Consider the following 53,727-nt stretch of genomic DNA (forward strand, 5'->3'; position numbering starts at 1 on the left):
CAACGAGGCATTCGCCTCCCAGGGCATTGCCGTGCTGCGCGAACTCGGCATCGCCGAGGATGCGGCGCATGTGAACCCGAATGGCGGGGCCATTGCACTGGGCCATCCGCTTGGCATGTCGGGTGCCCGCATCGCCGGCACCGCGGCGCTGGAGCTCGGCCTGCGCGGCGGCAAGCTCGCGCTTGCGACCATGTGCATCGGCGTCGGGCAAGGCATCGCGGTCGCGCTCGAAAGAGCCTGACCATGCTTCGCGAGTCGAAAATGAAAACGCCCGGCATTGCCGGGCGTTTGTTGCAAGCCAATCAGGCGCGGGCCGCCGACAGTGATCGCTATGCCGGCCAAGTTGATGCGCGAGCCATCGACCATCGATTCGGGCAGGCGATGGGCGAGACAATCCTGTTGATGATGCGCATTAGATACGCCCGTCCCGGAAGCGGATAGGGCGTTTCCTCGAGCACGCCTTGAATTGATCAGGTCTTTTGCCCCGTGCAGGAACAAAAACTGGACGTTCCCCAGTCGCTGCACCAGGAAATCCCTGTAACTCCGGTTCAGGACCGAGCAGGCGATCACGGCCGGCTGCCCCGTTTCTGCGGTTGCCAGCACGACGCCGTCACGTGCCGTGTGCAGGAACTTGTTCGAATGCCAGGTGGCAGCGAGCTTGCCGGCTTCTGCCTCGCCGTCGCCGATGACGCAGGCGACGACGAGATCGGGATTGTCGAAAGCAGCACCGTACTGATGGCCTCTCGCACGTTCGCCGGGGCGACATCGAAGCCGTTGATACTGCCGCGCCATCGTCCGCCCTGAGCCGAGTGGACAGGATTTTCGCCGCCTGTCTTGCCCGCCCCGTTCGAACCGAGCTGTGCAAAGATACTGCCGCGTGCCACGTCGAAGTCCACGCCGCGCAACACATGCAGTTCGTACGACTTCTCCAAGCCCCGCACGCGAATTGACTGCTGTGTCATCGACCCTCGGATGGGCGAAACTACCGCACTCCCACGCCTGAACGGATCCCAAACTCATGCGGCGCGGGCTGCAAGTAGAGCGTGGAGGGCTTCTGGCTTTAGGTGCGTATACCGCTTCAGCATCTTCCAGTCCTTGTGGCCGGTAACGAGTGCAACTTGCTCGATTGTGAATCCGGCCTCGAAAAGTCGGCTTGTGCCTTCGTGTCGCAAGTCGTGGAAGTGAAGGTCGTGGATACTCAGGTCGGCGCATCCGCGACGAAAAGCTGTGCCGACTGATCTGCCATTGAATGGGAAAATCCGATCATCGTTGTTACTTCGGCAGGCGCGCTGCTCCTCCACGATGGCCCATGCGTCGTATCCGCATGCAGCGAAAAGCGGAATGCGCTGGTTGTTTCCCTGCTTGTTTCGGGGATCCTTCCGGTCACGGATGAGAAGCATCCGGGTGCGACATTCCAGATCCGACCAACGCACCGTGCAGATTTCCTCTTGGCGCATTGCGGTAGCAACAGCGAAGCGGATGATCCGGCCAATTGGCGCAATCTGGCGCGGGTTTGCGTCGAAATGCGAGATCAACCGGTCGAGTTCATCTTGGGTCGGACGACGGTCGCGCTCCTGCCCTTTGCCAACCAGACCTAGCTGTTTCAAAGCAATGCGGGCGAGGTCTACGGCCTCGATTGTAACGGGTAGGCCGTGAACTGCGGCCGCGTGAGACAGAATGAGCTTGATAGTGCCAATGTCGATGCCGAGGGTAGCAGGGCCTGCACCTTTTGCCGCTCGATCGCGGCCGAACCGAATGAGCCGCTCGCGATCGAGCGCCGCCATGTTGCACTTTCCAAGCTGACGCTTCAGCATATCCAGAGTCGCAGCTTTCGAGCGTCGAGGGGTCTTGCCGACGTCACACATGTCGTCGATATGAAGGTCGATGAGATCGCCGAAGGTTTTGAGGCGCGCGATGCGCGAGTGATTTGGCGTTTCGCCACGATCGATCTGGCGCTCCGCCTCAAGGGCCCAGCGTCGGGCATCGTCTCGCCGCAAGAAGGTCTCGCTGACGTAACGGCCTTTGCGACGAACTTGAACGCGCCAGGAGCCGGAATGGAGTTTTGTGAAACTGGCCATTTTTCGTGTGCGCTCCGTGTGCACTCAGCCGTCGAACGGTGGCGAAAAGCGTCGCAATGTGGCGTAAATTCGTGTGCACTCGGTGCGACCTAACTAATTGAGACTACTAAAAAAATGATGGAATATCAAGAACATAGACTGGCCATTGCGCCCATGATGGATTGGACGGATCGGCATTGCCGGTTCTTCCATCGCCAGCTGACGCGCAAGGCGCTGCTCTACACCGAGATGGTGGTGGCGGATGCCGTCATCCATGGCGCGCGTGATCGGCTGCTCGGTTTCGACGCTTCCGAGCATCCGCTAGCGCTGCAGCTCGGCGGGTCGGATCCGGTCAAGCTTGCTGAGGCCGCGCGCATCGGCGAGGCGTTCGGCTATGACGAGATAAACCTCAATGTCGGCTGCCCCTCGGACCGCGTGCAGTCGGGGACCTTTGGCGCCTGCCTGATGAAGACGCCCGGCCTCGTCGCCGAAGGCGTCGCGGCGATGAAGGACGCGGTGAAGATACCGGTCACGGTAAAGTGCCGTATCGGCGTCGACGACCAGGACCCTGAGCCGGCGCTCGACGTGCTTGCCGATGGCGTGTTCGCCGCCGGGGCCGATGCGTTGTGGGTGCACGCGCGCAAGGCCTGGCTCGAAGGGCTGAGTCCCAAGGAAAACCGCGACATCCCGCCGCTCGATTACGGGCGCGTCTATCGCCTGAAGGCCCGGATGCCCGAGCGGTTCGTCGGCATCAACGGTGGCATCCTGACGCTCGAGGAAACGCGCGTGCATCTCTTCCATGTCGACGGCGTGATGCTCGGCCGCGCCGCCTACCACACGCCAGGCGTTCTGACCGGCGTCGATGCGTTGTTGCAGGACCTGTCTGCGCAGAGCTTCGACTTTGCCGCGCTGATCGAGGTCATGGCCGACTATGCCGGCAGGCATATCGCCGCCGGTGGCCGCCTCGGCCATGTCAGCCGCCACATGGTCGGGCTGTTCCATGGTCTGGCCGGCGCCCGACGCTATCGCCAGATCCTGTCGACCGACGCCAACAAACCAGGTGCCGGACCGCAGGTGCTGCGCGACGCGTTCGCCGCCGTCGACCTGACGAGCCGCAGCGAAGCAGCGTAGGCCTGAAAGTCGGGAAACGGGGTGGACTGATAGCGGCCAGGCGTGAATCGCGCTTGGCCGCAGCCAATCTGACATTTGCGATCAGCCCTGGTTTCGTCAGTTCGCCGGGCTGCGAACGATGAAATTCATGGCGAGCACACCTTGTCGAGACGCTGGCTGACCACCTCGCCGAATACGACGCCTCGCGCTCCAACGAAGCGGGGCGGGCTGGCCTCGCCATCGGCTTTGTGTGATCATTTGACCGGGAGCATTTTCGAGGAGGGCGGTTTCATGTGCCGATTGCTGCGTCGGGCCATCGCGCATGGGGACCGCGTTTGATGGAAACGCCGCAACTGCCGGCCTTGCGCTCCTATCACTCATGGATCGCCAACGAGACACTGGAAGATTACTCGCTGCGTTACGCCGCCAGGTCGTTTCGCCGCTGGTCGCCATTCGTCATCGCCAACACCGCGCTCGGCGGCATCTCGTTTCTCGCCCTTGAGGCCATCGGCGGCGCGATAACGCTCAGCTACGGCTTCGCCAATGCCTTTCCGGCGATCCTTGTGACGTGCGTCTTCATTTTCCTGACAAGCCTGCCGATCGCCTATTATTCCAGCCGCTACAACATCGACATGGACCTTCTGACGCGAGGTGCCGGCTTTGGTTATGTCGGCTCCACCATCACCTCGCTGATCTACGCGACTTTCACCTTCATCTTCTTCGCCCTCGAGGGGGTGATCATGGCGCAGGCGCTCAATCTGTTTGCCGAGGTGCCGCTCGTGCTGGGCTATGTCATCTCTTCGGTGGTGATCATCCCGATCACTTTCATGGGCGTGACGCTGATCAGCAAGCTGCAGCTTCTGTCGCAGCCGATCTGGATCGCCATGCACCTGGCGCCATTCGCCTACATCCTGTTTGCCCATCCCGACACGCTGAACGAATGGGCGGCTTTCGTCGGCAGCGATGTCGTGGGCGAGGGGTTCAACTTCCTGGCATTCGGCTCGGCCATCGGCGTTTTGTGTGCGCTGTCGATCCAGATCGGCGAACAGGTCGATTATCTGCGCTTCCTGCCCGACAAGACGCGTGATAACCGCTTCCGCTGGTGGGCGGCGGTGATCGCCGCAGGCCCGGGCTGGATCGTCGTCGGCGGCTTCAAGATCCTGTGCGGGAGCCTGTTGGCGGTACTGGCGATCCAGGCCGGCCTGTCGCGCTCGACCGCGCTCGAACCCATCCACATGTACATCATAGCCTATGAGTATGTGAGCGCCGACCCGCGCGTCGTGCTCGCCCTGGCCGCGATCTTCGTGCTGATTTCCCAGGTCAAGATCAACGTCACCAACGCCTATGCAGGCTCGCTGGCATGGTCCAATTTCTTCTCGCGCGTCACCCACTACCACCCCGGCCGGGTGGTCTGGCTGGTGTTCAATATCCTGATCTCGCTGCTGCTGATGCTTCTGGGCATCTTCCAGACGCTTGAGCTGGTGCTGGCGGTCTATTCGATCATCGCCGCCGCCTGGATCGGCGCGATCTTCGCCGATCTCGCCATCCTCAAGCCGCTCAAGATCAGCCCGGCTTTCCCCGAATTCAAGCGTGCTTACCTCTACAACTTCAATCCCGTCGGCTGCGGCTCGATGGCATTGGCGTCGTTCGTCGCCTTGCTGTGCTTCTCGGGCATCTCAGGGGTCATGGCACAGGCCTATGCCGCCCCGATCGCATTTGTCACGGCACTCGGCAGCGCGGTCGCAATCGGGGTCGCGACCAAGGGGCGGTACTATCTGGCGCGCCAGCCTGTCGACCTGCCGGCAGCTCCATCGGACGCCAATCTGTGCGCCATCTGCGGCGTCACCTACGAAGGCTCCGACATGGTGCACTGCACTTTCTACGAGCAGCCGATCTGCTCGTTGTGCTGCAGCCTGGATTCGCATTGCCACGATGTCTGCAAGTCGCCGGTAGGTGTCCTCGAAACGTCACGGTCGCGCTATTTCGGGCGCGCGCTGCCGCACATACGCGACAAGATCGCGCCCCGCATGGGCCAGCGCCTGCTCAAGGTCGCGGGCGTGCTGTTCACCCTGGCGGTGATATCAGGCGGCGTGTTTCTGCTGACTTACCGGTTGATCGAACCGGGGTCGGAACAACCCCATCTGGCGAGCGGCCAGTTGCTCTTGCGTGTCTTCCTGGCGATGCTGCCGCTGCTGGGCATCGGCGCCTGGTGGATCGTGCTGTCGCAGGAAAGCCGCGAGCTCGCCGAGCGTGATCTCGTCGCGTCGCTGGAAAAGCTGCGGCAGACCCAAAGGGATCTGGCGAGCAACGAGCGCCTGGCTGCCATCGGCCAGATCACGGCGACCGTCAGCCACGAGCTGCGCAACCCGCTGGGCACGCTGGTGACGTCGGCTGATGTACTGCGTCGTTCGCTGAAGAATGCCGAAGAACCTGTGCATGGTGAACTGCAACGCTTGCAGCGCAACGCCTGGCGCTGCGTGCGGATCATCGAGGACCTGCTCGATTTCTCGCGTAAGCACGCTTTGATCGTCACGCCGATCCTGATCGACCGGTGGGTGGCCCAGCATGTCGCCGAACAGGATGCGACGCGGCCGATACAGCTGGAGCTTGCTGCCGGTTGTAAAGTATCGGCAGATGGCGAGAGGCTGCGCCAGGCTTTTTCCAACGTTCTGGCCAATGCCATCCAGGCTTGCGAGGCGGCGGATGATGCGGCGATCGTCGTATCGACCCGCTGCGAGGGCGACAACGCCATCATCTGCGTTGCCGACAATGGTGCTGGCATGTCGCGGGAGACGGCGGCGCGGGTGTTCGAACCGTTGTTCAGCACCAAGGCGTTTGGCGTCGGATTGGGCATGCCGCTGGTCAAACGCATCGTCGAGCAGCATGGCGGCTCGGTGCTGATCGATAGCGAGCAGGGCGCGGGCACGCGCGTGTCGATCGTGCTGCCGAGGGCAGGTGCTGGTTCGTCATGACCGACCAGACCGACCTGCAGACCGATTTCATCGGCGACGATGTTATCCCGCACGGAGCGGACCCGGTTGAGAAGAAGCGCGTCCTCATCGTCGACGACGACGAGGATTTTGCCGCGAGCCTGGCCGGATTGCTTGAACTCGAAGGCTATCAGCCAATCGTCGCGCATGATCCGTTGTCGGCCCAGCGCGCGCTGGCTTTGCACCAGCCGGCCGTTGCCCTTGTCGACGTGCGCTTGGGCGTGGGCAACGGTGTCGAACTGGTCCGCGCGTTTCGCCAGCAAAGCCCCGACCTCGTCTGCCTGATGGTCACCGCCTATGCCTCGGTCGAGACGGCGGTGGAGGCGTTGCAGGCCGGCGCCTATGACTATCTGTGCAAGCCATTCTACAGCGCCGACCTGCTGGCGACTCTGGAACGCTGCTTCGAGCGAACGCGCCTGATGGAGGAGAAGCGCCTGGTCGCCGAGCGGCTCGGGCAAATGCAGCGCATCGAGGCGATGGGACAGTTGACCGGTGGCATTGCGCACGACTTCAACAACATCCTCGCTGTCCTGCTCGGCAATCTGCGCTGGCTGCAGGAGCATGTGCGAACCGAGCCGCAACTGGCACAGATGGTCGACGATGCGCTGGAGGCGGTGAAGGCGGGTACGGACCTGACGACGCGGCTGCTCAATTTCGGCCGCCAGGGGGGCGGCGACACGGTCCGCGTCGATCTCGGCGAAGCGTTGCCGGACTTGATGCGGGTGTTGAGCCGGACGCTGGACGACAAGATCAGCCTTTCGCTGGAACTGGCCGACGACCTGCATGACGTCGAGGTTCATCCGACGCAACTGGAAACCAGCCTGCTCAACCTTGCGCTCAACGCGCGCGATGCGATGCCCGACGGCGGCAAGCTTAGGTTCGAGGCCTGCAACTTTGTCGTCAGGCCTGATGACGCGCGCGTCGCGTCGGGCCTGTTGCCTGGTCAGTACGTCGTCATTTCGGTGGTCGACACCGGGCACGGCATGCCGGTTGCGGTGCGCCGGCGGGCGCTGGAACCGTTATTCAGTACCAAGCCTGCGGGGAAAGGCAGCGGCCTTGGCCTGCCGATGGTCGATGGCTTCGTGCGCCAGTCAGGCGGCCGCCTCGGCATCTCCAGCAAGCCGGACGAGGGCACCCGGATCAACCTCTATTTGCCGCGTGCGCCTCAGTCCCGGCCCTGAGGGGCGAACATGTAGCCGACGCCGCGAATGGTCTTGATGAATTGCGTGTCACGGGCATTGTCGCGCAGCTTGCGGCGTATCTTGCCGATCAGCACATCGATGCTGCGGTCATAGGGTGTCCAGTTGCGGTTGGCGACGATATCCAGGATCTGCTCGCGCGACAGGATGCGGCCGCGCCGTTCGACCAGCGCCGACAGGATCTGGAATTCCTGGCTGGTCAGCCGCACGTTCTCGCCGTTCGGCGACGACAGCTTGTAGCGCGTTGCGTCCAGCATCCAGCCGTCGAAACATACCGCATTGGGACGATCCGCCGCCGCCGGTTCGGGCAGGTTGATGCGCTTGGCGAAGCGCCGCATCACCGTTCGTACCCGCGCCAGAAGCTCGCGCGGCTCGAACGGCTTGGTGACGTAGTCGTCGGCCCCCAGTTCGAGGCAGACAACCTTGTCGATCGTACTGTTCTTGCCCGACAGCATGATCAGCGGCAGGTCGTATTGGGAGCGCAGGTTGCGCGCCAGGGTGACGCCGTCCTCACCAGCGGGAAACCCGAGGTCAAGAATGACCAGATCGAACGGTTCGTCGGCAAGCGCGCGCCGCATCGAGCGCCCGTCATGGGCGATCGCCATGACGTAGCCCTCGCTTGCCAGGAACTTTTCGAGAAAGCTGCACAGCAGACGATCGTCATCGACAATGAGAATGCGTGATCTTGGGTCGGCAACTGACATGGTTGCTACGATAATCGCAATTCGCGGGTTCGGTCGAGGAGGGAAGATGGCCATTGGTCGCAACCGGCGTTGCTCGTACGCGCGCGGGCAGGGGCCGGCATCTGCCGCCTGCAGGTGAATCCGTCTAACAATCTGAAAGTTATATCTAAAATTTCGGGGTTGTTGCGTTTGACGGGCGCTGACACAAACCGTCTGGTTACAAAAAATTACATAGTGGGCCGCTTTCCGATGCATGGCGATTACAAGCCGCACCTAGCTTGGCCTCGCACGGCTGTGTCGGGTTGCATCGCGCTCTCGGCGCAAGGGCGAGGAAGGCGCGCAAGTCACACCTCCCAAAGCCGGCGATTGAGGAGGAACAGCCCAATGCCACAGACAGTATTTTCAGTCGATTTGAACAAAGCGCCGGAAGATCATGCCATCAAGACGCATAACCGGTGGCACCCTGATATTCCGATGGTGGATCACCTCAAGCCCGGGCACACCTATCGTGTCGAATGCCATGACTGGACGGGAGGCCAGATCGGCAACAACAACAGCGCCAACGACGTCCGCGACGTCGATCTGACGCGTGTCCATTATCTCAGCGGCCCGTTCGGCGTCGATGGCGCAGAACCCGGCGACCTGCTGGTTGTTGACATCCTCGACCTTGGCGCGAAACCGGATTCGGAATGGGGTTTCAACGGCCTGTTCGCCAAGGAGAACGGTGGCGGCTTCCTGACCGAGCATTACCCCGAAGCCAGCAAATCCTGCTGGGATTTCCATGGTATCTACACGACGTCGCGCCACATTCCAGGTGTGCGTTACCCCGGCATCATCCATCCCGGCCTGATCGGCTGCCTGCCGGACCACAAACTGCTTGCCGAAGCCAATCGTCGCGAAGCCGAGCTGGTGGCGACCGATCCAGGCCGCGTGCCGCCGCTGGCAGCTCTGCCTTATTCCGACACGGCGCTGATGGGGCAGATGAAGGGCGATGCGGCGCGGAAGGCCGCGGCTGAGGCCTGGCGCACGGTTCCGCCGCGCGAGCACGGCGGCAACTGCGACATCAAGAACCTGTCGCGCGGTTCAAAAGTCTACTTCCCGGTCTATGTGAAGGGCGGCGGACTCTCGATGGGCGACATTCACTTCTCCCAGGGCGATGGCGAAATCACCTTCTGCGGCGCCATCGAAATGGCCGGCTGGGTCGACATCAGCGTCGACGTCATCAAGGGCGGCATGGCGAAATACGGTGTCATCAACCCGATCTTCAAGCCAAGCCCGATCGACCCGCATTTTGACGACTATCTCATCTTCGAGGGCATCTCGGTCGATGAGCATACCGGCGAACAGTATTATCTCGACGCCCATGTCGCCTATCGCCGGGCCTGCCTCAACGCCATCGAGTACCTCAAGAAGTTCGGCTACTCCGGCGAGCAGGCCTACATGATCCTGGGCACGGCGCCTGTCGAGGGCCGCATTGCCGGCATCGTCGACATTCCCAATGTCTGCGCCACCTTGGCCATCCCGACGGCGATTTTTGATTTCGACATCAATCCCAACGCCCACGGACCCAAGAAGCAGGATTTCAAGGCCGACGTCGCCAAGACGAGCTGATCAGGCCGCAACAACAACAAACAAACCGCCGGTCGGGAGCGTGTCCCGACCGGCGTTGTCCTGGGAGGGGATTTCATGCTGCTCGGATTTGCCTTGCTCTACGTTGGTGCCGTCCTGTTCCTGAATGGGCTCTGGCTGCTCGGGAAGATCGAAGACCGCGAGATCGTCGTCATCAACGTCGTCTCCGGCATCGTAACGTTTTTCGCGTCGCTGGCCTGGGCGTTCGGGCCCAACGCTGACGCTGCCTCCATCAAGGGGGCTGCGCTGACGATCCTGTTTTCGACGACCTATTTTTGGGTGGCCTATAACAGGGTGGTGAAGGTGGACGGACGTGGCCTTGGCTGGTTCAGCCTGTTCGTCGCCATCACCACTATTCCCGTGGCGGTACAAGGACTTTCCACCGCCCAGACATCGACCGATTTCTGGCTGGCGTCCAACTGGGTGATCTGGGGCGTGCTGTGGTTCCTGTATTTCCTGCTTCTGGCATTGCAGCGGCCGATCCTGCGCCTGACGGCGATCGTCACACTGCTTGCGGGCATCGTCACCGGCTGGCTGCCGGGCTTCCTGCTGCTCGATGGTAAGCTCTGACGGCAGCGCAGGCCATCTGGCCAGGCGTGGGTAGCCAGGCCTGGCAATTTGCGAGCGGGCGAGCCCCTTCGCCCGCCACATTGTTTCACTTGATGTTTTGGGAGGCTGGCAATGCCGCTCTACAACTATGTTTGTGACGATTGCGGACCATTTGAAGAATGGGTGCCGATGCAGGACGCGCTCAGGGCCTGCGCGTGCCCGCAATGTGAGGAACAGAGCAGCCGGGATGTGGCAGCGCCGCGCCTGAGCCTGATGAATGGCAAGCTGCGCCGCGCACTGGCACGTTCAGAGGCAAGCGGCACCGAGCCGAAGGTGGTCAAGAAGGCGCATCTCAACGGCTGCGGCTGCGCGCTCTGCAAGATCGGCAACAAGCCGACCCCGACACGCAAGAAGTGGATGATCGGCCACTAGAATCGGCTAAGAGCAATTCTAGGAAAAGTGCGTAGCGGTTTTCCGTACGGAATTGCGCAAAAACAAGAAGATAGAGAGATTCCGCGATTCGAAGAAAAGCGGAAATACTCTAGTCGCGCAGGATCATCCTGTCGCCGCGCACGTCGAAGCCTGACAGCGAGCCGATGAAGTTCATGCCGAGCAGGCTTTGCTCGAGCCCCTTGTCGGCGACAAGCATCGGCAGGTTCTTGCGTTCGATGGCGCCGAGCTGGACGCTGGCGGCCGTGACCCGCGCCGCATGAGCAATACCGTTGGCGGTCGAGACCGGCACTGTGAAGCTCAGGCTTTCGAGATCGAAGCCGACGCGGCGGGCATCGGCCACGGTCAGCACGGTGGTGGTGGCGCCGGTATCGACCATGACCTCGATGGTCTGGCCGTTGACCTGCATGCGGGCGCCAAAATGCCCGTTGGTCAGCTTGTCGAGAGTGACAGTCGCGCGGCCATCGCCATCAAGGGCCGACATCGGGCTTCCAGGCACGAGCCCAGCGGTGACGCGGCTGGCGACATCCTGCAACTCGTAGCGATACTGAAAGCCCGCGACGAACACCAACACGATCACCACCCACAAGGCGACGCCGCGCACAGTGTCGCCGAGGCGCGTACCACGGCGGAGAACGCCGGCGCCGATGACCAGCAAGAGCGCGCCGGCGTAGATCAGCTGGCCGAAGCTGTCATTGTTGAGGCCAAGCGTTTCGCCGGACGAATGGTTGAACAGCAAAAGAAGCAGTCCGCCGCCCAGCACGGCGATGACGACCCAGTAAAGCCGGCTCATGTCTGTGGGGTATCCTCAGCTGGACGCATTTTCGCGCGACATGCGCGAACGGCGGGTCTCGCGGCGCGGCTTGCGCTCGATGGTGGCGAGGCGGGCAGGAAGGGTTGCCATCACGGCGCGGCGCGTTTCCGGCGTCATGTTGTACCAGGCGCCGACCTCGTCGCGGGTGCGGCCGCAGCCGAAGCAATAGCCGGTCGTATCGTCGATCGAGCACAGCATGATGCAAGGGGTTTCAATAGCGGTCATCACGTCGTCCATGCGGATATGCTTGCGCTGATACATACACTGCGCCAGCCACAGATGATGTAGCCTGCGCGTCATTGCAAGCGCTATCCCGCGACGTCACGTCTCGTCGTCTGGACGCCATCTCGCGATTGTTTTCGCGCGTTGAGGCAGCTATGCCGCGCATGACGATGACGAACTGCAGGCAACACCCATGACCAGCGCTTCCCCCTTTGACGACTTCCGCAACCTATTTGCGCATATGCCCGAAGGCGATGTCGCCCAGGCGGGCAAGGTGTGGGCGCTGTTTGCCAAGGCCGACAAGCCGAAAGGCTCGCTCGGCCGCATCGAGGATATCGCAGCCTGGCTGGCGCGCTGGACGGGCCGCGCGCCGCCCTCCGTGCTCAAGCCGATGGTTGCGATCTTTGCCGGGAATCACGGTGTCGCGGCGCAGGGCGTGTCGCCACGGGCGATGGAAGCCACGGCCCAGCGGGTCGAGCTGTGCGCCGCCGGCGGCGCTGCGATCAACCAGATTTGCCTTGCCAATGACCTTGGCCTGAAGGTGCTCGATCTGGCGCTGCACCTGCCGACATCAGACATCACCGTCGAGCCGGCGCTCGACGAGCGCGGCTGCGCCGCTACCATGGCTTTCGGCATGGAGGCCATTGCCGGCGGCAGCGACCTGTTCTGCATCGGCGACCTCGGTGTCGCCAACACGACCGTTGCCGCGGCCCTTTGCGCAGCACTGTTCGGCGGCAAGGGCGCCGACTGGGTTGGGCCAGGTTCTGGCGCCGACGCTGCGATGCAGGCCCGGAAGGCCGAGATCGTCGACCGTGCGCTGGCCCTGCATGGCCCTCATATCAAGGACCCGTTCGAAGCCTTGCGCCGGGTCGGCGGTCGCGAATTCGCGGCCATCGCCGGTGCTATCCTTGCCGCGCGCATGGAAAAGATTCCGGTGCTGCTCGACGGCTTTGCCACGACCGCCGCGGCCGCCGTGCTTTATGCCGTCGACCGCACGGCGCTTGACCATTGCATGTTCTCGCATGTCTCGACCGAGCCGGGCCACGCCCGCTTGCTGGCAAAGCTCGGCGCGCGGCCCTTGCTCGGGCTTGGCATCGATCACGGCGAGGCGGTTGGTGCGGGAATTGCCGCTGGGCTCGTCAAAACAGCGGCGCAGATCAGTTCGGGAATGGCAGCGGCGATCCGCTGACCAACACGGATACCCTAGCGGCCGCCGGCAGCGCTGCGCGCCAGCGAGGGCAGGTCGTCGATCACCCGCGCCGGCGGAAAGACCGCGATGGCCTCGGTGCCTTCGCGCAGCTTGGAGCGCAGTTCGAACTCACCGCCATGCAGCGCAAGCAGGCCCTGGACGATGGGCAGGCCCAGGCCGGTTCCCTGTTCGGCGCTCTTGATGGCGATCGAGCCCTGGCCGAAAGCCGACAGCACGACGGGGATTTCGTCGGCGGGAATGCCCGGACCCTTGTCTTTGACCGAGATGTACTGGCCGCCGCCGGCGGTCCAGCCGACGCGGACGCGGATTTCGCTGCCCGTCGGCGAAAACTTGATGGCGTTGGACAGAAGGTTGAGCGTGATCTGGCGGATGGCGCGCTCGTCGCCGAGAAGCCGTGGCAGCGACGGCTCGAACTGCTCGACGATCTTGAGATCCTTGTTGCGCGCCTTGAGCTCCATCATGTGGCAGCAATCCTCGACCACCTGGAGCAGCATCAACGGCTCTTCGTTGAGCTGGTAGCGGCCGGCCTCGATGCGCGACAGGTCGAGGATCTCGTTGATCAGGTCGAGCAGATGCTGACCGGACTGGTGGATGTCGCGGGAGTATTCGCGATAGGTCGGGCTGTTGATCGGGCCAAGCACCTCGCCGGCCATGACTTCGGAAAAGCCGAGGATGGCGTTGAGCGGGGTGCGCAGTTCGTGGCTCATGGTAGCCAGGAAGCGCGACTTGGCGAGATTGGCGTCTTCGGCGCGGCGCCGCGCCTCGTCGGACATCGACTTCGCCGTCTCCAGTTCGGCAATCAACGCGTCCATTTCGGAGCGGGCGGCCATCAACAGCAGCGCTGACCGCTTCTTGATCCCGGCGACAAGCGAAAAGAAGGGCAGGGCTGTGACCAGCAGCGCGACCATGACCATGCCAAGCGGCTCGGACAGCTTGACGCCGAAGGCGGCATAGGCGGCTACGGGGACGACGAAGGTCGCTGCCAGCGCGCCGCGCAGCGACGATGCAACGATCGCGGTGGCAGCCATGGCGATGAGCAGGAAAGCGCCTTTGACGATGGCCAGCAGGCCGGGTTCGCAGGCCGCACAGGTCATGGCGGCCAGATACGCCCAGGCGAGGCCAGTGACGAAATGGCCGATGAAGAAGTTGCGGCGGATGGCCGCAGGCGCTGCCTCATCGGCGCGGCGGGCAAGTAACGCCAGCCCGGCATAGCCCATCATCGCGACCAGCGACCATTTCAGGATGGCGTCGTCAGCGCCGAGCAGAAGGCCGATGCAGGCGAAGATGACGATCAGAAGCGGCAATGTCGCCGCATTGGCTCTGATTGAACGGGCATGCAGCTTCAGCAGTTCGCGGTCGAAAGCCAGTCCGCCTGGCTGCTGCGCCAGCTGATCGCGTGTCTTGCGCACAGCACGAGCGACATCGCTGTTGCGATGGCGTTTCCTGCGGTCCACAATGATCTTGTCCGCCGTGTTAGAGCGTTGCAACGGCATGTGATAATTCAGTTTTCGCGCGCGCTTATCTTCAAGCCAGCACGCTACGTCCGAATGATTAAGGGATTGTTTGCCATATGAGCCGTTCGTGGTCAGGCAGGCCGCGACGGCGGTATTTCAGGCGCCCGCGCAGCCGCTGGCGCAAGTTTCTCGACTATGCGCTGGCATCTGCCGTGCTCGGGCTGCTGATCCTCGTCTCGGCGCGGCTCGACAGGGTCGAAACGCGCAAGTCCGAAGGGATGGCTGTGGTCAACGACGGTGATTCGATCACCCTTGGCAGCGAGCGCGTTCGCCTGCGTGGCATCGACGCGCCGGAATACTCCCAGATTTGCAGGAAGGATGGCGCCGACTACCCCTGTGGCCGCCGGTCGCGCGAGGCGCTGTCGAAGCTTGTCGCCGGGCGCCAGGTGAGCTGCGCCGGCTGGGAGCGTGACAGATATCGCCGGTTGCTTGGCGAATGCACTGTAGCCGGCATCGATCTCAACAGTTCGCAGGTCGAAGCCGGCTGGGCGGTTGCTTATGGCGGCTACGAAGCCGAGGAAGTAGCGGCGCGCCGCGGCCGCAAGGGACTTTGGGCCGGCGACTTCGACCGTCCACGCGACTGGCGCAACATGCATGGCGACATGGCTGAAATCGAACATGGCAGCTATGGGCGCATACTCAACTGGCTGCGGGAAATCTTTCGTTTCTCGTAGCTTGCGGCCTATGGCTACAAAGTCGGTACAAGTCTGAGGAGGCAGAAATGAAGCTGTTTGACGGGGGACGGGCACCGAACCCAAGGCGCGTCCGGGTATTCCTTGCTGAAAAAGGCATCGATGTGCCGAAGGTTGCGGTCGACATGGGTGCGATGGAGCACAAGAAAACAGACGTTTCCTCGCGCAATCCACTGCAGCGCCTGCCGGTGCTGGAACTCGACGACGGCACTGTCCTCACCGAAACCGTCGCTATCTGCCGCTATTTCGAAGAACTCCAACCTGAGCCGGCCCTGTTTGGCCGCGGCGCGCTTGGCAAGGCGATGGTGGAGATGTGGCAGCGGCGGATCGAGCAAAACCTGTTCCAGCCGGTGGCATTCGCCTTCCGCCATATCCATCCGGCGATGCGGGAGTGGGAAATTCCGCAGGTGCCGGAATGGGGCGAGGTCAACAAGCCCAAGGCCATCGAGTTCCTGGCTTTGCTCGAAAAGGAACTCGTCGCGCGCGAATTCGCCGCCGGGGACGATTATTCCATCGCCGACATCACCGGGCTCTGCGCGCTCGACTTCATGAAGCCGGCGAAGATCGTGGTGCCGGATGAGTTTTCCAACGTGCGCCGCTGGCACCAGGCACTGGCCGCCCGCCCGAGCGCTGCCGCCTGATTATGTCGGCCGAACTCGACAGCCTCGTCGCGGAAATCAAGGCTTGTCGCATCTGTGTCGAACAGCCGGTTGGCAAGGCCTTGCCGCACGAGCCGCGGCCGGTGGTCGTGCCCTCGTCGACCGCGCGTATCCTGATTGCCGGCCAGGCGCCGGGCACCAAAGTGCATCTGAGCGGAGCGCCTTTCACCGATGCTTCAGGCGACCGCCTGCGTGATTGGCTCGGCGTGCCGTCGGAGACTTTCTACGATCCGGATGCCTTTGCCATCGTGCCGATGGGCTTCTGCTTCCCGGGGCAGGATGCCAAGGGCGGCGACCTGCCGCCGCGGCGAGAATGTGCGCTGGCCTGGCGTGGCCGGCTGATGCGGCTTATGCCGCAAATCGATCTCGTATTGACCATCGGTCAGTATGCGCAGCGCTGGCACATGGGCGTGGAGCGATCGGCATCGCTCACCGACACCGTCGCCGACTGGCGGTCGGTCTGGGCGCGTTCGTCCTCGCCGCATGTGCTGCCATTGCCGCATCCGTCATGGCGCAACACCGGCTGGATCAAACGAAATCCGTGGTTCGAAATGGAATTGCTGCCTTTTCTCAAGGCGGAAATCCAACGTCGCCTTTCCTAGGCGAAATGGAAATCGATACCGAAGATACAGGGTGTGCGGAGAATTCTTTTCTTGTATGATGGCCTAATTGACAGGATTATGGCGAACCTTTTCTAACGGAGCCTGCATATGGACCGCCTCGACCGGAAAATCCTTCGCCTCCTCCAGGAGGATGCGACCTTGGCCGTGGCCGACGTCGCCAAGAAAGTCGGCCTGTCCACCACCCCGTGCTGGCGCCGCATCCAGAAGCTAGAGGAAGAAGGCGTCATCAAGCGCCGCGTGGCGCTGCTCGACCCCGAGAAGATCAATGCGCGCGTGACGGTGTTCGTGGCGATCCGCACCAATTCGCACAGCCACGAATGGCTGCGTCGTTTCTCCGAGGTGATCCAGGAGTTCCAGGAGGTCATCGAGTTCTATCGCATGAGCGGCGACGTCGATTACCTCTTGCGCGTCGTCGTGCCCGACATTGCGGCCTATGACGCTTTCTACAAGCGGCTGATCGCCAAGATTGAGATCCGCGACGTGTCGTCATCCTTCGCCATGGAGCAGATCAAGTACACGACCGAAATGCCGCTCGACTACATGACCCTCGACAAGGAAAGCGGCGCGTCGGCGGCCTGATCAGAGCTTCTTCGCGTTCAATCGTTCGACTATCTTTGGATCGGTAAGTTCGCGCACGGCGTCCTTGCCGATCCATCTCGCCGTCTTGTCGTCGGAGGCGGCCAGTTTCTCCGCGAGCGCCAGGGCGGGCACGTGGAGGACAGGTGAACGCTTGCCGACCTGTCTGAGCGCCCAGTTGACCGCCTTCTTGACGAAGTTCCTGTCGTCGCGGGCGTGTGTATCGACAAGCCTGAGCCAGGCGATGAAGGTTTCGTCCGGCTCCTTCTTCAGATGTACCGCGGCGGTGGCCATCGTCGCGAAGGCCGTGCGGCGAACGAACTCACGCTCATCCTCAGCGTAGGCAGCGATGATCTCGTCGGCGAGCTGCGCATCGCAGATGAGGTGAGCCGCGTGATCGACGATCTCCCAGCTGTCGAACTCGGCGGCCATGGCGTCGACCTGCGAGCGGGTCACTTTTGCCGGTTCGTCGGTTGCCGTCGCCAGAATGCGGGCTTCGCGAATGCCTGTGGCCCATAGCGCCAGAGCCCGGGCGTGGTCGCGCTTGACCAGCCGCACGATGGGATTGATCACGGCATTCGGGATACCAAGCGCCCTGTCGGTGGCGATGCCGAAGCGGGCCATGCCGGCCCGGTTCTCCTCCGAGGCCAATGTGCGCAGATGAGCGATGATTTCATCGACCGTAGATGCCGACGACAGCGCCATGGCGCCGCTCTATTTCTCAAGGCGGGCGAGCAGGGACGAGGTGTCCCAGCGCTTGCCGCCCATGCCCTGCACGTCCTTGTAGAATTGATCGACAAGGGCGGTCACCGGCAGCTTGGCGCCGTTGCGGTCGGCCTCTTCAAGGCAGATGCCGAGATCCTTGCGCATCCAGTCGACGGCGAAGCCGAAATCATAATTGCCGGCGTTCATGGTCTTGTGGCGGTTTTCCATCTGCCAGGAACCGGCGGCACCCTTGGAGATGACGTCGACGACCTTTTCGATGTCCAGGCCTGCCTTCTTGCCGAAGTGAATGCCCTCGGCGAGGCCCTGGACGAGGCCGGCGATGCAAATCTGGTTGATCATCTTGGTCAACTGGCCAGCACCCGCGGGGCCCATCAGGCCGACCATGCGGGCAAAGGAGTCGATCACCGGCCGGGCGCGTTCGAAAGGCTCCTGCTCGCCGCCGACCATGACCGTGAGGACGCCGTTTTCGGCACCGGCCTGGCCACCGGAGACTGGAGCGTCGAGAAAATGGAAGCCGCCGGCCTTGGCTGCGGCATCAAGCTCACGCGCCACTTCGGCTGAGGCGGTGGTGTTGTCGACGAAGATGGCACCCTTCATCATCGAGCCGAATGCGCCCTTGGCGCCTATCGTGACTTCGCGCAAATCGTCGTCATTGCCGACGCAGGCGAAGACGAAATCCTTGCCTTCGGCGGCTTCAGCTGGCGTCGACGCGAAAGCACCGCCATGCTGGGCTGCCCATTTCTCTGCTTTCGCGGTGGTGCGGTTGTAGACGGTGACGTCGTGCCCACCCTTGTTCTTGAGATGTCCGGCCATGGGGTAGCCCATGACGCCAAGACCAAGGAACGCGACCGATGCCATGGCTCACCCTTTCGAAGTGCAAAATGCTCTGGTGTCCGTGGTCTATGCGATGGAACGGATTCGTCAAGACGATCGTGCTTGGGCCAGGCCTGATCAGCGGTGCAGGTGGCGTGTGATGCGCCTTTCGATCCAGTCCACCAGATGGCGCAAGGTTTCGACCAGCGACAGATAGAGCAGGGCCGCCCAGAGATAGGTCTGGAAGTCGAAGGTGCGCGAGAAGGCGCGGCGTGTCTCGCCCATCAGGTCATAGACGGTGATGATGGCGACGATGGCTGAGCCCTTGATCATCAGGATGATTTCATTGCCGTATGGCCTGAGCGCCACGATCAATGCCTGCGGCAGGATGACCTTGTAAAGCGTCTGGAGCTTGGACAGGCCCAGCGCAGAAGCAGCCTCCCACTGGCCCTTGCCGACGCTTTCGATCGCCCCGCGCAGGATTTCGGCCTGATAGGCGGCGGTGTTGAGGGCGAAGGCAAAGACCGCGCAATACCAGGCCTCGCGGAAGAAGCCCCACAGGCCGACAGCCTCGAGTTGCGGCCGGAACGAGCCGAAGCCGTAATAGATCAGGAAGGTCTGGGCGAGCAGCGGCGTGCCGCGGAAGAAATAGACATAGCCGTAGGAAATCGCGTTCAGCACGCGGTTCTTCGACATGCGGGCGTAGCAGATCGGTACCGACAGGATGGCGCCGAGGATGATCGAGATCGCCACCAGCACCAGCGTCACGCGCAGGCCAGACAAGTAGGACGGCGCATATTTCGCGAAAAGTTCGGGATTCCAAGCGCTGAACAGATAGGTGACAAGGCCCGCGCCGAGGGCGATCCAGATGCAGACGAAGACCCAGCCCATGATGCGCTGGCGCGACCATCCGCGCGGCGGCGCCGGCGGGCGCTGGATTTTTGCCGTGTCGCTGGCGGCGCTCATCGCTGTGCCTCCCGCTTGCCGACCCAGCGCTCGATGGCGTGGATGCCGAAGGATGAGATGATGGCGAGCGCAAGGTAGATCAGGCAGGCAACGCCGAAAAACATGAATGCGTGCTTGGTGACGCGGGCAGCGATGCTGCTCTGGCGCACGATGTCGGTCAGGCCAACGGCCGAGACAAGGGCGGTGTCCTTGAGCAGGATAAGCCACAGATTGGACAGGCCGGGCAGGGCGATGCGGACAAGCTGCGGCAGGATCACCAGCCGCATCGTCTGGCGCGGCGACAGGCCGACGGAAAAGCCGCCTTCATACTGGCCACGCGGGATGGCTCGGAAGGCGGAGAGGAAAACTTCGCTGGCGTAGGACGAGAAGACGACGCCGAGGGCGATCATGCCGGCGACGAAGCTGTTGATCTCGACGACGGCCTCCGGCCGTACCAGCCGCACCGCCTGCTGGATGCCGATCTGCGCGCCGTAGAACACCAAAAACAGGGTCAGCAGTTCGGGCAGGCCGCGGAAGATGGTGGTGTAGATGTTGCCGGCAAGCCGCATGGAGGCTTCGCTGGACTGCTTGGCGAGTGCCACCAGAAAGCCGATCAGCAGGCCCAGCGGCAGTGTCACCAGGGCAAGCGAAACAGTGACGAGCACGCCATAGGCAATGTCGTCACCCCATCCCTCAGGCCCGAAACTCAGAAGCGCCCACACGCTTTGCATCGGTATGCTGCCCCCATTGGCCTCCCTTTGCAGGAGTGCCGCCGTCTTCGATGACGGCTTGTCGTTGTCTTATGTTAGCCAAACGGCGGGAACTTGTCCCGCCGCTTGTTCAGTTTTCACAGCATTGACGTCTCAGCTGCCGTAGGCGTCGAACTTGAAGTACTTGTCGTTGATTTCCTTGTACTTCCCGTTGGCGCGGATGGCTTCGATGGCTGCGGAGAACTGATCCGCGAGCGCATCGCCCTTGCGCACGCCGACACCGGCGCCGTCGCCGTGGATCTCAGGCATGTTCGGGATCGTGCCGACGATCTTGCAGCATGCGCCGTCCGGCGTCTCCAGCCAGGCACCCATGGTCACTGCGTCGTCGCCGACAGCGTCGAGACGACCGTTCGCCATGTCGAGCTTGTACTCTTCGGCGGTCGGGTACGACTTGATCTCGCTGTCGGTGAAAACCTTCTCGGCGTAGTTGTAATGGATGGTCGAACCTTGGACGCCGATCTTCTTGCCGGCGAGGTCTTCCTTGGTCACGCCCTTGATGTCGCTGTCCTTGGCGGCGGCGATCACGGCCGGGGTGTTGATGTATTTCTTGGAGAAGTCGATCTTCTCCTTGCGCTCGGGCGTGATCGACATCTGGGCGATGATGGCGTCGAACTTGCCGGCCTGGAGCGCGGGGATCATGCCGTCCCATTCCTGGGCAACGATTTCGCACTTGGCCTTCATCTCTTCGCAAAGCGCGTTGGCGATGTCGACGTCGAAGCCGACGAGCTTACCGTCGGAGGTCAGGCTGTTGTAGGGAGGGTATGCGCCTTCAGTGGCGATCTTGATTGTCTTTTCCTGCGCCTGCGCCATACCGATGGTGAGCGCCAGGGCTGCGGTCGCAGCCAGGGCAATACGCTTGGAAATACCCATGATGTTCCTCTCTTTTCGCTTCGGCCGGTTCCCGTCCATGGCGGCCGTTGAGCGGATGAACTCCGCCGCTGGCGGCGATACTCCCACTGTTTTCAGTTAAAAATCAATCGTGAAAAGGGGTTTTGCTGCCTCGGCCAAGGGCAACGGCGATGACGCTGCGTCAATGTGCGGCGAGGTCGGTGCGCGCTTCGACAAAATCGGCGATCGCTGCGATGTCGTCGATGCCGAACACCGGAACCTGCTCGCCCTCGACGCGGTGGTCGGAGGCAATGGCGACAATCGAAGGGTCATTCGATGTCAGTGGCGCGCGGTCCTTGGCATCGAGCCTCCGTGCTTCGATCTTGAGATGATGCTCGCGCTTGTAGCCCTCGACCAGTACCAGGTCGCAAGGCGCGATCCTTGCCAGGACCTCGTCGAGCGTCGGCTCGTTTTCGTTGCGCAGCTCATGCATCAACGCCCAGCGGCGCCCTGACACGATGGCGACTTCCGTGGCGCCTGCCTGGCGATGGCGAAAGCTGTCGGCGCCCGGCTTGTCGATGTCGAAATCATGGTGGGCATGCTTGATGGTCGAGACCTTCCAGCCGCGTCCGACCAGTTCCGTCACCAGACGTTCGGTCAATGTCGTCTTGCCGGAGTTCTTCCAGCCGGTGATGCCGAACACCCGATGCGTCATCAGCCGACCTCGTCGACAAGGCGCGCGGCTTGGGCGAGGTCTTCGGGCGTATTGATATTGAAGAACGGGTCGACTGCACTGGAACCACGTTGTTCTACCGGAAAGTCCACCACGTCGAGGCCTACCTGCTCAAGGAACGTCATCACCCGTCGGGTATCGCCGCTTTCCAAAAAGGCCGCAAGCGCATTGCGCAGCGAAACCGGCCACAGCGCGAAGGTCGGGTGCACGCGCGTGTTCGAAGCCGCGACAGTGACCCGGCCGGCGACAGCGCGCGCGGCAAGTCGCCCGGCGAGATCGTTGGGGAAGAAAGGCGTGTCACCGGCAACGCTGAGGATGTGGGTGACGCCGGGCTGGTGTGCCGCCCACTCCATGCCGGTCAGGATGCCGGCCAGCGGTCCCTGATAGCCTGATATCGTGTCGCTGACGATCTCGACGCCGAAGCCGGCGAAAGGTGTCCGGTCGGCGTTGGTGTTGATGACGATCCGGCCGACCTGCGGTCGCAGGCGATTCAGCACGTGGCGTATCAGGGGATGGCCGCCAAGTTCCACAAGTGTCTTGTCGGTGCCGCCCATGCGACTCGATCGGCCGCCGGCGAGAATGAGCCCTGCGATCTGCCCTGTCATGCCTAGATCCCGTCTGGCGCCATCGAGGCGCTGGTGCTTTCGGCTGCCGGCCGACCCTTGCCGACAACGCGTTCGCGATAGAGCGAATAGAGGCCGGAGGCAACGATCACGGCAGCACCAGCGATCATCGCCAGATCGGGGATGTCGCCGAAAACGAAGACGCTGAGCGAAATCGCCCAGATCAGGGCAGTGTAGCGGAACGGCGCGATGAAAGAGATTTCGCCCTCGCGCATCGCCATGATGACGAACTGATAGCCGAACAGCACCAGCACCGCGGCACCCGCCAGAAACGTGACGAGGTCGAGCGTCATCGGCACCCAACCGCCGAAAGGCACGATCGTCAGCGCCCCTGTTATGGTGATGATGATGGTGGTGGTGGTCGAGACGAACAAGGATGGGATGTGCCCGGGGATCTTTCGTGTCGCCAGGTCGCGCACGGCACAGAAGGCGACCGAAAGCAGGGCCAGCAAGGAAAAGACGTTGAAGCCGTCAAATCCCGGCCGGACAATGATTAGCACGCCACCAAAGCCGGTGGCGATGGCCAGCCAGCGGCGCCAGCCGACGCTCTCGCCCAGAAACAGTGCAGCACCCATGGTCACCGCCAATGGCAGGGCCTGAAGCACGGCGGAAATGTTGGCCAGCGGCAGATGGGGCAGGGCGGCGAGAAAACAAACGGTGCCGCCAACCTCGCCGACAAGGCGCAGGAACACCATCGGATGCCAGTAGTTCCGGTAGCCGTTCAAGGCACCCTGCTGCCAGGCGAGAAGGCTGATCAGCGTGGTGGCGAACAGCCCGCGCACCAGCATCAGCTGGCCCGGATTGATCGTCTGGGCGGCGAGCTTGCTCAGCGTGTCGTTGAAGGTAAAGGCTGCCATCGCGACGACCATGAAGGTGGCGCCGCGAACATTCGAGGAAAGTGGCACTTCGGCTTTCCGTTGCTGCTGTTCCTACGGCTTTAGCACCGGTGCGTGAAACAGCAATGCCAATCGGATGGACCAGACACGTCAATTGGCCTCACGGGCCGTTGAGGCTTTCGGCAATGGAGCCGACCAGCCGGTCGTATTTCGCCTTGGACGACACGGGATATTTGAGCAGGAAGGCATGGATGACGCCGCCCCTGCCAAATTCGAGGCGGTGGTAGAAGATGTCGTCGCCGTCGTGGCCCGACAGCACGACCCAGTCCTTGCCCAGCTTGCGGTAGGTGACCTCCACGCCCTCGGAGCTCATGTCGGCGAGCTGCTTGGGTGTCTGCTCCAGCGCATTGTTGGAGCCGTAGACCGCCAGGCTCGCTCCGTCGATCGACAGGAACGTCATGCCGTCGCCATTTTCCGGCGGTTCGGCCTGGCTGACGAAGATCTCATGTGGAAACGTCACCGACGTGCCGAAGCGGGCATTGGTGTAGATGAATGGCTTGGCAAGTGCAGGCGCGGCTAGCACCATCGCCAGAGTCATTGCGGAGAACGTCCTGGCGAACCGGTAAGCCATGCCCATTACCTCTTGAGGACGTTGTCGGGTGGCGACGATAGCTGCAACTTAGCCGTCTGTCACACTCATATGGCGCGAGACGGACGGGCGATTGGTGCGGCGGTCGATGATGAAATCGTGGCCATTGGGCTTGCGCCCGATCGCCTCGTCAATGGCATTGGACAAAAGCTCGTTGCCTTCGGAGGCGCGCAGCGGCGCCCTGAGGTCGGCCGCGTCGCGACACTACCGCAACCGCTGCAGCGCGGTCTTCACCGCATCGCGATTGTCCCGCTTCATTCGCTCGACGACCGCCTCGAATCGTCCGTCGCCGAAGATCCGTTCGCGATAGGCCGCGTAGTCGGCGAGCACCGCGCGCACCGTGTCGGCGAGTTCGCCGTAGCGCGCCCACACCACGAACGGGTGATACGCGATCGACTCACGCAGCGGCACGTCTTCACTGACGACGACGACACCGCACAGCAGCGCCGGCAATACGCGCAATTCCTCGAACGTGTGGTGCTGGCCGGTCTGATGCACGTTCACGAGCACGCGCGTGTCGCGGTACAGCGTGCACAACGCGGCGCCCGCGTAGACACCGCTGACATTGAGCAGTGACAGGCGCGCCTCGTGGGCCGCTTCAAGAAACGCCGCGCGGCGCGGTTGCGCGACGTCGCCAAACAGCGTGATTGCGTCGCGCCGCCGCGTGCCCGGGGTGACGTCGGTGTCGTACAGCAGCGGCGCGAGCACGATCGTCTTGGCCAGATACGCATCGAAGCCGCCGGCGCGGCGCAGGTTTTCGACATTCGGCCGGCTGTAGTCGACGATCACGTCGGCCGATTCGACCACCGCGCGGTTCACCACGCGCGCGAGATAGTATCCTTGGCCGTCCGGCAATGGCACGGCACCGGTCGGCGCGCCGTCGCTGTCGCGCCCGCCCGGTTTGACCAGCGTGTGTTCCCACTGGACATCGATGCGCCGCGTGCGGTTCGCATTGCCGCAGTCGACCTCGGAGTCGCCGAACACGAGATTGACCGGCGCGTCGCGCACGGCCAGCGTTTCGCGGAACAATGCGACACAGTACAAATAGTATTCCCGCACGAACGCCGGATACTGCGGATCGTATGCAAGCCGCGCACGGCCGACGGTTTCGACGCAGCGCGCCGGCGCGCGCGGAAACACATTGCGCCACAGCGCTTGCAGCTTGCGTGCGACACGCTTCGCCAGCGTCATTGGGGAGAACGTCGGGGCGGAGAACGTCGCGGCGAGCCGGTAAGCATGCCCATTGCCTCACGAGGACGTTGTCGGGTGGCGAAGGTCGATATCGCTCAGCCGCCTGTCACACTCATGTGGCGGGAGACGGACGGACGATTGGTGCGGCGGTCGATGATGAAATCGTGGCCCTTGGGCTTGCGCCCGATCGCTTCGTCGATGGCGTTCGACAACAGCTCGTTGCCTTCGGAGGCGCGCAGCGGCGCCCTGAGGTCGGCAGCGTCCTCCTGGCCGAGGCACATGTAGAGCGTGCCGGTGCAGGTGAGCCGCACGCGATTGCAGCTCTCGCAGAAATTATGCGTCATCGGCGTGATGAAGCCCAGCTTTCCGCCGGTTTCAGCGACATCGACGTAACGTGCCGGTCCGCCTGTCTTGAACGGGATGTCGGTCAGGGTGAACTGGCGTTCGAGATTGGCCCTCAGCAGCGACAGCGGCAGGTACTGGTCGGTGCGGTCAGCATCGATCTCGCCCATCGGCATCGTTTCGATGACCGTCAGGTCCATGCCGCGGCCATTGGCCCAGCGCAGGATTTCGGGGATTTCAGTATCGTTGAAGTCCTTGAGCGCGACGGCATTGATCTTGATGTGCAGGCCGGCCGCCTGGGCGGCGTCGATGCCTTCCATCACCTTGGCAAGGTGGCCCCAGCGCGTGATGGCGTGGAACTTGTCGGGGTCGAGCGTGTCGAGCGAGACGTTGATGCGCTTGACGCCGCAATCGGCGAGCTCCTGAGCGAAGCGCGACAGCTGCGAGCCGTTGGTCGTCAGCGTCAGCTCTTCCAGTGCGCCGCTGTCGATATGGCGCGACAGCTGGCGAATGAGGTGCATGACATTCTTGCGCACCAAAGGTTCGCCGCCGGTCAGGCGCAGCTTTTTGACGCCCTTTTCGACGAAGACGGTGCACAGCCTGTCGAGCTCTTCGAGCGACAGCAGGTCTTTCTTGGGCAGGAAGGCCATGTCTTCGGCCATGCAATAGGTGCAGCGGAAATCGCAGCGATCCGTGACCGACACGCGCAGATAGCTGATCGAGCGACCGAAAGGATCGATCATGTCCATGGTCTGCGCTTCCGTTTCCCTTTGCGTGGCGTCTTGTTTGACGCCTTCATGTTACGGCTATGTTGTACGCTTGGGTATGTCAATCAAGATGAAAGTTTGTTGCCTTGGGGTAGCGCGAGGCCCTTTGTCGTTTCCGGGCCCTGTTAGCACTTTTCGCAACGTCCGAAGCGCAGTAGTGAAGGGCAGTTCACAACGGCAGGGCGGATCATGACGGCACCGAAGGAATTGAGGGTCTCCAAGGACCGCAAGCTGTTGACGGTGACGTTTCCGGACCATCGCCCGTTCGAACTTGCAGCCGAGCTGTTGCGCGTGCTTTCGCCTTCCGCCGAGGTGCAGGGCCATTCGCCGGAACAGCGCGTGACCGTGCCCGGCAAGAAGGACGTTGCGATCCTCAAGATCGAGCCGGTGGGCAATTATGCCGTGCGCATCACCTTCGACGATTTCCACGACACCGGCATCTTCACCTGGAACTACCTGCACACACTCGGCCACGACAAGGACAAGCGCTGGCAGGAATATCTCGACGAACTGGCGCAGAAAGGTTTGAGCCGCGATCGCTGAGTGTCTTTGGCCGTTCACGTTGGCCTGCTAAGCGCAGCAGCATCGAAGCAGGAGGGGATGAACGGTGTCGGTCATTTCAACGGTCGAACAGCTCGAGGCGCTTTATGGTGCTCCCGGCGAAACCTCGCTGGTCAAGGAACTCGACCACGTCATTCCCGAGTATGCGGCCTTCATCGAAGCATCGCCCTTCGTCTCGCTGGCGACCAGCGGTCCCGAGGGACTCGATTGCTCGCCGCGCGGCGACCTTGCCGGCTTTGTCCGCATCCACGATCCGCGTACGCTGATGATGCCGGACCGCCGCGGCAACAACCGCGCGGATTCGCTGAGGAATATCATCCGCGATCCCAAGGTGGCACTGCTGTTTTTGGTGCCCGGCTCAGGCACGACGCTGCGCGTCAATGGCCGTGCTCACATCAGCGTCGATGCCGAGCTTTGTGCGTCGTTCACCGTCGAAGGCAAGCCGGCACGTTCGGTGACGGTGATCGATGTCGATGCCGTCTACTTCCAGTGCGCGCGAGCGATCGTACGGTCGGAGCTGTGGAATCCGGAACGCCATGTCGATCCGAAGGCGCTGCCGACGCCGGGCCAGATCCTTGCCGTCACCAGCCGCGCCAGCATCGACGGCGAAACCTATGACCGCGAATGGCCCGAGCGCGCCAAGAAGTCGATGTGGTAGGGACCTGCGGGTAGGAAAATCCTGCGAAGTCGGGAAGAATGACGAAAAGCAGGCTTCCAGGCCTCAAAACAAAGTGATTGCCCCCGGCGTAACTTCGACGGCATTCGCGACGTATACCGGCAAAATTGCTGGAGTTATCCTGAATGACGCCCTGGACAGACCGCGCCGGAAACCTATCGCCGCTGAAGGCCGTGGCATTTGCCGGCACATTGGTGCCCGCACTGCTGCTTGCCTATTACGCGGTGAAAGGCTTTCCGCAAGGCGCTGGCGCCAGCACGCTGCTCGGCCCACGGCCGTTCACCGCCGCCATCCATGAAACCGGCGACTGGGCGATCCGCTTCCTGCTGATGTCGCTGGCGGTGACGCCGCTGCGCCGCATCGGGCAATGGCCGAAGCTGATCCTCATCCGGCGCATGCTCGGGATCGCTGCGCTCGCCTACGCGCTCGGTCATCTCGTACTCTACTTCTTCGACCAGAACTGGGATGTCGTCCGCGCCGTCAGCGAGATCGCGCTGCGCATCTATCTCACCATCGGCTTCGTCGCGCTGCTCGGGCTTGTCGCTCTCGGTGCGACGTCGACCGACGCGGCGATCAAGAAGCTTGGTCGCAACTGGAACCGGCTGCACAAGATCGTCTATGGCATCGGTATCCTAGCTGCGCTGCATTTTTTCATGCAGTCCAAGGCCGATGTCTATGAGCCGACGCTGATGGCGGGCTTTTTCATGCTCTTGATGTTCTACCGGCTGGCGCACTGGCGCGGGCTCAGCCTGATGTCGCCGCTGGTGCTGATCGCGATTGCAGTTGCTGCTGCGCTGTCGACGGTGGTTGTCGAGGCGGCCTGGTATGGGCTGGCGACCGGCGTGCCGCCGAGCCGCGTTCTGTGGGCAAACCTGCAGTTTTCCTACACTATCCGGCCCGGCTGGTGGGTGCTGGCGACGGGCCTTGGCGTGGCGGCGCTCGGCTTCGTCAGGTCGATGGGTAAGGCGGAAGCGCCGCGGGGCAGGCGAGCCGCCAGGGCCGCCGCCTGAGCGACTATTCCTTCAGCGCGTCGGCGACACGCAGCATGTGTGCGCCGATCAGGTCGCATTGTTCCGGCGTCGACGAGCTCATCGCCTTTTCGATCAGCGCGCCATAGGTTTTCAGCGCCCGCATCAGCAAGGTGCCGCCGTCTTCGGTCAGCGTCAGCCGCATCACCCGGCGATCCTTGGCGTCGGCCTCGCGCCGCACCAGCGCGCGCTTTTCCAACTGCGGCAGCAGCATGGTGATGTTCGAACGCCCGACCAGCAGCTTGCGTGCCAGGTCGTGCTGCGAAATGCCGGGATGGCGATAGAGATTCATCAGGACATCGAGCTGCGCCGGCTTGAGATCGTGCGGCTGCAACGCGCTCGCCAGGGCACGCTCCATCGAGTGGCACGCCTTGGCCACGGCAACCCAGTTTCTGAACCGCGGGTTATCCCACGGCAAATCTTGTTTATTGTTCATGATTGAACTATTATTGTTCATGATTGAACTTATGGATGGACGACCACTATGGCATCAATCGGATTGAAGGTCATCCGGCGGCTGTTCGGTGCAGCCGAGCTGGTTTCGCCACGTCTCGCCGGCCGTGCGGCATTCGAGCTTTTCCGGCGAACGCCAAGCCAGCGTTCCCTGACATCGGGCGAGAGGCGTGCCATCGGCAACGCGTCCGGCTTCATGGCCGAGGCCCGCCATCACCGAATCAAGACCCTGCGCGGCTGTGTGGCGATGCACGAGTTTCGCCCCGATGGGGCAAGCAGGGGCACAGTACTTGTCATCCATGGCTGGCGTTCGCGGACCGAGTACATGCAGGCGCTGATCGAAGGCTACAGGGAGGCCGGCATGCGCGTGATCTCGCTCGACCTGCCGGGCCATGGCGGCTCGCTCGGGCGCGCGCTCGACATGGCCAAGGCCGTCGAGGCGGCCACGCTTGCCGGCCAGTGGTTCGGGCCGTTCGAGGCGATCGTTGGCCATTCCTTTGGCGGTGCGGTTGCCGTCAACGCCGCCGCTGGAACGGTCAAGGGCTTTGAACCGCTGTCAGCCAAGCGGCTGGTGCTGGTTGCCGCTCCCGATTCGATGCCGAAGCTGTTCGACGATTTCGGCCGCTATCTCCATCTCGGGCCAAAGACGCAGCAGGCGATCTCGGGGCAGGTGCAGCGTGTGACCGGGACCCCGATCAGCCAGTTCGTCGGTTCCAGGCTGCTGATGCGCCTGGCTACCCCGACCCTTGTCATCCACGCCTCCGACGATAGGGAAGTGTCCGCCAGCGAAGCGAAGGCAATGGCTGGTGCGGGCGGGCATGTCAGGCTGTTCTGGGCCGACGGCCTTGGCCACCGGCGTATCCTTTCGAGCGCCAAGGTCGTGGCCGAGGCTGTCGGCTTTCTCGAGGCTGCGCGAGAACTCGACACGGTTCACTAGCCGGTCGCTGGTTCCGCGACGGTTGCGCCGGTCACCGAGGCTCAGCCCTGGTTCTCCAGTGCTGCCCTCAGCATGTCATAGGTCGGCGCCAGTTCGCGGAGGGCGGCGGCGGCCGAGGCGTCATGACCGACGACGAGCGGATACTGCATGCCACCGATCAGGCGCGCCTGTTTGCCCGCGATGCGCGCCGCCTCGGTGTATCCGGCACGCTCCAGGCAGGTTGCGGCGTCCGCCGCGCGGCGTGCCCCGGCCCGGACGGCGAAGTGGATCATGTGGCCCCGCAGGTCCTGGTTGCACCTGGGCTCGATCAGGCGCGCCAGCGCCTCGGCGGCTGCAGCGTTACCCGAGCTTCCCTGCGGCATGTCGTGCTCTCCATCCATCGACAGCCAGCGAATCGCTGACGGGATCGACGCCTTGATCGCGTCGACATCTGCGATGTCAGCTATCCGCTTGAAGGCGGTACGCATCGTGTAGGGCGTCCCATAGATCAGCGTTTTTGCGCTCCAGGCGGCCATAAAGTCGGCGAGTGGCAGGCGGGCGTAGGGGTAGCCCTGCGGATCGTGCATCAGGATGCTGTCATCGTCGACTTCGATGGCGACGACGTAATGATCGGCCTCGATCGGGCCGCGCATGCGGGGCTGGTGCCGGAGATGCCCCATCTCGACCGGACCGATCCAGACCGGGCCGACGGCCAGGGCTTCCTTGAGCCGTGCCAGGGCTTCCTCAGCGTTGCCACCCTGGGCAACTATCGATGTCCATCCAAGAGCCAAGAGCGCGTCCTCAAAACCTTTCTCCGGGTCCCAGCCATAGGGGTCGAAGAAGGGCATCTTGCCGCCGATCAGCTGCATCCCGAACGGGCCGCCGATGGCCACCTCGATGACCGCGGTCGACGGCGCATCGGCTCCGAACATCATGGCGAAGGAATTGGCGTAGCAATACGGGCCGGAGCCGGTGTAGGCAAAATGGGTCATGGAGGGGTCTCTTACTGGCTGATCGGATAGGCGACGTCGAAGCGCGCGCCTCGGGTTCCGGGATAGGTTTCGCGAGGGCTGCCGATGCAACTGATGTCGCTCCGCGCGTCCAGCCATCCTTCAAGGGCGTCGTAGACGTGCATGACGAGGGGAAAATCCTCATAGGCCTTGGGCACGGGCAGATAGACTTCGCGGCGCGCCGGCTGCAACCTGATGAGCAGGTCGCCAGCCGGTTCGAGACTTCCCTCAAAGGCGACGGCAACCTCGACGAGACCCTCGCTGTCGCGGCTGACGAGGTCGTGAAAATGCACGCTCATCAATCCGCCGTCAGCTAATCCCGTGGCGCGCAGGTGGGCGCGGATGTCCGTTTCGGCCTCAGCGATGAAATCGTCCAGCGTCTGGACGCCGACCTGGCGTTGTCGCGAGATGACCTTGCCGGCCGGTATCTCGCGGAGGCTGATCGCTGCCGCGAGTGCAGTGTCGCCGCCTTCGGTTTGCCGGGAGAGGGCACGCACGAGCTCGATCTGCTCGGCAAGCCTGTCGTTCTGCGCGCCGAGCCAGCTTTGCAACTCGACGACGCGCGCTTGCGGCGTCAGGTCCAGCAGTTGCGCGATGCGGGCGATTGGCAGATCCAGCCGACGCAGGCGCGCGATCAACCGTGCCCGGGGCGCCTGCGACGACGCGTAGTAACGATAGCCGGTCTGCGGATCGATGCGCACCGGCAACAGCAGGCCTTGCTCGGCATAAAGCCGCAATGCCTTGGGCGACAGTCGCGTGGCGGCCCCGAAACGGCCGGCGAGGAGATAGGAATCGGTCATGGCACCGTGTCTAGGGCTGGCCCCAGGGGCGAGGTCAAGCGCGCGATTTGCTTTCGCCGATGCCGGGGCCGATCAGCCTTTCTTGTTGCCTGGTTCGACAGGCAGGCCGGCCGCGCGCCAGGCGGTGAAACCACCAAGGATGTGGCGGACCGGCTCCAGCCCCATTTCCTGCGCCGTCTTTGCGGCCAGTGCCGAGCGCCAGCCGCCGGCGCAGAAGAAGACGAAATTCTTGCCGCTGGTAAAGAAGGGCTTGTGGTAGGGGCTTTCGGGGTCGATCCAGAATTCGAGCATGCCGCGCGGGCAGTGCTGGGCGCCTGCGATCCTGCCTTCGCGCTCGACCTCGCGTGGATCACGCAGGTCGATGAAGATGGTCTCGGTGTCGTCGAGCAGGGTTGCCGCTTCCTCCGGCGACACCACCTCGACCACAGCATTGGCCTCGTCGAGCAGTTCCCTGTAGCCCTTCTTCACCTTGCCCTCGCGTCAATTCGGCCCAATTTCAGCTTGTGGATCCAAGTGATCGCATGAAGCGTCAAGGCTGTCATCGCTGATGAATTGTGCCACCTTCCGGTTTGCCTCACGATGATGTGAAACTGTTCGGCAACAGCTGCCGGGAAATTTATGAAAGCTTAACGTTATCGGTATGAATCGGGTGAGTAGCGCCTTACATCAGCCATTTGTGGGCAGGAATTCTTCCACCGGCGCATAGCGATTCCAGTGCAGTTTCCGGGCAGGGATGGTGTCTTATGAAATTTTCTCTCCTGAACAGGCCGATCTCGCTTCCGCTGGCAGCCTTGGCCGCGACCGTGGCGCTCGGTGCGCCACAGGCCGGGGCGCAGAACTTCTTCGACATCCTGTTCGGCGGCAGCGGCAACCGTGCCCCCCGTCACCAGCAAGGCGAGTTTCCGCCGGCACCGGTCCAGAAGAAGCGGGCGCCCGTGGCCGCGGCCAAGATCAGCGCGCCGTCCTATTACACCTACAAGACCGACACGATGGTGACGGTCGACTTCTCCAAGCTGGTCGCCGGCACGCAGTCGGCGTCGCTGGAGCCGTCGCTAGCCGGCACCGCGTTTCGTGAAGCGCTGGCCGGGCTCGATGCGTTCGATCTCGTTGCCGAAAAAGACATCGCCAAGGGCCTGCTCGACTACTATGTGGCCAATCCCGATTTCATCTGGGTCACCGGCCAGACCGCAAACAGCCGCGCAGAAGACGCGATCAGGACCTTGAGCGATGCCGCCAGCCACGGGCTGATGCCGGCCGACTATGCGGTTTCGGTGCCGCCGGCGGCCTATGCGATGGACGACACCGTAGGCCGGATGAAGACGCTCATCCGTTTCGAGATGGCGATGTCGGCGCGGGTGCTGCGCTATGCGCATGATGCGCAAGGCGGCCGGATCGATCCGAACCGTATCTCCGGCTATTACGATTTCACGCCCAAGCCGCTCGACATGGCCGCCATTCTGAAGAGCCTCAGCCAGTCGATTGACGCCAGGGCCTTCCTCGAAGCATTCCACCCGCAGAATCCTGAATACAAGGCGCTGCGCGTCGAACTCGAGGCGCTCAAGGCGAGCGAGGAAAACGACATCGTCGTTGAAGCCAAGCTGCTGCTGAAGCCCGGCGAGACCAGCCCGGAGCTACCCAAGCTTTTGCATCTTGTCGCCCGCGACCTCGATGACGAGATGGGCGGTGAATTCGGCGAAACGCTCGCCAGGCTCGGCAACAGCGAAACCTATTCGCCCGAACTGGTTCCGGTCATCGAAGCCGTTCAAAGGCGTGCCGGGCTCAAGGCCGACGGCGTTGTCGGTCCGCGCACGGTGGCGACACTTGCCGGCACCTCGAAGGCCGACCGCCTCGACAAGGTGGTCGTCGCGCTCGAGCAGTTGCGCTGGCTGCCTTCGGACCTCGGCAGCCCACGTGTCTTCATCAACCAGCCGGCCTACACCGCGAGCTACATCGACGGCGGTGTTGAAAAGCTCAAGATGCGCACGGTCATCGGCAAGACCACCAACCAGACCAGCTTCTTCCAGGACGAGATCGAGCAGGTCGACTACAATCCCTATTGGGGCGTGCCGCAGTCGATCATCGTCAACGAGATGTTGCCGCGCCTGCGCAACGATCCGAGCTATCTCGACCGCGCCGGCTATGAAGTCACCGATTCGCGTGGCCAGCGCATTCCGTCATCGGCGATCAACTGGGGCCAGTACGGCTCGAAGGTGCCCTTCAGCGTGCGCCAGGCACCGAGCGAAGCCAATGCCTTGGGCGAGCTCAAGATCCTGTTCCCCAACAAGCATGCCATTTACATGCACGACACGCCGCAAAAGGCGCTGTTCGACCGCGACAGCCGCGCCTTCAGCCATGGCTGCATCCGCTTGTCCGATCCGCGCGGCATGGCAGCCGCGGTGCTCGGCACAGACGTCGACCACATCGCCGCCAAGCTGAAACAGGGCCATTCCTTCGAGAAGTTGACGCGTAAGATCCCTGTTTACGTCGCCTATTTCACCGCCTGGCCCGATCTTGACGGCAAGGTCGAGTATTTCGGCGACGTCTATGACCGCGATGCCAAGCTGAAGGATGCCATGACGCGTACTGATGCCGCGAGGACGCCGAGCATCTGATTGGGCCATCTGCCGGATAGCGCGCCGGCTCAAGTACGTTGTGCGCTCTGGCGCGGTCGATATCGCTTGCCATCCGCTCTTGTCTTTGTTTTGCAGTCGGTGTTGGCGGGATGCCAAGCCATCACCACGCATTGCGTCCCGCGCGACCCACCTACCGTAAGAGCGATCGCTGCTAGCTTGGCATGCTGGCACAGCCGGCAGAAGGCAGTGATAGGCCGAACAGACAGGTCAGGTAAAAGCCGGTAGCACCGGCTGAGCCAGAACCAGAGGGCCCACTTCAGCCTTGATCCCGGCCGCTCTCAGACTCAGAACCCTATGAGTGCTTGACGCGCCGACTTAAAATGGGGCCGAAATACGCGACAGCAGCCAAGGCGAGGCTGAGGCGTTCTGACGTAGAGAATAGAAAAATGGTGGGCGATATAGGGATTGAACCTATGACCCCACCCGTGTGAAGGGTGTGCTCTCCCGCTGAGCTAATCGCCCGTCCGAGGCCCGAGGGCCGAACGTGACGGCGATATAGGGGAGGGGTGGGAGTGGTGTCAAGGCGGCTTTAGCGACTTGCCGCGTCAATCAGCTTCTGGGCCATGCCAAGCGTCAGTTCGTCATAGTGCGAGATGACCACCGAAGGCTCGTATTCGCTGACGTGACGGTCGGTGTAGCCGAAATCGACGGCAACGACCGGAATGCCGGCCGCCTTTGCCGTGTCGATGTCGGTGACCGAATCGCCGACCATGACGGCGCGGGACACATCGCCGCCGGCCTTGGCGATGGTTTCGGTGAGATGCCGGGGGTCTGGCTTGCGCATGCCGAAAGTTTCCGGACCGGTGATGGCCGCGAAGCGGTCGGAAAGACCGAGCGCCTGGATGAGGCCCTGGGCGAGGGTTTCGTACTTGTTGGTGCAGACGGCGAGCAGATAGCCGGCTTCGGTGAAGCGGTTCATCGCGGCGACGACGCCGGGATAGGGCAGCGAGCGGCCGGGAATGTTGACCGTGTAGTGATCGAGGAAGATGTCGTGCAGGCGGTCGTGCTCGACGGCCGCCAGCTGCTTTTGCTGGGCGGTGTAGGCACGCTCGATCATGATGCGCCCGCCCTGGCCGACGAAACGGCGGAATGCCCTGTCGTCGACTTCGGCAAGGCCGCCGGCGACGAGCGTGTGATTGAGGCTGTCCAAAAGGTCAGGGGCGGTGTCGACGAGGGTCCCGTCGAGGTCGAAAACGATGATCGGCTTGGACATGGCTCCGCCTTTGTGGAGTTGTGCGTTGCAAGAGCCGATAGCCCCGGACCCTGCATGACGCAAGCCCGTGCCATAAAGCCTTTGACCCAACGGGCAAAAATGCTAGGAGCCAAGCCTGATATTCGAGGATTTTGCGAACAAGTGATGGATGCCAAGGCTTTGAAGATCGAGGCGGCGCGCGCTGCCTTGGGGTATGTCGAGAGCGGAATGCGCCTTGGCATCGGTACCGGTTCGACGGCCGAGGAGTTCGTCAGGCTGCTGGCCGAGAAGGTTGCCGGCGGCATGCAGATCATCGGCGTGCCGACATCGGAACGTACCGCCGCCCTTTGCCGCGAACTGTCCGTGCCGCTCTCCACGCTCGACGAAACGCCGGAACTCGACCTGACCATCGATGGCGCCGACGAGATCGATCCTGAGCTGACGCTGGTCAAGGGTGGCGGCGGCGCGCTGCTGCGCGAAAAGATCGTGGCCGCGGCCTCGACGCGCATGGTGGTCATCGCCGACCAGACCAAGCTCGTCGACACGCTCGGCCGCTTCCCGTTGCCCATCGAGGTCAATCCGTTCGGCCTCAAGGCCACCGAGATCGCCATCGCAAAAGCTGCTGACAAGCTCGGGCTTTCAGGGCCTTTGGTGTTGCGCAAATCCGCCGGCGAAACCTTCGTAACCGACGGTGGACATTTCATTATCGATGCATCTTTTGGCCGCATTCCCGATACAAGAGCGCTTTCGGATGCCCTGCACGCCATTCCCGGCGTCGTGGAGCACGGTCTCTTCTTGGGTTTGGCCACCGTTGCCGTCATCGCCGGCTCGGACGGGGTCAGAACCGTTCATCCGGCACGCTAAACAGGAGTTCTATTCATCATGATTTTGACAAACCGGCTTCGCCGCTTCTCCGTCATGGTGGCGGCTTCGGCATTCGCGGCCGTCGCATTCTCGGCCCAGGCGCAGGAAATCGCGGAATCACACCTGAAGGCAGCGCATGCCGCCATCTCCGCGATCCACGCGACCGATTCCTTCGATTCGATCCTGCCGCAGGCAGCCGCCGCCCTGAAGCAGCAGCTGATCCAGCAGAACCCTGACATGCAGGAAGTGATCACCCAGACGGTCGATGAAAAGACGCTGGCGCTCGCCGCGCGTCGGGCCGACCTGGAAAAGGAATCGGCGATCGCTTACGCCAAGTCGTTCTCCGAGCAGAACCTCAACGACATTGCCGCCTTCTACAATTCGGAAGCCGGCAAGAAGCTTATCGAGAACGGCCCGATCGCCTCGCGCGAATTGGTCAAGGCCGCCGAGATCTGGCAGAACGGCGTCGGCCGCGATCTCGCCGAGCAGGTTGGCGAAAAGCTCAAGGCCGTCATCGGCACCAAGGCTCCGGCCGAAGGTGCTGCCCCAGCCGAAGGTGCCGCACCGGCAGCACCGGCGAACTGATCCACCGCGACCAACGGTCACGATACAAAAGCCCGGCATTTGCCGGGCTTTTCTTTTGGGCTCACTGCCACTACCTGTGACCGCATCACAGGCGCATCGGATGCGGTGCGCAGTTTCAAGGACTTAGAGCGACCGTTGCGCGCCGCATGCGCGTTGCTCTACCGCAGGAAGGACACCCATGGCCCAGTACGACTACGATCTCTTCGTCATCGGCGGCGGCTCGGGCGGTGTGCGCGCGGCACGCGTTGCGGCAGCACTCGGCAAGCGCGTCGCGCTCGCTGAGGAGTTCCGTTTTGGCGGCACCTGCGTCATCCGCGGCTGCGTGCCCAAGAAGCTCTACGTCTATGCCTCGCAGTTTCCCGAGCATTTCGAGGATGCGGCGGGCTATGGCTGGACCGTCGGCGAGGCGAAGTTCGACTGGAAAACGCTGGTCGCCAACAAGGAGCGTGAGATTTCGCGGCTTGAGGCGATCTACAAGCGCAATGTCGAAGGTTCCGGTGGTGAGACGATCCATTCACGTGCCGTGCTCGTCGACAGCCATACTATCCGGATCGTCGATGAAAACCGCACCGTCACCGCCGATCAGATCCTGATTGCGACAGGCGGGCGGGCCGCCGCGCATCCCGCGCTGCCGGGCCATGAGCACTGCATCTATTCGAACGAGGTCTTCGACCTTCCCGAATTGCCCAAGGCGATCATGATCGAGGGCGGCGGCTACATCGCCGTCGAATTCGCCAACATCTTCCACGGTCTCGGCGTCGAGACGACGCTGGTCTATCGCGGCAAGGAAATCCTTAGTCGCTTCGACATGGACCTGCGCCGTACCTTGCACGAGACCATGGAGCAGAAGGGCATCAAGATCCTGCTGCACTCAGTTTCAGAAGACGTCAGCAAGCGCGCCGGTGGTCGCCTCGAAGTGACGCTGAACACCGGCCAGAAGCTGACGGTCGACCAGGTGTTGCTCGCTATCGGACGCACGCCGAATACCGAAAACCTTGGCCTCGAGGCCGCCGGCGTCGAGATGAATAAGCAGGGCGCGATCGTCGTCGACAGCTACTCGCGCACCACCGTGGGTAACATCTGGGCCGTTGGCGACGTCACCAATCGTGTCCAGCTGACCCCGGTCGCCATTCACGAAGCAATGTGCTTCGTCGAGACTGCGTTCAGGGACAACCCGACCGAGCCGGACCACGATTGCATCCCGACCGCGGTGTTCTCGCAGCCCGAGATCGGCACCGTCGGTCTTTCCGAGGACGACGCTGCCAAGCGGTTCAAGCATCTCGAGATCTACCGCACGAGCTTCAGGCCGATGCGCCACACGCTCTCGGGCAGGCAGGAAAAGATGATGATGAAGCTCGTTGTCGATGGCGACACGCGTCTGGTCCTGGGGGCCCATGTGTTGGGTCCTGACGCCGGCGAGATGGCGCAGCTCCTGGGCATCACGCTCAAGGCCGGACTGACCAAGGACGACTTCGATCGCACCATGGCCGTGCACCCTACGGCAGCCGAAGAGCTGGTGACGATGTACAAGCCGACCTATCTGGTGAAAGACGGCGCGCGCGTCGAAAACTGACGTTGCGGCCGCCTCGGGACCTTCCGCAGGGAAACGTTCGATCCCGGACGTGTTCCGGGGTAGATTAGGGGCTCCTCATCGTGTAAAGAGCCGCGTTCCCGCAATGGCGGGCTATGGCGCGGGTGAGGTGCCCGTTAGCGAACTTTTTAGGTGCGAACATGACGAAATGGTCCCCGAATTCCTGGAGAAGCATGCCGATCCAGCAGGTCCCGGCTTATCCGGACGCTGCGGCACTCGCGGAAACGGAAGCTCGTCTCGCATCCTTTCCCCCCTTGGTTTTTGCAGGTGAGGCGCGCAAGCTGAAGAAGCAGCTTGCTGCCGTTGCCAATGGCGAAGCATTCCTGCTGCAGGGCGGTGACTGCGCCGAAAGCTTCCTGGAACATGGCGCTGATAACATCCGCGACTTCTTCCGGGTGTTCCTGCAGATGTCGGTCGTGCTGACCTTCGCCGGCGCGCAGCCGGTGGTGAAGGTTGGCCGTATCGCCGGCCAGTTCGCCAAGCCGCGCTCGGCTGACAACGAGACCAAGGGCGACGTGACGCTGCCGAGCTATCGCGGCGACATCATCAACGGCCCGGCCTTCGACGAGAAGTCGCGCATTCCTGATCCGGCGCGTCAGGAGATGGCCTACCGTCAGTCGGCGGCGACGCTGAACCTTCTGCGTGCTTTCGCTCAGGGTGGCTATGCCAGCCTCGAGAACGTCCAGCGCTGGATGCTCGGCTTCGTGTCGAACAGCCCGCAGGGCGAGCGTTATGAAGCACTGGCCAATCGCATCACCGAGACCATGGACTTCATGCGGGCGGTCGGTATCACTTCGGAGACCAACTACGCGCTGCGCGAGACCGATTTCTACACCAGCCATGAAGCCCTTCTGCTCGGCTACGAGCAGGCGCTGACCCGCATCGACTCGACTTCGGGCGACTGGTACGCGACTTCGGGCCACATGATCTGGATCGGCGACCGCACGCGCCAGCTCGACCACGCCCATGTCGAGTACTGCCGTGGCGTGAAGAACCCGCTCGGCCTCAAATGCGGCCCGTCGATCACGCCCGACAACCTGCTCAAGCTGATCGATGCGCTCAATCCGGAGAACGAGGCCGGCCGTCTGACCCTGATCGCGCGCTTCGGCCACGACAAGGTCGGCGATCACCTGCCGAAGCTGATCCGCGCCGTCGAGAAGGAAGGCCGCAAAGTCGTCTGGTCGTGCGATCCGATGCATGGCAACACGATCACCGCTGCCGGCTACAAGACGCGTCCGTTCGATCGCATCCTGAGCGAAGTGCAGAGCTTCTTCGACATCCACCGTTCCGAGGGCACGCACCCGGGTGGCATCCATGTCGAGATGACCGGCAACAATGTGACCGAATGCACCGGTGGCGCCCGCGCCATCACCGCCGAGGAGCTGCAGGATCGCTACCACACCCATTGCGACCCACGCCTCAACGCCGACCAGGCGATCGAGCTTGCTTTCCTGGTTTCGGAACTGCTGCGCAAGAGCGCACCGACGCCGGCGAAGAAGGCCGTCAACGCCTGATCCGCAAGACGCAGCTTGCAAAAATCAAAAAGGCGCCGGTTTGACCGGCGCCTTTTTTGCTTGGGCTGACGCGCGACGCGTTCAGTCCTTCTTGTACAGCATCCAGTTCTTGCCCTGGCGCTCGGCGATCGTCGAATAGCGGGTGACGCGGTTGCGGCCGATCAGCTTGGAGCGATAGAGCGCGCGATCCGCCTTGGCGTAGAGGTCTTCGGCGCTGTCGGCGTCCGATGCCATGCAGACGCCCATGGAAACGGTGACCTGGCCGCAGTTCACGCCCGGCTGGACATCCTTGAATTGCGTCTGCGCAACCAAAAGGCGAACGCGGTCGGCGATCTCGAACGTCGCTTCCTCGGTCGTGCCTTCGACGATCAGCGCGAACTCTTCACCGCCGGTGCGGGCCACGAACATGTCGCGGTGGACGCTGGACTGAAAGATGCTGGCGATGATGCGCAGGATCTTGTCGCCGACGGGGTGGCCGTGGCGGTCGTTGATGTCCTTGAAGCGGTCGATGTCGGCCAGGATCAGCGCGCTGAACAGCACGCCCCTGTTGTCGTTGTAGATCCTGGCGATCCGCCGGTCGAAGGCCCGACGGTTCCAGATGTGGGTGAGGGGATCGGTGTCGGCAAGCTTCTTGTACTCTTCCAGCTTCGACTTGACGCTTTCGAGTTCACTCGACTTGTCGCTCAGCGTCGTTGCCACCTGCTTGCCATGGTCGATGGTCGAAGCCGTGGCCACGGCCATCACGCCGGCGATCTTCTGCAGCAGTTCCTGCGACATGGCGGTACGGCTGTTGAGCCCGCTCGAGGTCTCGTCAAGCACCTTGCCGTAACGTTCCAAATAGGTCTGCTCGTTGCGCAGCAGGCTGGCGACGCCTTCCAACTCGCGGGCGAGAACTTCGCGCGCATGTTCGACGATGCCCTGACCGTGATTGTGGGCAAAGAACTTCTGGCCGAGCAGGTCGAGTTGCTCCTGCGTCGGACGGTTGCCGAGCGCAATGACTTCCAGGCTGAGTGCCGCGTTGGTGCCGGTCAGCGCCTCGTAGAAGATCTCGTAATTGCGCGGCAGGCCGATGACGCCCATCTGGCTCATCGTCGCCACGACAGTACTCGCAATATCGTTGCCTCGTTCTGTCGGGGCGGCTGCAGATTGCATGTATGTCCCGTTTCAGTTGGCCAAATGGCCGGCTGCACGGTCAGCAAGTGGCTGGCGTGCAAACCGGTCGGGGGCGCGAGCGGCGTGAGATAGAATGCTTGCGGCGGCGCAGGTCCCCTCTGCGCTCATCACTTGTATTCAGCTCTAATTTAGGCTGGCTAAGGTTTCCTTAATTTGCAGCGTTGGCACGGTAATTTTTCTACCACAGGGTGTAATTTCCACTGTGCCAGATGATGCCTGAACACTGGCCAGCATAGGCAATGTCGCAAACCCTCATGTCCCGTGCCCGGATCAAGATCAATATGGCGGCGGGTCAATAGAGGACTATGCAATGGATAATTTGCACAAGGGGTCATGTTTGTGCGGCGCGGTGCGCTTTGCGGCACGCGGTGCGCTGCGCGAAGTAATCTACTGCCACTGCAACATGTGCCGGAAACAGAGCGGCCACTACTATGCCGCAACCAATGTCAGCGACGACATGGTCGACATCGAAGGCGGCGACAATGTCACATGGTTTGCCGCTTCGGACTTCGCCCGCCGCGGCTTCTGCAGCCGTTGCGGATCGGTGATGTTCTGGAAGCCGAACGACGATGACTACGTCTCGATCATGGCCGGTTCGTTCGAGGAGCCGTCGTCGCTCACCGGCGGCTATCACATATTCGTCGCCGACAAGGGCTCGTATTACGAGATCGATGACGATCTGCCGCAATACGAACGGTCCTCACCATCGCTCAAAGTACTGGAGGATTGAACGTGATGCCGACGATCGTTCTCATTTGTTGAACGCTTCGTCGTGTTTGGGCACTCTGCTCGAAACAGTGGCGAGGGCGTATATTCGGGGCAAGGAGAAATGACATGACCTCGTTGCCTACAGTTTTCATTTCGCATGGCGGCCCAGACATCGTTCTGGCCGATACGCCGGCGCGCCACTATCTCGAAACTCTTTCCGCTCTGGTTGAGAAGCCCAAGGCCATCGTCATCGTGTCGGCGCATTTCGAGACCGATGGCGTCGCCGTCGTAACTGATCCCAAGCCGGGCATGATCTACGATTTTGGCGGCTTCGCCCCGGAGCTCTACAAGATGGTTTATCCTGCCGCGGGCGAACCTGTACTCGCGGCCAGGGTTTTCGCGATGCTCGACGAGGCCGGGCTCAAGCCGCACACCTATGAGAAGCGCGGCTATGACCACGGCACCTGGACGCCGCTCAAGCTCGCATTCCCCGACGCGGACATTCCTGTGGTTCAGGTGTCGATCGACCCCAGCCGCGATGCCGCCTGGCACCACGCCATCGGCAAGGCGCTGGCGCCGTTGCGAAGCGAAGGAGTGCTGCTGATCGGCTCAGGCCATATCACCCACAACCTGCGCGCCTATTTCAGCAGACTGCGCAAGGGGGCCGAACCGGATCCGGCGCTGGCCGGCAAGGTGCATGAGTTCACGCAATGGTTTGCCGACAGGCTGGCCAGCGGCGATACCGATGCGCTGCTGCACTGGAAGGACAAGGCGCCGTACCCTGGGGACAATCACCCGACCGACGAGCACCTGATGCCGATCTTCTTTGCTTACGGTGCGGCAGGCGAGGGTGCAAAGGGCCGCCGCGTGCACGATTCGGTCGATCACGGCTTCTTTGCCAACGATTCATATCTGTTCGACTGAGCGTCAAGCCGCTAAATGATGCCGCTTCGATTGAATTGAAAGGGCATTTTATGGAGCGGCTGGTCAAGGCTTTCCAGAACTCGGTGCGGGCATTCTCGCGGCTGATCCGCACCGAAGCGGCATTCCAGCAGGAAATCATGCTGCTTGCCGTGGCGTTGCCGCTCGGTTGGTTCGTGGCAGGCACCTGGGGTGGCTACGCGCTATTGATCGGCTCGATCCTGTTCCTGATCACCGTCGAGGTGCTGAACACCGGCATCGAGGCGGCGTGCGACGCCGTCAGCCGCGAATTCAACATTGATATCCAGCTAGCCAAGGACTGTGGCTCGCTCGCCGTACTGATCTCGATTGTCATCGTGCTGGGCGTCTGGGGCTTCGCCATTGTAGAGCGGATGCTCGGCCTTCCAATCTGAGGGTTGCATACCCACATGTCGGTTACCAAAGGAGACCGACATGGCTGATCTGGCCAACCTTTTTCATCTCGAAGCCCGTAGCGGCCTGCCCGAAGACCTGCGCTGGCTGGTCGACAGGTATCCGCGCGAGGACTGGCGCGCCCATGACAACGTCCATGGCATGGCGTCGATGTGGCTGCAGCGGCATGACATGTTCCGCGAACTGGGCGGTATGCTGACCACCGGTATCGGCGACTATCGCGAGGGCCGCATGGATGCCCGGCAGTTCGCGCGTTGGTTTGCGCCCCGGCTGAACCATTTCCTCGGTAATCTCGATGGTCACCACAATGTCGAGGACCAGCATTACTTCCCCACCTTCGCCAAGGCGGAAAGCAGGCTGAAACGCGGCTTCGACATCCTTGATGCCGATCATCACCTCATCCACGATGCGCTGGAGCGCAATGCCGAGACGGCCAACGCCTTCATCCGGGCGCTCCAGGAAAATGCGGACAAACAGCGTTTCGCGGCCGACGCCTATGCCGACGAGAACGCGCGGCTTGTCGCGATGCTGACCAGGCATCTCGACGACGAGGAAGACCTGATCATTCCGCTCATTCTCGATCGTGGTGATCGGGCGCTGGAGATCGGCTGACGGCTACTCCAGCGGTTCCTTCCTGGCGATGTGGCGGGCGAGCAGCCACGCCGCAATCGCCACGACGATGCCAATGGCCAAGCCGATCAGCAGGCGCTGATGGCCCTTCAGCGCATCGCCGATGATATGTTCGGCGCCAAGGCCGAAGACGTAGCCCAGGCTGACGAAGAGTGCGGCCCATATGAGTGCCGACAGCGCGTTCAGCGTGATGAACACGGGAATGGGGATGCTGGACAGGCCCGCAGCGATGCCACCGGCCAGCCGCATGCCGTAGATGTAGCGGTTGGCCAGCACGAACAGGTTGGGGTGGGCCTGCACCATCCTGTAGGCATGGCTGAAGCCCGGCCGTCGCCGCAGCAGGCGCACCCACTTGTGGCCGGAGAAGCGGCGGCCGAGCACGAAGAACAGCGTGTCGCCCAGGAAGGCTCCGGTGGCTGCGACGGCAAACGCCTGCCAGGGCGCAAACACCTGTTGGTGGGCGAAGAAGCCGCCGAGGATCGCGACGCTTTCGCCCTCCGCCATGCAGCCGATGAAGACTGCCAGCAACCCGAAGCGCTCGACCAAATGGTGGATGGTGTCGATCATTGCGCGGGTGCATTACCAGAGGCTGGGGGCGCGATACGGCCAACCTGCTCGGTAAGCTCGCGGAGCTGCTCGCGCAACAGGATGATTTCCTGGAAGCGGATCTCATCGAGCTTTTCGTGCAGCGCCATGATCTCGATCTCGGCCTTGAGGTTCACCGCATAGTCGTGCGCGGCGTCGATGCGGTCGCGTTCGGCCTGGCGGTTCTGCGACATCATGATGATCGGCGCCTGGATTGCCGCAAGCATCGACAAGATAAGGTTGAGGAAGATGAATGGGTAGGGATCGAAGGAGCCGCGGCCGAGCAACCAGGCATTCAGGCCGGTCCAGACGACAAGGAAGGCCAGAAAGGCTAAGATGAAGTTCCACGAACCGCCGATGCGCGCGATGCCGTCGGCAAGGCGGTCGCCGGTACTTTCGTGACGTTCCACGCTTTCGTTGACATTGCGCGAGACGGCTTTCCTGTCGATGGCACTTTGCAGCACCTTGTGCTCGACCTCGCTCAGGTTTTCTGTCGTCCGGGTCAGCCAGCGGCCCGCCAGATCAGCTACGCTCTTGTTCATCGTCCACTCCGCAGTGACAGCGCCTGCTTGGCAGCCGCATATCCATATACGAAGATAATGGCATGCTGCGAAACGATGCGGCGATGAGGGAACATCAATGGCGGACTTCGCAAGGATCAAGGCGCGCGCGGCCGAGCGCAAGGGCGGCGAGGCGGTGCTGAAGTCGCTGCTGGGGCCGGTGTCCGACAATGCGGCGCTCGCCAAGGTCAGCGACGACCGCGTGCTGTCGACGATGGCCGAGCGGGTGTTTGCCGCAGGATTTGTCTGGCGGGTCATCGAGCAGAAATGGCCCGGGTTCGAAGAGGCCTTCCTCGGCTTCGAGCCGAAACGGCTGTTGTTCCAGCCCGAAGACTTCTGGCATGATCTTGCCTCCGACAAACGCATCGTGCGCAACCCGCAAAAGATAAGGTCGGTGCGCGACAACGCCGCCTTTGTCGAGCGCGTCTCGAAGGAACATGGCAGCTTCGGCAAGTTCCTGGCGGCCTGGCCGGCCGATGACCAGGTCGGGCTCACGGCCTATCTCGGCAAGCATGGCAGCCGGTTGGGCGGCAACACCGGCCAGTATCTGCTGCGCTGGCTCGGCTGGGACACCTTCGTCATGTCGCAGGACATGATCCTGGCGCTGCGCGATGCCGGTCTCGACATTGGCGAGGCGGCGACGGCCAAGAAGGATCAGGCCAAGGTGCAGGCCCAGATCAATGAATGGGCAAAGGCAACCAAGCTGCCGAGGGCGCATATCTCGCGCATCCTGTCGATGTCGATCGGCGTCAACCACCCGGCCGACGAACTGCGCTCCTATATGAGCGAATGATGGTCCAATCGAACGGCATTGCCCGACACCAATACGCAGGCTAAATCGCTGACATGACGAAAAAATCGACCCCCGACATTCTTCGTATCGCTGTTGCCCAGCTCAACCCGACGGTCGGCGATATCCAGGGCAATCTTGCCAAGGCGCGCGAGGCGAGGGCGGATGCGGCGCGCCAGGGTGCCGACCTGGTGCTGTTCACCGAACTGTTCCTCGCTGGCTATCCGCCGGAGGATCTGGTGCTCAAGCCGGCCTTCCTGGCTGCCTGCGAGCGCGCGGCGGACGACTTTGCCAAGGATACCGCCGACAATGGTCCCGGCGTCATCATCGGCGTGCCGCTCAAGCGCAAGAGCGGCGTGCACAATGCGGTCATCGTCGCCGACGGAGGCAAGATCGTTGCCGAACGCTTCAAGGTCGACCTGCCCAACTATGGCGAGTTCGACGAAAAGCGCGTGTTCCAGCCTGGCCCCGACATGCCCGGGCCGGTCAATTTCCGCGGCGTGCGTATTGGCATCCCGATCTGCGAGGACATCTGGGGTGAACTCGGTGTCTGCGAGACGCTGGCCGAAAGTGGCGCTGAAATCCTGCTCGTGCCCAATGGCTCGCCTTACTACCGCACCAAGATGGACGTGCGTCACCAGGTGGCGATCCGCCAGGTGATCGAAAGCGGCCTGCCGCTGCTTTACGCCAACCAACTCGGCGGCCAGGACGAGCTGGTGTTCGACGGCGCCTCCTTCGCGATCAATGCCGACCATTCGCTGGCGTTCCAGATGAGCCAGTTCGAGGAAACGGTTGCCATGACCATGTGGCGGCGCGGCGAGGAGGGCTGGGCCTGTGTCGAAGGGCCGATGTCGAAAATCCCCGAGCGCGAGGAGGCGGACTACCGTGCCTGCATGCTGGGCCTGCGCGACTACGTCAACAAGAACGGCTTCAAGAACGTCGTACTCGGCCTTTCCGGTGGCATCGATTCGGCGATCTGTGCTGCCCTTGCCGTCGACGCGCTCGGCGAGGAGCGCCTGCGCGCGATCATGATGCCCTATCGCTATACCTCAAGCGACTCGCTCAAGGACGCCGAGGATTGCGCCCGCGCGCTCGGCTGCCGCTATGACATCGTGCCGATTCACGAGCCTGTCGATGGCTTCTCGCACGCACTGACGCAACTGTTCGAGGGCACCAAGGAAGGCATCACCGAAGAAAACCTGCAGAGCCGCGCTCGCGGCACGATCCTGATGGCTGTGTCCAACAAGTTCGGCTCGATGGTGGTGACGACGGGCAACAAGAGCGAGATGTCGGTCGGCTACGCCACGCTTTATGGCGACATGAATGGCGGCTTCAATCCGATCAAGGACCTCTACAAGATGCAGGTCTATGCGCTGTCGCGCTGGCGCAACACGCATGTGCCGCCCGGCGCGCTCGGCCCCTCCGGCGAGGTGATCCCTGAGAATATCATCGACAAGGCGCCGTCTGCGGAACTCAGGCCCAACCAGACCGACCAGGATTCGCTGCCGCCCTATCCGGTGCTGGACGACATCCTGGAGTGCCTGGTCGAAAACGAGATGGGCGTCGACGACATCGTCGCGCGCGGCCACGACCGCGACACGGTGCACCGCATCGAGCACCTGCTCTACATCGCCGAATACAAGCGGCGGCAGGCGGCGCCGGGCGTGAAGATCACTAAGAAGAACTTTGGCCGTGATCGCCGCTATCCGATCACCAACAGATTCAGGGATCGCGGCTAAACCACTGCAACTGAAATGAAAACCGACAGCAGACCGGAGGGGTTCATGGCCGAGGTCGAAATCAGCTTCGACGTCTCGCGGATCGACTTCGACAAGACGTCGGAAGTGATCAAGGCGAGCTACTGGGGCGAGGGTCGGACCGACGAGATCCATCGCCGGGCCTTCGCCAATTCGCTTTGCGTCGGCGCCTATGTCGACGGCGAGCAGGTAGGGTTCGCCCGCGTCGTCAGCGATCATGCCTGCTTTGCCTATGTCGCCGACGTCATCGTCTGGCCCGAGCGGCGCGGTTTCGGTATCGGCAAGAAGCTGATCCAGGCACTGCTCGACCATCCCGAGCTTGCGACCGTGACCGGCTTTTCGCTGCGGACCTCGGACGCGCACAGCCTCTACGAACAATTCGGCTTCGTTACCTCGACTGACGGCATGTATATGCGCCTGTCGCGGCAGCTAGCCACCCAAGAATAGACCGAGGGCGTGACTTACATAGCCTTCGTTCGAGACAATCCGCGCTGGCTGGCCGGCGGGTTCTTGCTCACCTTCTTTTCGACCTTCGGTATGACATCGTTCGTCGCCCTGTCGGCCGGCGATATCCGACGCGACTATGGACTGTCGCATGGCGAGTTCGGCACGCTGTACATGTTCGCCACGCTCGCCAGCGCGTTGAGCCTGCCGCGGCTTGGCCAGATCGTCGATCGCTACAGCGTGCAGAAAGTGGCGCTGTTCGTCGTGCCGATGCTGGCCCTGGCGAGCGCATCGATGGCGCTGTCGCAGCATCTCGTTGTGTTGTTCGTGACCATCTATGTCCTGCGCCTGTTTGGTCAGGGCATGATGGTGCACACCGCCTATACCGCAACCGCGCGCTGGTTTTCGGCGCAAAGGGGACGCGCGCTTTCAACAGTCATTCTTGGCCACAACGCCGGCGACGCCATCCTCCCGATGGGCTTTGTGCTGATCGCCACTTCGGTTGGCTGGCGCAATGGTTGGCTGCTGGCGGCCGCAGCGCTGGCTTTGATCGCCGTGCCGGCAATCGCCTTGCTGGTGGCCGCGGACCGGAAGCCGCGCTCATCTGATCCCGCGGCGCGCCAGATCGATGCGCGCGACTGGACGCGGGCTGAGGTGATCCGCGATCCGATCTTCTACGTCTTGCTGCTTGGCGTCATGGCGCCGGGCTTGATCGTGACGACGCTGTTCTTCCACCAGGTCTATCTGGTGGAGTTGCGCGGCTGGTCGCTCGAGGTCTTTGCGTCGTCGTTTCTGGTGACGGCGATGGTCAATGCCGCCTTCACGCTGGTCGTCGGCCAACTCATCGACCGCTTTTCTGGCGTGTCGCTGTTGCCTTTCGTGCTGTTGCCCCTGGGGGCCGCCTGCCTGCTATTGGGCCTCGTCGACGCGCAGTGGAGTGCCTTCGGTTTCATGGCGCTGCTCGGCATTTCGAACGGTTTGTCGACAACGCTGTTCGGTGCGGTCTGGCCCGAGGTCTATGGCCTGAAGCACCTTGGCTCGATCAGGGCGCTGATCGTCTCCGCCGGGGTGCTCGCTTCCGCCATCGGGCCGGGCCTGACCGGATATCTGATCGACGCAGGCGTCAGCTATCCCGGCCAGATCCTGGCGATGGGCATCTACTGCTTCGCCATTTCATTCGTGCTCCTGCTTGCTTCGCGCCGGGTGCGTGCGCGAAGCCAAGTCCAGACAGCGCCAGCCGTGGTCGGCGTGTAGCCGGCTACTTGCCGGAAATGCTTTCCACGGTGTCGCGCCGGTCGTAGACGTGGTCGACGATTCCCCAATCTCTGGCTTCCTCCGCCGTGAAGAAGTAGTCGCGATCGAGCACGCGCGCCACTTCGTCTTCCGTGCGTCCGCAATGTTCGGCGTAGAGCCTGGTCATGCGCCGCTTGAGTTTGAGAATGTCTTCGGCATGGCGCTCGATGTCGGAGGCCTGGCCGCGGAAGCCGCCGGAGGGCTGGTGCAGGATCACACTGGCATTGGGCAGGGCGATGCGCCTGCCTGGTGCGCCGGCCATCAGCAGGAACGAGCCCATGGAGCCCGCCGTGCCCATGCACAGCGTCGATACCGGGCAGCGGATGAACTGCATCGTGTCGTAGATCGCAAACCCGCTGGTCACCACGCCGCCGGGCGAGTTGATGTAGAACGAGATTTCGCGGGTCGGGTTTTCCGACTCGAGAAACAGCAGCTGGGCGCAGATCAACGACGCCGAATTGTCGTCGACCTCGCCGTTCAGGAAAACGATCCGCTCGCGCAGTAGCCGGGAGAAGATGTCGAAAGAGCGTTCGCCACGTGGCGACTGTTCGACGACCATAGGGACGAGTTGCATCGTGTCGCGCATGCGCGAAAATCCTTTCATCTATGGAATTTGTTGGGCCTAGGCGGCGGCGCGCATTAGCGGCGGGCTGTTCGAATTCGCCGGCGCGGCGATGGTTCTCACCGGCTCGACGCTATGGGTCAGACGGAACCATGTGCCGCCGTCCGGCTGGGCTTCGAGATCGAAGGTCACGAACGTGTAGGGTTCGCTCACCGTGGCGTCGTTCCAGGCGTAACGAACGCGCGAGAAGGGCAGGGCCTCGATGATGCGGTAGGCAGGTCCGGTAGTGTCAGCGGCGACCTTGTCCGCCGCCGGCACATCGAGCCAGGTCGCGACAAACTCCGGCACCGTCAGTGCTCGCCAGACCTTTTCCGGAGTGGCTTCCAACTCGCATTCGACGACGACGGTGTCCTCGTTAGTTTCCTGCCTTTGGGTGTCCGTCATTGGTCCATCTCCTTGAGCAGCGTCTTCAGTTTCTCGACACGGTTCGGCCAGAAGCCGCGATAACGGGTGAGCCAGTCGAACAACGGCCTCAGCCCGTCAGGGTTGACGCTGTAGTTCACATGCCTGCCGGCACGCTCCTCGTTGATCAGCCCGGCGCCACGCAGCACGGCGATGTGTTGCGAAATCGCCGGCTGTGAAATCGCAAGTCCCTCGCGCAGTTCCGTTGCGTTTTTCTCGCCCGCGGTCAGGCGGTCGAGGACGGCACGGCGGGTAGGATCGGACAGGGCACGGAATATTTCGGATTCGTTCATGGAATTTAGATAAGCATGGACTTATCTGTTGCGCAAGTGGCTGCCGGCTTTGCACTTGTTCTGGCACAACAGGCTTCGGTCCAGAGCGGGGGTTGGCTAAGCAAAAATGCTCGGTTATAAGCAAATTCTTCGCGGCCACTAACAGGGAGGTCTGAATGCCAGAATATGACATGTCCTCCCGAGGTTCGAACCGAGGTCATTGACTCGGCGATCCGTCTTCGGCGTCCTCTCTTTCTGACGCTGCCGTTCCGCGACTTCCTGATTCAGCAAGAATTATTCGTCGCGCCTTTGAACATCTTTTTCTAGGGATGGCGTCGGCTTCCGGCGCCTCATGGCATCATGTCTCGTTTTCGTATCGATCTGCGCGGCGGTGCATTCCGCAGCGTTTTGGGTTTCACTTTCAGACACTGGCAACGCCAGCCGGTCCGGCTCGTCATCATCTCGGCGGCCGTGCTCATCTCGACGATGGCTGACGTCCTGACGCCGCTCTATTCGGGCCGGCTGATCGACGCCGTGGCCAGCGGTGCCGCGACAAACGAAGTGGCGTGGAACGCAGCACTTGCCGCGTTCTTCACCTTGCTTGCGCTCGCCACGGGCTCGCTGGTGTTCCGTCACATCGCGTTTGTCGGCATCATCGAGCTGACGCTCAAGATGATGTCGGATATCGCCCAGGACGCGTTTCATCGCGTCCAGCGTTTTTCCACCGACTGGCACGCCAACAGCTTTGCCGGCTCGACGGTGCGCAAGGTGACGCGTGGCATGTGGGCGCTCGACCTGCTCAATGACACGCTGCTGGTGGCGCTGCTGCCTTCCTTGGTGATGTTGCTCGGCTCGACAATCCTGCTTGGCTGGCACTGGCCGATGATGGGTCTGATCATTGCCGCCGGTTCGCTGATCTTCATAGCGCAGACGGTGGTGATGTCGCTCGGCTTTGTCGCCCCGGCGGCAAGCCTCGCCAACAGCTGGGATACGCGGCTCGGTGGCTCCTTGGCCGACGCCGTCAGCTGCAACTCGGTGGTCAAGGCTTTTGGTGCCGAGGAACGCGAGGAAAGCCGGCTCGCCAAGGTGATCGCCAAGTGGCGTCACCGCACGGGTCGCACCTGGATGCGTGGGACGATCAACGGCACGTCGCAGAACGTTACCCTGGTGCTGCTGCGCGCCGCGATCATCGGTTTCGCGTTGTTCCTGTGGTCGAACGGGCAGGCAAGCGCCGGCGATATCGCCTTCGTGCTGACCTCGTTCTTCCTGTTGCAGGGCTATCTGCGCGATGTCGGCATGCACATCCGAAACCTGCAGCGCTCGGTCAACGACATGGAGGAACTGGTCGACATCCAGGGCCAGCCGCTCGGCGTTGCCGATCGGCCCAGCGCCAAGGCGATCCAGATCCGCGACGGCGGCATCGAGTTCGATCACGTGACGTTCCACTACGGCACACACGCGCTGCCGCTCTACCGGGATTTTTCGGTGTCGATCAAGCCGGGCGAGCGCGTCGGTCTTGTCGGCCACTCCGGTTCGGGCAAGACGACTTTCGTCAAGCTGATCCAGCGGCTCTACGATGTCGGCGGCGGCAATATCACGATCGACGGGCAGGACATCGCCAAGGCGACGCAGTCGTCGCTGCGCGGCCAGATCGCGATCGTCCAGCAGGAGCCGATCCTGTTCCACCGTTCGCTGGCCGAGAACATCGCTTATGCCCGGCCGGGCGCGACGCAGGCCGAGATCGAGCACGCGGCAAGGCTTGCCAGCGCGCACGACTTCATCCAGCGCCTGCCCAAGGGCTATGGCACGCTGGTGGGTGAGCGTGGTGTCAAGCTGTCGGGCGGCGAACGCCAGCGCGTGGCGATTGCCCGCGCCTTCCTGGCCGACGCGCCGATCCTGATTCTCGACGAGGCGACCTCCAGCCTCGATTCGGAATCGGAGGTGCTGATCCAGCAGGCGATGGAACGCCTGATGGTCGGGCGCACGACGCTGATCATCGCGCACCGTCTGTCGACGGTGCGCGCGCTCGACCGGCTGCTCGTCTTCGATCGCGGCGAGATCGTCGAGGAAGGCCGGCATGAGGCGCTGGTTCGGAGAGACGGCGGCATTTATCGCCGCCTGTTCGAACGCCAGGCACTGGAGCTCACCAAAGGGCTCGTCTAACTATTCAACGGGCCGCGAGCGATCGCGGCCCGTTCGTCATTTGCAAGTAGGCCGCAAGCAGATGTAGCCCCTTTGGTCGGCTTCCATTCGTGCCGTGCTTGCTTTATTTCTGGTGCAGAGGTGCGGGGGCGCCGCCTTGTCAACGCAAAAGCCTTCCGCTACGCCCCGATCATGACAGTAACAGTTCGCTTCGCCCCTTCGCCCACCGGCCGCATCCACATCGGCAATGCGCGCACCGCTTTGTTCAATTGGCTGTTCGCCCTTAAGCACAAGGGCCGGTTCGTCCAGCGCTTCGACGACACCGACGTCGAGCGCTCGCGCCAGGAATTCGCCGACTCGATTCTCTACGACCTGCACTGGCTCGGCATCTTTCCCGACCAGACCGAGTACCAGTCGCGCCGCTTCGCCAGCTATGATGCGGCGGTCGACAAGCTCAAGGCATCAGGCGTGCTCTATGCCTGCTACGAAACGCCTGAAGAGCTCGACCTGCGCCGCAAGGTGCGCCGTACGCGCGGTCTGCCGCCGGTCTATGGCCGCGAGGCGCTGAAGCTGACCGATGCCGAACGCGAATCCTACGAGCATGACGGGCGCAAGCCGCATTGGCGCTTCCTGCTGCCCAATTTCGTCTCCGATCCGTTCGAAACCCAGCGTACCGACATTCACTGGACCGACATCGTGCGCGGCGAAGAGACCGTCGACCTGGCGTCGCTTTCCGATCCTGTGCTGGTGCGCGAGGATGGAACCTATCTCTACACGCTACCTTCGGTGGTCGATGACATCGAGATGGAGATCAGCCACGTCATACGCGGCGACGACCATGTCACCAACACCGGCGTGCAGATCGCCCTGTTTCGTGCGCTCGGCGCCGAGCCGCCTGTTTTCGGCCATCACAACCTGCTAACGACCGCGTCCGGCGAAGGCCTGTCCAAGCGCACCGGTGCGCTTTCGATCG

General features: G+C 62.6%; 58 protein-coding genes, 1 tRNA gene and 3 pseudogenes (1 of these 62 only partly in view). 32 read left to right on the plus strand and 30 right to left on the minus strand.

Annotation, left to right across the window (positions count from 1 at the left end; genetic code table 11):
- Both IHE39_RS22140 and IHE39_RS22145 read left to right on the plus strand, forming a co-directional pair.
- A pseudogene (locus IHE39_RS22140) lies at positions 1-241 on the plus strand (3-oxoadipyl-CoA thiolase); the annotation flags it as partial.
- A 2-nt stretch (positions 242-243) separates the two neighbouring features.
- Positions 244-441, plus strand: coding sequence for a hypothetical protein (locus IHE39_RS22145; protein ID WP_192567986.1), 198 nt, complete (start codon positions 244-246; stop codon positions 439-441).
- Between the two features lie 155 nt (positions 442-596).
- Here IHE39_RS22145 and IHE39_RS22150 read toward each other — a convergent pair.
- Positions 597-738, minus strand: a pseudogene (locus IHE39_RS22150) (phosphoketolase family protein); the annotation flags it as partial.
- A 278-nt stretch (positions 739-1,016) separates the two neighbouring features.
- Positions 1,017-2,078 (minus strand): tyrosine-type recombinase/integrase, encoded by a 1,062-nt coding sequence (locus IHE39_RS22155; RefSeq protein WP_192567987.1) that lies wholly within the window; start codon positions 2,076-2,078, stop codon positions 1,017-1,019.
- A 114-nt stretch (positions 2,079-2,192) separates the two neighbouring features.
- Here IHE39_RS22155 and dusA point away from each other — a divergent pair, with 114 nt between their 5' ends.
- The 3 genes from dusA (at position 2,193) to IHE39_RS22170 (ending at position 7,338) form a co-directional block, all read left to right on the plus strand.
- On the plus strand, positions 2,193-3,188 hold the full coding sequence (gene dusA, locus IHE39_RS22160; RefSeq protein WP_192567988.1) for a tRNA dihydrouridine(20/20a) synthase DusA: 996 nt from the start codon (positions 2,193-2,195) through the stop codon (positions 3,186-3,188).
- 317 nt (positions 3,189-3,505) lie between these two features.
- Positions 3,506-6,139: an ATP-binding protein gene (locus tag IHE39_RS22165; RefSeq protein WP_192567989.1), complete on the plus strand. Its 2,634-nt coding sequence runs from the start codon at positions 3,506-3,508 to the stop codon at positions 6,137-6,139.
- A complete protein-coding gene (locus IHE39_RS22170; protein WP_192567990.1) occupies positions 6,136-7,338 on the plus strand; it encodes a sensor histidine kinase in 1,203 nt (400 codons plus the stop codon). The genes IHE39_RS22165 and IHE39_RS22170 overlap by 4 nt, the downstream gene beginning before the upstream one ends.
- On the opposite strand, the gene IHE39_RS22175 is transcribed toward IHE39_RS22170, so the two are convergent.
- On the minus strand, positions 7,323-8,060 hold the full coding sequence (locus IHE39_RS22175) for a response regulator (RefSeq protein ID WP_192567991.1): 738 nt from the start codon (positions 8,058-8,060) through the stop codon (positions 7,323-7,325). The two genes, IHE39_RS22170 and IHE39_RS22175, sit on opposite strands and share 16 nt — an antisense overlap.
- Positions 8,061-8,423: 363 nt before the next feature.
- Between IHE39_RS22175 and fmdA the strand changes: the two genes are divergently transcribed.
- The 3 genes from fmdA to IHE39_RS22190 all read left to right on the plus strand — a co-directional run bounded on the left by fmdA (position 8,424) and on the right by IHE39_RS22190 (position 10,649).
- Positions 8,424-9,650, plus strand: coding sequence for a formamidase (gene fmdA, locus IHE39_RS22180; protein WP_184767504.1), 1,227 nt, complete (start codon positions 8,424-8,426; stop codon positions 9,648-9,650).
- A gap of 75 nt (positions 9,651-9,725) precedes the next feature.
- Positions 9,726-10,238 carry an AmiS/UreI family transporter gene (locus IHE39_RS22185; protein ID WP_192567992.1) on the plus strand — a complete coding sequence of 171 codons (513 nt, stop codon included), beginning with the start codon at positions 9,726-9,728 and terminating at the stop codon, positions 10,236-10,238.
- Positions 10,239-10,349: 111 nt separating this feature from the next.
- On the plus strand, positions 10,350-10,649 hold the full coding sequence (locus IHE39_RS22190; RefSeq protein WP_184767506.1) for an FmdB family zinc ribbon protein: 300 nt from the start codon (positions 10,350-10,352) through the stop codon (positions 10,647-10,649).
- A 109-nt stretch (positions 10,650-10,758) separates the two neighbouring features.
- Here IHE39_RS22190 and IHE39_RS22195 read toward each other — a convergent pair whose 3' ends face one another.
- Together IHE39_RS22195 and IHE39_RS22200 are read right to left on the minus strand one after the other, a co-directional pair.
- Entirely contained in the window at positions 10,759-11,460 is a 702-nt protein-coding gene (locus IHE39_RS22195; protein ID WP_192567993.1) for a TIGR02281 family clan AA aspartic protease, read from the minus strand.
- A 15-nt stretch (positions 11,461-11,475) separates the two neighbouring features.
- Positions 11,476-11,706: a DUF1289 domain-containing protein gene (locus IHE39_RS22200; RefSeq protein WP_184767883.1), complete on the minus strand. Its 231-nt coding sequence runs from the start codon at positions 11,704-11,706 to the stop codon at positions 11,476-11,478.
- A 190-nt stretch (positions 11,707-11,896) separates the two neighbouring features.
- Here IHE39_RS22200 and IHE39_RS22205 point away from each other — a divergent pair, with 190 nt between their 5' ends.
- Positions 11,897-12,892, plus strand: a complete 996-nt coding sequence (locus tag IHE39_RS22205; protein ID WP_184767508.1) for a nicotinate-nucleotide--dimethylbenzimidazole phosphoribosyltransferase — start codon at positions 11,897-11,899, stop codon at positions 12,890-12,892.
- A gap of 14 nt (positions 12,893-12,906) precedes the next feature.
- Here IHE39_RS22205 and IHE39_RS22210 read toward each other — a convergent pair whose 3' ends face one another.
- Positions 12,907-14,406, minus strand: a complete 1,500-nt coding sequence (locus tag IHE39_RS22210) for a sensor histidine kinase (RefSeq protein WP_192567994.1) — start codon at positions 14,404-14,406, stop codon at positions 12,907-12,909.
- A gap of 77 nt (positions 14,407-14,483) precedes the next feature.
- Here IHE39_RS22210 and IHE39_RS22215 point away from each other — a divergent pair, with 77 nt between their 5' ends.
- The 4 genes from IHE39_RS22215 to IHE39_RS22230 all read left to right on the plus strand — a co-directional run bounded on the left by IHE39_RS22215 (position 14,484) and on the right by IHE39_RS22230 (position 16,980).
- Positions 14,484-15,101 (plus strand): thermonuclease family protein, encoded by a 618-nt coding sequence (locus IHE39_RS22215; RefSeq protein WP_192567995.1) that lies wholly within the window; start codon positions 14,484-14,486, stop codon positions 15,099-15,101.
- Positions 15,102-15,148: 47 nt separating this feature from the next.
- Entirely contained in the window at positions 15,149-15,760 is a 612-nt protein-coding gene (locus IHE39_RS22220) for a glutathione S-transferase (protein WP_192567996.1), read from the plus strand.
- 2 nt (positions 15,761-15,762) lie between these two features.
- Positions 15,763-16,380: a uracil-DNA glycosylase family protein gene (locus IHE39_RS22225; protein ID WP_192567997.1), complete on the plus strand. Its 618-nt coding sequence runs from the start codon at positions 15,763-15,765 to the stop codon at positions 16,378-16,380.
- Between the two features lie 108 nt (positions 16,381-16,488).
- Positions 16,489-16,980 carry an Lrp/AsnC family transcriptional regulator gene (locus tag IHE39_RS22230; RefSeq protein WP_184767513.1) on the plus strand — a complete coding sequence of 164 codons (492 nt, stop codon included), beginning with the start codon at positions 16,489-16,491 and terminating at the stop codon, positions 16,978-16,980.
- On the opposite strand, the gene IHE39_RS22235 is transcribed toward IHE39_RS22230, so the two are convergent.
- From IHE39_RS22235 to moaA, 12 genes and pseudogenes are all read right to left on the minus strand, one after another.
- A complete protein-coding gene (locus IHE39_RS22235; protein ID WP_192567998.1) occupies positions 16,981-17,682 on the minus strand; it encodes a DNA alkylation repair protein in 702 nt (233 codons plus the stop codon).
- 9 nt (positions 17,683-17,691) lie between these two features.
- Positions 17,692-18,561, minus strand: a complete 870-nt coding sequence (locus IHE39_RS22240) for an NAD(P)-dependent oxidoreductase (RefSeq protein WP_192567999.1) — start codon at positions 18,559-18,561, stop codon at positions 17,692-17,694.
- A 93-nt stretch (positions 18,562-18,654) separates the two neighbouring features.
- On the minus strand, positions 18,655-19,482 hold the full coding sequence (locus tag IHE39_RS22245) for an ABC transporter permease (RefSeq protein ID WP_192568000.1): 828 nt from the start codon (positions 19,480-19,482) through the stop codon (positions 18,655-18,657).
- Complete coding sequence (locus IHE39_RS22250) at positions 19,479-20,192, minus strand: ABC transporter permease (protein ID WP_184767517.1); 714 nt, start codon at positions 20,190-20,192, stop codon at positions 19,479-19,481. The genes IHE39_RS22245 and IHE39_RS22250 overlap by 4 nt, the downstream gene beginning before the upstream one ends.
- Positions 20,193-20,324: 132 nt before the next feature.
- Positions 20,325-21,101: a transporter substrate-binding domain-containing protein gene (locus IHE39_RS22255; RefSeq protein ID WP_184767518.1), complete on the minus strand. Its 777-nt coding sequence runs from the start codon at positions 21,099-21,101 to the stop codon at positions 20,325-20,327.
- A 160-nt stretch (positions 21,102-21,261) separates the two neighbouring features.
- Positions 21,262-21,774, minus strand: a complete 513-nt coding sequence (mobB, locus tag IHE39_RS22260; protein ID WP_192568001.1) for a molybdopterin-guanine dinucleotide biosynthesis protein B — start codon at positions 21,772-21,774, stop codon at positions 21,262-21,264.
- Positions 21,774-22,397: a molybdenum cofactor guanylyltransferase MobA gene (gene mobA / locus IHE39_RS22265; protein WP_192568002.1), complete on the minus strand. Its 624-nt coding sequence runs from the start codon at positions 22,395-22,397 to the stop codon at positions 21,774-21,776. Before mobA ends, mobB begins: the two co-directional genes overlap by 1 nt.
- A gap of 2 nt (positions 22,398-22,399) precedes the next feature.
- Positions 22,400-23,320: an EamA family transporter gene (locus IHE39_RS22270; protein ID WP_192568003.1), complete on the minus strand. Its 921-nt coding sequence runs from the start codon at positions 23,318-23,320 to the stop codon at positions 22,400-22,402.
- Positions 23,321-23,411: 91 nt separating this feature from the next.
- Complete coding sequence (locus IHE39_RS22275) at positions 23,412-23,882, minus strand: hypothetical protein (RefSeq protein WP_192568004.1); 471 nt, start codon at positions 23,880-23,882, stop codon at positions 23,412-23,414.
- A 48-nt stretch (positions 23,883-23,930) separates the two neighbouring features.
- A pseudogene (locus tag IHE39_RS22280) lies at positions 23,931-24,098 on the minus strand (GTP 3',8-cyclase MoaA); the annotation flags it as partial.
- Positions 24,099-24,104: 6 nt separating this feature from the next.
- The gene (locus IHE39_RS22285; protein ID WP_184767523.1) at positions 24,105-25,091 is read right to left on the minus strand and encodes a hypothetical protein; all 987 of its coding nucleotides are present in this window, start codon (positions 25,089-25,091) and stop codon (positions 24,105-24,107) included.
- A 95-nt stretch (positions 25,092-25,186) separates the two neighbouring features.
- Complete coding sequence (moaA, locus tag IHE39_RS22290) at positions 25,187-26,182, minus strand: GTP 3',8-cyclase MoaA (RefSeq protein ID WP_184767524.1); 996 nt, start codon at positions 26,180-26,182, stop codon at positions 25,187-25,189.
- Between the two features lie 207 nt (positions 26,183-26,389).
- Between moaA and IHE39_RS22295 the strand changes: the two genes are divergently transcribed.
- The 3 genes from IHE39_RS22295 to IHE39_RS22305 all read left to right on the plus strand — a co-directional run bounded on the left by IHE39_RS22295 (position 26,390) and on the right by IHE39_RS22305 (position 28,447).
- A complete protein-coding gene (locus tag IHE39_RS22295; protein ID WP_192568005.1) occupies positions 26,390-26,743 on the plus strand; it encodes a gamma-butyrobetaine hydroxylase family protein in 354 nt (117 codons plus the stop codon).
- A 64-nt stretch (positions 26,744-26,807) separates the two neighbouring features.
- Positions 26,808-27,419: an MSMEG_1061 family FMN-dependent PPOX-type flavoprotein gene (locus IHE39_RS22300; protein ID WP_192568006.1), complete on the plus strand. Its 612-nt coding sequence runs from the start codon at positions 26,808-26,810 to the stop codon at positions 27,417-27,419.
- Positions 27,420-27,562: 143 nt separating this feature from the next.
- Positions 27,563-28,447, plus strand: coding sequence for a protein-methionine-sulfoxide reductase heme-binding subunit MsrQ (locus IHE39_RS22305; protein ID WP_192568007.1), 885 nt, complete (start codon positions 27,563-27,565; stop codon positions 28,445-28,447).
- Positions 28,448-28,451: 4 nt separating this feature from the next.
- On the opposite strand, the gene IHE39_RS22310 is transcribed toward IHE39_RS22305, so the two are convergent.
- The gene (locus IHE39_RS22310) at positions 28,452-28,901 is read right to left on the minus strand and encodes a MarR family winged helix-turn-helix transcriptional regulator (RefSeq protein WP_184767528.1); all 450 of its coding nucleotides are present in this window, start codon (positions 28,899-28,901) and stop codon (positions 28,452-28,454) included.
- A 48-nt stretch (positions 28,902-28,949) separates the two neighbouring features.
- Here IHE39_RS22310 and IHE39_RS22315 point away from each other — a divergent pair, with 48 nt between their 5' ends.
- Positions 28,950-29,855 carry an alpha/beta hydrolase gene (locus IHE39_RS22315; protein WP_192568008.1) on the plus strand — a complete coding sequence of 302 codons (906 nt, stop codon included), beginning with the start codon at positions 28,950-28,952 and terminating at the stop codon, positions 29,853-29,855.
- Positions 29,856-29,896: 41 nt separating this feature from the next.
- Here IHE39_RS22315 and IHE39_RS22320 read toward each other — a convergent pair whose 3' ends face one another.
- The 3 genes from IHE39_RS22320 to IHE39_RS22330 all read right to left on the minus strand — a co-directional run bounded on the left by IHE39_RS22320 (position 29,897) and on the right by IHE39_RS22330 (position 32,112).
- Positions 29,897-30,826, minus strand: coding sequence for a YobF C-terminal domain-containing protein (locus tag IHE39_RS22320; protein ID WP_192568009.1), 930 nt, complete (start codon positions 30,824-30,826; stop codon positions 29,897-29,899).
- 11 nt (positions 30,827-30,837) lie between these two features.
- A complete protein-coding gene (locus IHE39_RS22325) occupies positions 30,838-31,644 on the minus strand; it encodes a MerR family transcriptional regulator (RefSeq protein ID WP_192568010.1) in 807 nt (268 codons plus the stop codon).
- Positions 31,645-31,716: 72 nt separating this feature from the next.
- The gene (locus IHE39_RS22330) at positions 31,717-32,112 is read right to left on the minus strand and encodes a rhodanese-like domain-containing protein (protein ID WP_192568011.1); all 396 of its coding nucleotides are present in this window, start codon (positions 32,110-32,112) and stop codon (positions 31,717-31,719) included.
- A 275-nt stretch (positions 32,113-32,387) separates the two neighbouring features.
- Here IHE39_RS22330 and IHE39_RS22335 point away from each other — a divergent pair, with 275 nt between their 5' ends.
- Positions 32,388-34,256: a L,D-transpeptidase family protein gene (locus IHE39_RS22335; RefSeq protein ID WP_192568012.1), complete on the plus strand. Its 1,869-nt coding sequence runs from the start codon at positions 32,388-32,390 to the stop codon at positions 34,254-34,256.
- A gap of 408 nt (positions 34,257-34,664) precedes the next feature.
- Here the strand turns inward: IHE39_RS22335 and IHE39_RS22340 are convergent.
- Positions 34,665-34,739 (minus strand) — tRNA-Val (locus IHE39_RS22340).
- 67 nt (positions 34,740-34,806) lie between these two features.
- Positions 34,807-35,490, minus strand: coding sequence for a phosphoglycolate phosphatase (locus tag IHE39_RS22345; RefSeq protein ID WP_192568013.1), 684 nt, complete (start codon positions 35,488-35,490; stop codon positions 34,807-34,809).
- A gap of 144 nt (positions 35,491-35,634) precedes the next feature.
- On the opposite strand from IHE39_RS22345, the gene rpiA reads away from it, so the two are divergent.
- The 4 genes from rpiA to IHE39_RS22365 all read left to right on the plus strand — a co-directional run bounded on the left by rpiA (position 35,635) and on the right by IHE39_RS22365 (position 40,023).
- Entirely contained in the window at positions 35,635-36,333 is a 699-nt protein-coding gene (gene rpiA, locus IHE39_RS22350) for a ribose-5-phosphate isomerase RpiA (RefSeq protein ID WP_192568014.1), read from the plus strand.
- 18 nt (positions 36,334-36,351) lie between these two features.
- Positions 36,352-36,918 (plus strand): DUF2059 domain-containing protein, encoded by a 567-nt coding sequence (locus IHE39_RS22355; RefSeq protein ID WP_192568015.1) that lies wholly within the window; start codon positions 36,352-36,354, stop codon positions 36,916-36,918.
- 178 nt (positions 36,919-37,096) lie between these two features.
- Positions 37,097-38,491 carry a glutathione-disulfide reductase gene (gene gor, locus IHE39_RS22360; protein ID WP_192568016.1) on the plus strand — a complete coding sequence of 465 codons (1,395 nt, stop codon included), beginning with the start codon at positions 37,097-37,099 and terminating at the stop codon, positions 38,489-38,491.
- A gap of 158 nt (positions 38,492-38,649) precedes the next feature.
- The gene (locus tag IHE39_RS22365) at positions 38,650-40,023 is read left to right on the plus strand and encodes a class II 3-deoxy-7-phosphoheptulonate synthase (protein WP_184767538.1); all 1,374 of its coding nucleotides are present in this window, start codon (positions 38,650-38,652) and stop codon (positions 40,021-40,023) included.
- An 81-nt stretch (positions 40,024-40,104) separates the two neighbouring features.
- On the opposite strand, the gene IHE39_RS22370 is transcribed toward IHE39_RS22365, so the two are convergent.
- Positions 40,105-41,175 (minus strand): GGDEF domain-containing protein, encoded by a 1,071-nt coding sequence (locus IHE39_RS22370; protein WP_184767539.1) that lies wholly within the window; start codon positions 41,173-41,175, stop codon positions 40,105-40,107.
- Between the two features lie 331 nt (positions 41,176-41,506).
- Between IHE39_RS22370 and IHE39_RS22375 the strand changes: the two genes are divergently transcribed.
- From IHE39_RS22375 to IHE39_RS22390, 4 genes are all read left to right on the plus strand, one after another.
- Positions 41,507-41,926, plus strand: a complete 420-nt coding sequence (locus IHE39_RS22375; RefSeq protein ID WP_192568017.1) for a GFA family protein — start codon at positions 41,507-41,509, stop codon at positions 41,924-41,926.
- Positions 41,927-42,030: 104 nt separating this feature from the next.
- A complete protein-coding gene (locus IHE39_RS22380) occupies positions 42,031-42,828 on the plus strand; it encodes a DODA-type extradiol aromatic ring-opening family dioxygenase (RefSeq protein ID WP_184767541.1) in 798 nt (265 codons plus the stop codon).
- Positions 42,829-42,878: 50 nt separating this feature from the next.
- Positions 42,879-43,238 carry a diacylglycerol kinase gene (locus IHE39_RS22385; RefSeq protein WP_184767542.1) on the plus strand — a complete coding sequence of 120 codons (360 nt, stop codon included), beginning with the start codon at positions 42,879-42,881 and terminating at the stop codon, positions 43,236-43,238.
- Positions 43,239-43,278: 40 nt separating this feature from the next.
- Complete coding sequence (locus IHE39_RS22390; RefSeq protein ID WP_184767543.1) at positions 43,279-43,869, plus strand: hemerythrin domain-containing protein; 591 nt, start codon at positions 43,279-43,281, stop codon at positions 43,867-43,869.
- 3 nt (positions 43,870-43,872) lie between these two features.
- On the opposite strand, the gene IHE39_RS22395 is transcribed toward IHE39_RS22390, so the two are convergent.
- Together IHE39_RS22395 and IHE39_RS22400 are read right to left on the minus strand one after the other, a co-directional pair.
- Entirely contained in the window at positions 43,873-44,454 is a 582-nt protein-coding gene (locus tag IHE39_RS22395; protein ID WP_192568018.1) for a DedA family protein, read from the minus strand.
- Entirely contained in the window at positions 44,451-45,014 is a 564-nt protein-coding gene (locus tag IHE39_RS22400) for a DUF1003 domain-containing protein (RefSeq protein WP_192568019.1), read from the minus strand. The genes IHE39_RS22395 and IHE39_RS22400 overlap by 4 nt, the downstream gene beginning before the upstream one ends.
- A gap of 97 nt (positions 45,015-45,111) precedes the next feature.
- Between IHE39_RS22400 and IHE39_RS22405 the strand changes: the two genes are divergently transcribed.
- Genes IHE39_RS22405 through IHE39_RS22420 form a run of 4 tightly spaced genes read left to right on the plus strand, consistent with a single transcriptional unit; the run spans position 45,112 to position 49,277 of the window.
- Positions 45,112-45,825: a DNA-3-methyladenine glycosylase I gene (locus IHE39_RS22405; RefSeq protein WP_192568020.1), complete on the plus strand. Its 714-nt coding sequence runs from the start codon at positions 45,112-45,114 to the stop codon at positions 45,823-45,825.
- Positions 45,826-45,878: 53 nt separating this feature from the next.
- Positions 45,879-47,561 (plus strand): NAD+ synthase, encoded by a 1,683-nt coding sequence (locus IHE39_RS22410; RefSeq protein WP_192568021.1) that lies wholly within the window; start codon positions 45,879-45,881, stop codon positions 47,559-47,561.
- A 45-nt stretch (positions 47,562-47,606) separates the two neighbouring features.
- Entirely contained in the window at positions 47,607-48,026 is a 420-nt protein-coding gene (locus tag IHE39_RS22415) for a GNAT family N-acetyltransferase (RefSeq protein ID WP_192568022.1), read from the plus strand.
- 9 nt (positions 48,027-48,035) lie between these two features.
- Entirely contained in the window at positions 48,036-49,277 is a 1,242-nt protein-coding gene (locus IHE39_RS22420; RefSeq protein WP_192568023.1) for an MFS transporter, read from the plus strand.
- Between the two features lie 4 nt (positions 49,278-49,281).
- Here the strand turns inward: IHE39_RS22420 and IHE39_RS22425 are convergent, their stop codons facing one another.
- From IHE39_RS22425 to IHE39_RS22435, 3 genes are read right to left on the minus strand one after another with little or no spacing between them, the layout of a single operon-like run.
- Positions 49,282-49,902, minus strand: coding sequence for an ATP-dependent Clp protease proteolytic subunit (locus tag IHE39_RS22425; protein ID WP_184767550.1), 621 nt, complete (start codon positions 49,900-49,902; stop codon positions 49,282-49,284).
- A 36-nt stretch (positions 49,903-49,938) separates the two neighbouring features.
- On the minus strand, positions 49,939-50,322 hold the full coding sequence (locus tag IHE39_RS22430; RefSeq protein WP_192568024.1) for an SRPBCC family protein: 384 nt from the start codon (positions 50,320-50,322) through the stop codon (positions 49,939-49,941).
- Entirely contained in the window at positions 50,319-50,633 is a 315-nt protein-coding gene (locus IHE39_RS22435; RefSeq protein ID WP_192568025.1) for an ArsR/SmtB family transcription factor, read from the minus strand. Before IHE39_RS22435 ends, IHE39_RS22430 begins: the two co-directional genes overlap by 4 nt.
- Before the next feature lie 339 nt (positions 50,634-50,972).
- Between IHE39_RS22435 and IHE39_RS22440 the strand changes: the two genes are divergently transcribed.
- On the plus strand, positions 50,973-52,775 hold the full coding sequence (locus tag IHE39_RS22440) for an ABC transporter ATP-binding protein (protein WP_192568026.1): 1,803 nt from the start codon (positions 50,973-50,975) through the stop codon (positions 52,773-52,775).
- 171 nt (positions 52,776-52,946) lie between these two features.
- Positions 52,947-53,727, plus strand: the 5' portion of a protein-coding gene (gene gltX / locus IHE39_RS22445; RefSeq protein WP_192568027.1) for a glutamate--tRNA ligase. Its footprint extends 593 nt past the window's final position; only the first 781 of its 1,374 coding nucleotides appear in the window; its start codon is at positions 52,947-52,949; its stop codon lies off the right edge, out of view.

The sequence above is a fragment of the Aminobacter carboxidus genome (assembly GCF_014863355.1).
Classification (GTDB): Bacteria; Pseudomonadota; Alphaproteobacteria; order Rhizobiales; family Rhizobiaceae; genus Aminobacter; species Aminobacter carboxidus.

What these genes read in the sequence shown, in the direction of transcription:
- IHE39_RS22145 (WP_192567986.1), top strand. Translation starts at nt 244, where the DNA reads ATGCTTCGCGAGTCGAAAATGAAAACGCCCGGCATTGCCGGGCGTTTG.
- IHE39_RS22155 (WP_192567987.1), bottom strand. Translation starts at nt 2,078, where the DNA reads ATGGCCAGTTTCACAAAACTCCATTCCGGCTCCTGGCGCGTTCAAGTT.
- dusA (WP_192567988.1), top strand. Translation starts at nt 2,193, where the DNA reads ATGATGGAATATCAAGAACATAGACTGGCCATTGCGCCCATGATGGAT.
- IHE39_RS22165 (WP_192567989.1), top strand. Translation starts at nt 3,506, where the DNA reads ATGGAAACGCCGCAACTGCCGGCCTTGCGCTCCTATCACTCATGGATC.
- IHE39_RS22170 (WP_192567990.1), top strand. Translation starts at nt 6,136, where the DNA reads ATGACCGACCAGACCGACCTGCAGACCGATTTCATCGGCGACGATGTT.
- IHE39_RS22175 (WP_192567991.1), bottom strand. Translation starts at nt 8,060, where the DNA reads ATGTCAGTTGCCGACCCAAGATCACGCATTCTCATTGTCGATGACGAT.
- fmdA (WP_184767504.1), top strand. Translation starts at nt 8,424, where the DNA reads ATGCCACAGACAGTATTTTCAGTCGATTTGAACAAAGCGCCGGAAGAT.
- IHE39_RS22185 (WP_192567992.1), top strand. Translation starts at nt 9,726, where the DNA reads ATGCTGCTCGGATTTGCCTTGCTCTACGTTGGTGCCGTCCTGTTCCTG.
- IHE39_RS22190 (WP_184767506.1), top strand. Translation starts at nt 10,350, where the DNA reads ATGCCGCTCTACAACTATGTTTGTGACGATTGCGGACCATTTGAAGAA.
- IHE39_RS22195 (WP_192567993.1), bottom strand. Translation starts at nt 11,460, where the DNA reads ATGAGCCGGCTTTACTGGGTCGTCATCGCCGTGCTGGGCGGCGGACTG.
- IHE39_RS22200 (WP_184767883.1), bottom strand. Translation starts at nt 11,706, where the DNA reads ATGACCGCTATTGAAACCCCTTGCATCATGCTGTGCTCGATCGACGAT.
- IHE39_RS22205 (WP_184767508.1), top strand. Translation starts at nt 11,897, where the DNA reads ATGACCAGCGCTTCCCCCTTTGACGACTTCCGCAACCTATTTGCGCAT.
- IHE39_RS22210 (WP_192567994.1), bottom strand. Translation starts at nt 14,406, where the DNA reads ATGCCGTTGCAACGCTCTAACACGGCGGACAAGATCATTGTGGACCGC.
- IHE39_RS22215 (WP_192567995.1), top strand. Translation starts at nt 14,484, where the DNA reads ATGAGCCGTTCGTGGTCAGGCAGGCCGCGACGGCGGTATTTCAGGCGC.
- IHE39_RS22220 (WP_192567996.1), top strand. Translation starts at nt 15,149, where the DNA reads ATGAAGCTGTTTGACGGGGGACGGGCACCGAACCCAAGGCGCGTCCGG.
- IHE39_RS22225 (WP_192567997.1), top strand. Translation starts at nt 15,763, where the DNA reads ATGTCGGCCGAACTCGACAGCCTCGTCGCGGAAATCAAGGCTTGTCGC.
- IHE39_RS22230 (WP_184767513.1), top strand. Translation starts at nt 16,489, where the DNA reads ATGGACCGCCTCGACCGGAAAATCCTTCGCCTCCTCCAGGAGGATGCG.
- IHE39_RS22235 (WP_192567998.1), bottom strand. Translation starts at nt 17,682, where the DNA reads ATGGCGCTGTCGTCGGCATCTACGGTCGATGAAATCATCGCTCATCTG.
- IHE39_RS22240 (WP_192567999.1), bottom strand. Translation starts at nt 18,561, where the DNA reads ATGGCATCGGTCGCGTTCCTTGGTCTTGGCGTCATGGGCTACCCCATG.
- IHE39_RS22245 (WP_192568000.1), bottom strand. Translation starts at nt 19,482, where the DNA reads ATGAGCGCCGCCAGCGACACGGCAAAAATCCAGCGCCCGCCGGCGCCG.
- IHE39_RS22250 (WP_184767517.1), bottom strand. Translation starts at nt 20,192, where the DNA reads ATGCAAAGCGTGTGGGCGCTTCTGAGTTTCGGGCCTGAGGGATGGGGT.
- IHE39_RS22255 (WP_184767518.1), bottom strand. Translation starts at nt 21,101, where the DNA reads ATGGGTATTTCCAAGCGTATTGCCCTGGCTGCGACCGCAGCCCTGGCG.
- mobB (WP_192568001.1), bottom strand. Translation starts at nt 21,774, where the DNA reads ATGACGCATCGGGTGTTCGGCATCACCGGCTGGAAGAACTCCGGCAAG.
- mobA (WP_192568002.1), bottom strand. Translation starts at nt 22,397, where the DNA reads ATGACAGGGCAGATCGCAGGGCTCATTCTCGCCGGCGGCCGATCGAGT.
- IHE39_RS22275 (WP_192568004.1), bottom strand. Translation starts at nt 23,882, where the DNA reads ATGGCTTACCGGTTCGCCAGGACGTTCTCCGCAATGACTCTGGCGATG.
- IHE39_RS22285 (WP_184767523.1), bottom strand. Translation starts at nt 25,091, where the DNA reads ATGACGCTGGCGAAGCGTGTCGCACGCAAGCTGCAAGCGCTGTGGCGC.
- moaA (WP_184767524.1), bottom strand. Translation starts at nt 26,182, where the DNA reads ATGGACATGATCGATCCTTTCGGTCGCTCGATCAGCTATCTGCGCGTG.
- IHE39_RS22295 (WP_192568005.1), top strand. Translation starts at nt 26,390, where the DNA reads ATGACGGCACCGAAGGAATTGAGGGTCTCCAAGGACCGCAAGCTGTTG.
- IHE39_RS22305 (WP_192568007.1), top strand. Translation starts at nt 27,563, where the DNA reads ATGACGCCCTGGACAGACCGCGCCGGAAACCTATCGCCGCTGAAGGCC.
- IHE39_RS22310 (WP_184767528.1), bottom strand. Translation starts at nt 28,901, where the DNA reads ATGAACAATAAACAAGATTTGCCGTGGGATAACCCGCGGTTCAGAAAC.
- IHE39_RS22315 (WP_192568008.1), top strand. Translation starts at nt 28,950, where the DNA reads ATGGCATCAATCGGATTGAAGGTCATCCGGCGGCTGTTCGGTGCAGCC.
- IHE39_RS22320 (WP_192568009.1), bottom strand. Translation starts at nt 30,826, where the DNA reads ATGACCCATTTTGCCTACACCGGCTCCGGCCCGTATTGCTACGCCAAT.
- IHE39_RS22325 (WP_192568010.1), bottom strand. Translation starts at nt 31,644, where the DNA reads ATGACCGATTCCTATCTCCTCGCCGGCCGTTTCGGGGCCGCCACGCGA.
- IHE39_RS22335 (WP_192568012.1), top strand. Translation starts at nt 32,388, where the DNA reads ATGAAATTTTCTCTCCTGAACAGGCCGATCTCGCTTCCGCTGGCAGCC.
- IHE39_RS22345 (WP_192568013.1), bottom strand. Translation starts at nt 35,490, where the DNA reads ATGTCCAAGCCGATCATCGTTTTCGACCTCGACGGGACCCTCGTCGAC.
- rpiA (WP_192568014.1), top strand. Translation starts at nt 35,635, where the DNA reads ATGGATGCCAAGGCTTTGAAGATCGAGGCGGCGCGCGCTGCCTTGGGG.
- IHE39_RS22355 (WP_192568015.1), top strand. Translation starts at nt 36,352, where the DNA reads ATGATTTTGACAAACCGGCTTCGCCGCTTCTCCGTCATGGTGGCGGCT.
- gor (WP_192568016.1), top strand. Translation starts at nt 37,097, where the DNA reads ATGGCCCAGTACGACTACGATCTCTTCGTCATCGGCGGCGGCTCGGGC.
- IHE39_RS22365 (WP_184767538.1), top strand. Translation starts at nt 38,650, where the DNA reads ATGACGAAATGGTCCCCGAATTCCTGGAGAAGCATGCCGATCCAGCAG.
- IHE39_RS22370 (WP_184767539.1), bottom strand. Translation starts at nt 41,175, where the DNA reads ATGCAATCTGCAGCCGCCCCGACAGAACGAGGCAACGATATTGCGAGT.
- IHE39_RS22375 (WP_192568017.1), top strand. Translation starts at nt 41,507, where the DNA reads ATGGATAATTTGCACAAGGGGTCATGTTTGTGCGGCGCGGTGCGCTTT.
- IHE39_RS22380 (WP_184767541.1), top strand. Translation starts at nt 42,031, where the DNA reads ATGACCTCGTTGCCTACAGTTTTCATTTCGCATGGCGGCCCAGACATC.
- IHE39_RS22385 (WP_184767542.1), top strand. Translation starts at nt 42,879, where the DNA reads ATGGAGCGGCTGGTCAAGGCTTTCCAGAACTCGGTGCGGGCATTCTCG.
- IHE39_RS22390 (WP_184767543.1), top strand. Translation starts at nt 43,279, where the DNA reads ATGGCTGATCTGGCCAACCTTTTTCATCTCGAAGCCCGTAGCGGCCTG.
- IHE39_RS22395 (WP_192568018.1), bottom strand. Translation starts at nt 44,454, where the DNA reads ATGATCGACACCATCCACCATTTGGTCGAGCGCTTCGGGTTGCTGGCA.
- IHE39_RS22400 (WP_192568019.1), bottom strand. Translation starts at nt 45,014, where the DNA reads ATGAACAAGAGCGTAGCTGATCTGGCGGGCCGCTGGCTGACCCGGACG.
- IHE39_RS22405 (WP_192568020.1), top strand. Translation starts at nt 45,112, where the DNA reads ATGGCGGACTTCGCAAGGATCAAGGCGCGCGCGGCCGAGCGCAAGGGC.
- IHE39_RS22410 (WP_192568021.1), top strand. Translation starts at nt 45,879, where the DNA reads ATGACGAAAAAATCGACCCCCGACATTCTTCGTATCGCTGTTGCCCAG.
- IHE39_RS22415 (WP_192568022.1), top strand. Translation starts at nt 47,607, where the DNA reads ATGGCCGAGGTCGAAATCAGCTTCGACGTCTCGCGGATCGACTTCGAC.
- IHE39_RS22425 (WP_184767550.1), bottom strand. Translation starts at nt 49,902, where the DNA reads ATGCGCGACACGATGCAACTCGTCCCTATGGTCGTCGAACAGTCGCCA.
- IHE39_RS22430 (WP_192568024.1), bottom strand. Translation starts at nt 50,322, where the DNA reads ATGACGGACACCCAAAGGCAGGAAACTAACGAGGACACCGTCGTCGTC.
- IHE39_RS22435 (WP_192568025.1), bottom strand. Translation starts at nt 50,633, where the DNA reads ATGAACGAATCCGAAATATTCCGTGCCCTGTCCGATCCTACCCGCCGT.
- IHE39_RS22440 (WP_192568026.1), top strand. Translation starts at nt 50,973, where the DNA reads ATGTCTCGTTTTCGTATCGATCTGCGCGGCGGTGCATTCCGCAGCGTT.